50 protein-coding genes and 1 tRNA gene are annotated in these 57,671 nt (G+C 54.6%); 27 read left to right on the top strand and 24 right to left on the bottom strand.

What is annotated here, in order from left to right:
* Positions 1 to 58: 58 nt before the first annotated feature.
* From F3J37_RS25295 to rlmE, 6 genes are all read right to left on the bottom strand, one after another.
* Positions 59 to 145, bottom strand: a tRNA-Leu gene (locus F3J37_RS25295).
* A 46-nt stretch (positions 146 to 191) separates the two neighbouring features.
* Complete coding sequence (gene secG / locus F3J37_RS25290; RefSeq protein ID WP_034826531.1) at positions 192 to 527, bottom strand: preprotein translocase subunit SecG; 336 nt, start codon at positions 525 to 527, stop codon at positions 192 to 194.
* Between the two features lie 217 nt (positions 528 to 744).
* Positions 745 to 2,079, bottom strand: coding sequence for a phosphoglucosamine mutase (glmM, locus tag F3J37_RS25285; protein WP_034826534.1), 1,335 nt, complete (start codon positions 2,077 to 2,079; stop codon positions 745 to 747).
* 3 nt (positions 2,080 to 2,082) lie between these two features.
* Positions 2,083 to 2,916 carry a dihydropteroate synthase gene (folP, locus tag F3J37_RS25280; RefSeq protein WP_166936434.1) on the bottom strand — a complete coding sequence of 278 codons (834 nt, stop codon included), beginning with the start codon at positions 2,914 to 2,916 and terminating at the stop codon, positions 2,083 to 2,085.
* Between the two features lie 85 nt (positions 2,917 to 3,001).
* The gene (gene ftsH, locus F3J37_RS25275) at positions 3,002 to 4,933 is read right to left on the bottom strand and encodes an ATP-dependent zinc metalloprotease FtsH (RefSeq protein WP_034826538.1); all 1,932 of its coding nucleotides are present in this window, start codon (positions 4,931 to 4,933) and stop codon (positions 3,002 to 3,004) included.
* A 173-nt stretch (positions 4,934 to 5,106) separates the two neighbouring features.
* Positions 5,107 to 5,736 carry a 23S rRNA (uridine(2552)-2'-O)-methyltransferase RlmE gene (rlmE, locus tag F3J37_RS25270; protein ID WP_034826540.1) on the bottom strand — a complete coding sequence of 210 codons (630 nt, stop codon included), beginning with the start codon at positions 5,734 to 5,736 and terminating at the stop codon, positions 5,107 to 5,109.
* A gap of 126 nt (positions 5,737 to 5,862) precedes the next feature.
* On the opposite strand from rlmE, the gene yhbY reads away from it, so the two are divergent.
* Positions 5,863 to 6,156, top strand: a complete 294-nt coding sequence (yhbY, locus tag F3J37_RS25265) for a ribosome assembly RNA-binding protein YhbY (RefSeq protein WP_034826542.1) — start codon at positions 5,863 to 5,865, stop codon at positions 6,154 to 6,156.
* A gap of 128 nt (positions 6,157 to 6,284) precedes the next feature.
* Here the strand turns inward: yhbY and greA are convergent, their stop codons facing one another.
* On the bottom strand, positions 6,285 to 6,761 hold the full coding sequence (gene greA / locus F3J37_RS25260; protein WP_034826545.1) for a transcription elongation factor GreA: 477 nt from the start codon (positions 6,759 to 6,761) through the stop codon (positions 6,285 to 6,287).
* Positions 6,762 to 7,007: 246 nt separating this feature from the next.
* Here greA and dacB point away from each other — a divergent pair, with 246 nt between their 5' ends.
* From dacB to pmrB, 3 genes are read left to right on the top strand one after another with little or no spacing between them, the layout of a single operon-like run.
* Positions 7,008 to 8,441 (top strand): serine-type D-Ala-D-Ala carboxypeptidase, encoded by a 1,434-nt coding sequence (gene dacB / locus F3J37_RS25255; protein ID WP_058959462.1) that lies wholly within the window; start codon positions 7,008 to 7,010, stop codon positions 8,439 to 8,441.
* Entirely contained in the window at positions 8,441 to 9,103 is a 663-nt protein-coding gene (gene pmrA, locus F3J37_RS25250; RefSeq protein WP_034826547.1) for a two-component system response regulator PmrA, read from the top strand. Before dacB ends, pmrA begins: the two co-directional genes overlap by 1 nt.
* Positions 9,100 to 10,158 (top strand): two-component system sensor histidine kinase PmrB, encoded by a 1,059-nt coding sequence (pmrB, locus tag F3J37_RS25245; protein WP_166936432.1) that lies wholly within the window; start codon positions 9,100 to 9,102, stop codon positions 10,156 to 10,158. The genes pmrA and pmrB overlap by 4 nt, the downstream gene beginning before the upstream one ends.
* Here pmrB and F3J37_RS25240 read toward each other — a convergent pair.
* A complete protein-coding gene (locus tag F3J37_RS25240; RefSeq protein WP_166936430.1) occupies positions 10,155 to 12,428 on the bottom strand; it encodes a TonB-dependent siderophore receptor in 2,274 nt (757 codons plus the stop codon). The genes pmrB and F3J37_RS25240 overlap by 4 nt on opposite strands.
* Positions 12,429 to 12,688: 260 nt before the next feature.
* Here F3J37_RS25240 and fes point away from each other — a divergent pair, with 260 nt between their 5' ends.
* Together fes and F3J37_RS25230 are read left to right on the top strand one after the other, a co-directional pair.
* Positions 12,689 to 13,900, top strand: a complete 1,212-nt coding sequence (fes, locus tag F3J37_RS25235; protein ID WP_166936427.1) for an enterochelin esterase — start codon at positions 12,689 to 12,691, stop codon at positions 13,898 to 13,900.
* Between the two features lie 32 nt (positions 13,901 to 13,932).
* Entirely contained in the window at positions 13,933 to 17,847 is a 3,915-nt protein-coding gene (locus F3J37_RS25230; protein ID WP_166936425.1) for an enterobactin synthase subunit F, read from the top strand.
* A gap of 206 nt (positions 17,848 to 18,053) precedes the next feature.
* On the opposite strand, the gene F3J37_RS25225 is transcribed toward F3J37_RS25230, so the two are convergent.
* The 3 genes from F3J37_RS25225 to fepD are packed head-to-tail and all read right to left on the bottom strand — an operon-like array spanning position 18,054 to position 20,817.
* Positions 18,054 to 18,851: an ATP-binding cassette domain-containing protein gene (locus F3J37_RS25225; protein WP_058959455.1), complete on the bottom strand. Its 798-nt coding sequence runs from the start codon at positions 18,849 to 18,851 to the stop codon at positions 18,054 to 18,056.
* Entirely contained in the window at positions 18,848 to 19,831 is a 984-nt protein-coding gene (gene fepG, locus F3J37_RS25220; protein WP_166936423.1) for an iron-enterobactin ABC transporter permease, read from the bottom strand. The genes F3J37_RS25225 and fepG overlap by 4 nt, the downstream gene beginning before the upstream one ends.
* On the bottom strand, positions 19,828 to 20,817 hold the full coding sequence (fepD, locus tag F3J37_RS25215) for a Fe(3+)-siderophore ABC transporter permease (protein WP_166936421.1): 990 nt from the start codon (positions 20,815 to 20,817) through the stop codon (positions 19,828 to 19,830). Before fepD ends, fepG begins: the two co-directional genes overlap by 4 nt.
* A gap of 139 nt (positions 20,818 to 20,956) precedes the next feature.
* Here fepD and entS point away from each other — a divergent pair, with 139 nt between their 5' ends.
* On the top strand, positions 20,957 to 22,207 hold the full coding sequence (gene entS / locus F3J37_RS25210; RefSeq protein ID WP_034827168.1) for an enterobactin transporter EntS: 1,251 nt from the start codon (positions 20,957 to 20,959) through the stop codon (positions 22,205 to 22,207).
* On the opposite strand, the gene fepB is transcribed toward entS, so the two are convergent.
* A complete protein-coding gene (fepB, locus tag F3J37_RS25205; protein ID WP_166936419.1) occupies positions 22,202 to 23,167 on the bottom strand; it encodes a Fe2+-enterobactin ABC transporter substrate-binding protein in 966 nt (321 codons plus the stop codon). The two genes, entS and fepB, sit on opposite strands and share 6 nt — an antisense overlap.
* A 176-nt stretch (positions 23,168 to 23,343) precedes the next feature.
* Between fepB and F3J37_RS25200 the strand changes: the two genes are divergently transcribed.
* The 5 genes from F3J37_RS25200 to F3J37_RS25180 are packed head-to-tail and all read left to right on the top strand — an operon-like array spanning position 23,344 to position 28,199.
* Positions 23,344 to 24,525, top strand: a complete 1,182-nt coding sequence (locus F3J37_RS25200) for an isochorismate synthase (RefSeq protein ID WP_166936417.1) — start codon at positions 23,344 to 23,346, stop codon at positions 24,523 to 24,525.
* Positions 24,526 to 24,535: 10 nt separating this feature from the next.
* Positions 24,536 to 26,152 (top strand): (2,3-dihydroxybenzoyl)adenylate synthase, encoded by a 1,617-nt coding sequence (locus F3J37_RS25195; protein ID WP_166936415.1) that lies wholly within the window; start codon positions 24,536 to 24,538, stop codon positions 26,150 to 26,152.
* A 19-nt stretch (positions 26,153 to 26,171) separates the two neighbouring features.
* Complete coding sequence (locus F3J37_RS25190) at positions 26,172 to 27,026, top strand: isochorismatase family protein (RefSeq protein ID WP_097118195.1); 855 nt, start codon at positions 26,172 to 26,174, stop codon at positions 27,024 to 27,026.
* Positions 27,023 to 27,781 carry a 2,3-dihydro-2,3-dihydroxybenzoate dehydrogenase gene (gene dhbA, locus F3J37_RS25185; RefSeq protein ID WP_166936413.1) on the top strand — a complete coding sequence of 253 codons (759 nt, stop codon included), beginning with the start codon at positions 27,023 to 27,025 and terminating at the stop codon, positions 27,779 to 27,781. The genes F3J37_RS25190 and dhbA overlap by 4 nt, the downstream gene beginning before the upstream one ends.
* A gap of 1 nt (position 27,782) precedes the next feature.
* A complete protein-coding gene (locus F3J37_RS25180; RefSeq protein WP_166936411.1) occupies positions 27,783 to 28,199 on the top strand; it encodes a hotdog fold thioesterase in 417 nt (138 codons plus the stop codon).
* A gap of 146 nt (positions 28,200 to 28,345) precedes the next feature.
* Here F3J37_RS25180 and cgtA read toward each other — a convergent pair whose 3' ends face one another.
* The 3 genes from cgtA to rplU form a co-directional block, all read right to left on the bottom strand.
* Positions 28,346 to 29,521, bottom strand: a complete 1,176-nt coding sequence (gene cgtA / locus F3J37_RS25175; protein WP_034826592.1) for an Obg family GTPase CgtA — start codon at positions 29,519 to 29,521, stop codon at positions 28,346 to 28,348.
* 249 nt (positions 29,522 to 29,770) lie between these two features.
* Positions 29,771 to 30,028, bottom strand: coding sequence for a 50S ribosomal protein L27 (gene rpmA / locus F3J37_RS25170; RefSeq protein WP_003851093.1), 258 nt, complete (start codon positions 30,026 to 30,028; stop codon positions 29,771 to 29,773).
* A 15-nt stretch (positions 30,029 to 30,043) separates the two neighbouring features.
* Entirely contained in the window at positions 30,044 to 30,355 is a 312-nt protein-coding gene (rplU, locus tag F3J37_RS25165) for a 50S ribosomal protein L21 (protein ID WP_034826596.1), read from the bottom strand.
* A gap of 254 nt (positions 30,356 to 30,609) precedes the next feature.
* On the opposite strand from rplU, the gene ispB reads away from it, so the two are divergent.
* Positions 30,610 to 31,581: an octaprenyl diphosphate synthase gene (gene ispB / locus F3J37_RS25160; protein WP_038649473.1), complete on the top strand. Its 972-nt coding sequence runs from the start codon at positions 30,610 to 30,612 to the stop codon at positions 31,579 to 31,581.
* A 271-nt stretch (positions 31,582 to 31,852) separates the two neighbouring features.
* Entirely contained in the window at positions 31,853 to 32,134 is a 282-nt protein-coding gene (locus tag F3J37_RS25155; RefSeq protein ID WP_058962127.1) for a helix-turn-helix domain-containing protein, read from the top strand.
* A gap of 65 nt (positions 32,135 to 32,199) precedes the next feature.
* Here F3J37_RS25155 and murA read toward each other — a convergent pair whose 3' ends face one another.
* The 7 genes from murA to mlaF form a co-directional block, all read right to left on the bottom strand.
* Positions 32,200 to 33,459 carry a UDP-N-acetylglucosamine 1-carboxyvinyltransferase gene (gene murA, locus F3J37_RS25150; RefSeq protein ID WP_058962128.1) on the bottom strand — a complete coding sequence of 420 codons (1,260 nt, stop codon included), beginning with the start codon at positions 33,457 to 33,459 and terminating at the stop codon, positions 32,200 to 32,202.
* A 44-nt stretch (positions 33,460 to 33,503) separates the two neighbouring features.
* Positions 33,504 to 33,761 (bottom strand): BolA family iron metabolism protein IbaG, encoded by a 258-nt coding sequence (gene ibaG, locus F3J37_RS25145; protein WP_034826599.1) that lies wholly within the window; start codon positions 33,759 to 33,761, stop codon positions 33,504 to 33,506.
* Between the two features lie 114 nt (positions 33,762 to 33,875).
* Complete coding sequence (mlaB, locus tag F3J37_RS25140; RefSeq protein ID WP_034826600.1) at positions 33,876 to 34,181, bottom strand: lipid asymmetry maintenance protein MlaB; 306 nt, start codon at positions 34,179 to 34,181, stop codon at positions 33,876 to 33,878.
* A 2-nt stretch (positions 34,182 to 34,183) separates the two neighbouring features.
* Entirely contained in the window at positions 34,184 to 34,813 is a 630-nt protein-coding gene (mlaC, locus tag F3J37_RS25135) for a phospholipid-binding protein MlaC (protein ID WP_034826602.1), read from the bottom strand.
* A 14-nt stretch (positions 34,814 to 34,827) separates the two neighbouring features.
* Positions 34,828 to 35,370, bottom strand: a complete 543-nt coding sequence (mlaD, locus tag F3J37_RS25130; RefSeq protein ID WP_034826604.1) for an outer membrane lipid asymmetry maintenance protein MlaD — start codon at positions 35,368 to 35,370, stop codon at positions 34,828 to 34,830.
* Positions 35,371 to 35,374: 4 nt separating this feature from the next.
* Positions 35,375 to 36,157 carry a lipid asymmetry maintenance ABC transporter permease subunit MlaE gene (gene mlaE, locus F3J37_RS25125; RefSeq protein ID WP_034826606.1) on the bottom strand — a complete coding sequence of 261 codons (783 nt, stop codon included), beginning with the start codon at positions 36,155 to 36,157 and terminating at the stop codon, positions 35,375 to 35,377.
* A gap of 4 nt (positions 36,158 to 36,161) precedes the next feature.
* Positions 36,162 to 36,977: a phospholipid ABC transporter ATP-binding protein MlaF gene (mlaF, locus tag F3J37_RS25120; protein ID WP_034826608.1), complete on the bottom strand. Its 816-nt coding sequence runs from the start codon at positions 36,975 to 36,977 to the stop codon at positions 36,162 to 36,164.
* Positions 36,978 to 37,204: 227 nt separating this feature from the next.
* Here mlaF and F3J37_RS25115 point away from each other — a divergent pair, with 227 nt between their 5' ends.
* From F3J37_RS25115 to npr, 11 genes are all read left to right on the top strand, one after another.
* Positions 37,205 to 38,188: a calcium/sodium antiporter gene (locus F3J37_RS25115; RefSeq protein ID WP_034826610.1), complete on the top strand. Its 984-nt coding sequence runs from the start codon at positions 37,205 to 37,207 to the stop codon at positions 38,186 to 38,188.
* A 13-nt stretch (positions 38,189 to 38,201) separates the two neighbouring features.
* Positions 38,202 to 39,182 (top strand): arabinose-5-phosphate isomerase KdsD, encoded by a 981-nt coding sequence (gene kdsD, locus F3J37_RS25110; protein ID WP_034826612.1) that lies wholly within the window; start codon positions 38,202 to 38,204, stop codon positions 39,180 to 39,182.
* A gap of 13 nt (positions 39,183 to 39,195) precedes the next feature.
* A complete protein-coding gene (kdsC, locus tag F3J37_RS25105) occupies positions 39,196 to 39,762 on the top strand; it encodes a 3-deoxy-manno-octulosonate-8-phosphatase KdsC (protein ID WP_034826614.1) in 567 nt (188 codons plus the stop codon).
* Positions 39,759 to 40,337: an LPS export ABC transporter periplasmic protein LptC gene (gene lptC, locus F3J37_RS25100; RefSeq protein WP_034826617.1), complete on the top strand. Its 579-nt coding sequence runs from the start codon at positions 39,759 to 39,761 to the stop codon at positions 40,335 to 40,337. Before kdsC ends, lptC begins: the two co-directional genes overlap by 4 nt.
* The gene (gene lptA, locus F3J37_RS25095; RefSeq protein ID WP_034826619.1) at positions 40,306 to 40,860 is read left to right on the top strand and encodes a lipopolysaccharide ABC transporter substrate-binding protein LptA; all 555 of its coding nucleotides are present in this window, start codon (positions 40,306 to 40,308) and stop codon (positions 40,858 to 40,860) included. The genes lptC and lptA overlap by 32 nt, the downstream gene beginning before the upstream one ends.
* Before the next feature lie 5 nt (positions 40,861 to 40,865).
* Positions 40,866 to 41,591, top strand: a complete 726-nt coding sequence (lptB, locus tag F3J37_RS25090; protein WP_034826621.1) for an LPS export ABC transporter ATP-binding protein — start codon at positions 40,866 to 40,868, stop codon at positions 41,589 to 41,591.
* Between the two features lie 48 nt (positions 41,592 to 41,639).
* Positions 41,640 to 43,073 (top strand): RNA polymerase factor sigma-54, encoded by a 1,434-nt coding sequence (gene rpoN, locus F3J37_RS25085; RefSeq protein WP_034826625.1) that lies wholly within the window; start codon positions 41,640 to 41,642, stop codon positions 43,071 to 43,073.
* A 21-nt stretch (positions 43,074 to 43,094) separates the two neighbouring features.
* Positions 43,095 to 43,382 (top strand): ribosome hibernation promoting factor, encoded by a 288-nt coding sequence (gene hpf / locus F3J37_RS25080; protein ID WP_034826627.1) that lies wholly within the window; start codon positions 43,095 to 43,097, stop codon positions 43,380 to 43,382.
* A 162-nt stretch (positions 43,383 to 43,544) separates the two neighbouring features.
* On the top strand, positions 43,545 to 44,027 hold the full coding sequence (gene ptsN / locus F3J37_RS25075) for a PTS IIA-like nitrogen regulatory protein PtsN (protein ID WP_176505766.1): 483 nt from the start codon (positions 43,545 to 43,547) through the stop codon (positions 44,025 to 44,027).
* A gap of 52 nt (positions 44,028 to 44,079) precedes the next feature.
* Entirely contained in the window at positions 44,080 to 44,934 is an 855-nt protein-coding gene (gene rapZ / locus F3J37_RS25070; RefSeq protein WP_034826630.1) for an RNase adapter RapZ, read from the top strand.
* Positions 44,931 to 45,203, top strand: a complete 273-nt coding sequence (gene npr / locus F3J37_RS25065) for a PTS phosphocarrier protein NPr (RefSeq protein WP_034826632.1) — start codon at positions 44,931 to 44,933, stop codon at positions 45,201 to 45,203. The genes rapZ and npr overlap by 4 nt, the downstream gene beginning before the upstream one ends.
* 6 nt (positions 45,204 to 45,209) lie before the next feature.
* Here the strand turns inward: npr and mtgA are convergent, their stop codons facing one another.
* Both mtgA and arcB read right to left on the bottom strand, forming a co-directional pair.
* Positions 45,210 to 45,932: a monofunctional biosynthetic peptidoglycan transglycosylase gene (mtgA, locus tag F3J37_RS25060; RefSeq protein ID WP_166936409.1), complete on the bottom strand. Its 723-nt coding sequence runs from the start codon at positions 45,930 to 45,932 to the stop codon at positions 45,210 to 45,212.
* Between the two features lie 878 nt (positions 45,933 to 46,810).
* On the bottom strand, positions 46,811 to 49,165 hold the full coding sequence (arcB, locus tag F3J37_RS25055) for an aerobic respiration two-component sensor histidine kinase ArcB (protein WP_058962133.1): 2,355 nt from the start codon (positions 49,163 to 49,165) through the stop codon (positions 46,811 to 46,813).
* An 885-nt stretch (positions 49,166 to 50,050) separates the two neighbouring features.
* Here arcB and F3J37_RS25050 point away from each other — a divergent pair.
* Together F3J37_RS25050 and F3J37_RS25045 are read left to right on the top strand one after the other, a co-directional pair.
* A complete protein-coding gene (locus tag F3J37_RS25050) occupies positions 50,051 to 55,582 on the top strand; it encodes a glutamate synthase-related protein (RefSeq protein WP_166936407.1) in 5,532 nt (1,843 codons plus the stop codon).
* 66 nt (positions 55,583 to 55,648) lie between these two features.
* Positions 55,649 to 57,403, top strand: a complete 1,755-nt coding sequence (locus F3J37_RS25045) for a sulfite reductase subunit alpha (protein ID WP_034826640.1) — start codon at positions 55,649 to 55,651, stop codon at positions 57,401 to 57,403.
* Positions 57,404 to 57,671: the final 268 nt, after the last annotated feature.

Below are 57,671 nucleotides of genomic sequence, written 5' to 3'. Positions count from 1 at the left end.
CCGAAAACGTGGCGAATAATACGCCGACCTTGCTTAAAAAGCAAGTTTTACTGAGATTTGGTACCGAGGACGGGACTTGAACCCGTAAGCCCTTTCGAGCACTACCACCTCAAGGTAGCGTGTCTACCAATTTCACCACCTCGGTACTGCACTGACTGCGACGTTATGTTGTCGCTAAAGCATTGACGATGTTACTGCGGGATATCATTGCCCGGGGTTGCCGGTTTAGCTGGCTGAGTCTGCTGTTCAGACTGAGCTGGCGCAGTGAGGTTTTCCCACTCGCTTCCTTTAGAAGACTTGTTCGTGTTCAGATTGCCCAGAATCAAGCTGATGATGAAGAACAGGGTCGCCAGTACTGCAGTCATACGTGTCATGAAATTACCAGACCCGTTTGAACCGAACAGTGTACCAGAGGCGCCTGCACCGAATGAGGCTCCCATATCAGCGCCTTTGCCTTGCTGAAGCATGATCAGACCCACGAGGCCAATCGCAACAATAAGGAAAACAACTAACAGAGCTTCGTACATAATCAACCTGTTTCCTTGCGCGTTATCCGCACAGTTAAAGCTTCACCAATATTGACGGGGAGTGTCGTCATCACCCATCAGAAGCGGGTGTGAATACTAACCAATGGGACATACCTCTGCAAGCGCAATTTTCACGAACCTTATTGATTGCGGAAAAAAGCGCCAGGATGGTGATTTAACAGGCGGAAAGTCGAAATCTCGCCGCCTGTTAACACGCTTAGACCGCTTTCACCGCATCAGCAATTTTATGCGCCAGTTCGGTGACTAACGCTTCATCTTCACCCTCGACCATCACGCGAATCAGCGGCTCAGTGCCCGATTTACGCAACAGCACACGACCGCGCCCTGCTAGCGTTTTCTCCACTTCAGCGCTGACAGCCTTAACGCTCTCGGATTCAAGAGGATCATGACTGCCGCTGAAGCGCACATTCACCAGAATCTGCGGCAGCATTTTCATGCCACTGCACAAATCATGCAGACTCATGTGATTACGCACGATAGCAGTAAGTACTTGCAAACTTGCCACGATACCGTCGCCAGTGCTGATTTTATCCAACAGAATGACATGCCCGGAGTTTTCAGCCCCCATGCGCCAGCCCTTCTCCTGCATTTTTTCCAGCACGTAGCGGTCACCCACTTTGGCACGTGTGAAAGGAATACCCAGCTGTTTCAACGCCAGTTCCAGCCCCATATTACTCATCAACGTACCCACCACGCCGCCGCGCAGTTGCCCCTGACGCAAGGCTTCACGTGCAATGATGTAGAGAATCTGGTCACCATCGACCTTCATGCCCAGATGATCCACCATCATGATGCGATCACCATCGCCATCGTAAGCAAGGCCCAAATCGGCCTTCTCTTCCAGCACGCGCTGCTGCAGCATGCGGAGATCGGTTGCGCCGCACTCTTTGTTGATGTTCATGCCATCGGGCTGCACGCCAATCGCAATCACTTTGGCACCTAATTCACGCAGCACATTAGGCGCAATGTGATAGGTCGCACCGTTGGCGCAATCCACTACGATTTTCAGACCGTTAAGACTTAACTCGCTCGGGAATGTGCCTTTACAGAACTCGATATAACGACCAGCAGCATCAACGATACGGCTGGCGCGCCCCAACTCAGCGGACTCAACGCAGGTCAGTGGCTTCTCTAACTCAAGCTCGATGGCCTCTTCCACTTCATCCGGCAATTTAGTGCCTTCCGCAGAGAAGAACTTGATGCCGTTATCGTCGAAGGGGTTATGCGATGCAGAGATCACGATACCGGCTTCTGCACGGAAGGTACGCGTCAGATAGGCAATCGCGGGGGTTGGCATAGGTCCGGTAAAGGCCGCCGACAAACCAGCAGCAGCCAGGCCCGCTTCCAGTGCCGATTCCAGCATGTAGCCAGAAATACGCGTATCTTTACCAATTAATACCTTACGTGATCCAGAGCGCGCCAGAACCTTACCCGCAGCAAAACCCAGCTTCAGGACAAAATCAGGGGTAATCGGTGCTTCACCGACCTTGCCACGAATACCATCTGTACCGAAATATTTACGATTACTCATGCTTTATCCTTTTGCTCTCCGTGTCGCTTCAACAATACGCATCGCTTCGACAGTCTCTTTCACATCATGCACGCGAATAATTTGTGCGCCCTGCATAGCGGCAATCACCGCACAGCTCAGGCTGCCGGTCAAACGCTGCGTCGGACCGACATTTAACAGCTGGCCAATCATCGATTTGCGCGACATTCCGACCAATAGCGGTAAGCCAAAATGGTGGAAATGGCTGAGTTCAGCCAGCAGTTGATAATTGTGGTTGAGATTCTTACCGAAACCGAAGCCAGGGTCGAGCAACAGATTCTCTTTTTTAATGCCTGCCGCTTCGCAACGTGCAATCTGTGCCTGGAAGAAAGCGTCCACTTCACCCACGATATTCTGATATTCAGGTGCTTGCTGCATAGTGCGCGGTTCGCCCTGCATGTGCATCAGGCATACCGGCAGACCGGTCTCCGCTGCTGCTGCCAATGCACCCGGTTCTGACAGTGAACGAATATCATTAATGATGTGAGCACCCACTCGCGCCGATTCACGGATCACCTCTGGCTTTGAAGTATCAACCGAAATCCATACTTCAAAACGCTGGGCGATGGCTTCAACCACCGGAATCACGCGTGCTAGCTCTTCGTCCACGCTGACTTCATCGGCTCCTGGTCGCGTAGATTCCCCGCCGACATCGATGATGGTTGCGCCCGCATTCACCATCTCATTGGTATGGGTCAGCGCATCCACCAATGTGTTGTGTGTTCCGCCATCAGAGAAGGAGTCCGGCGTGACATTCAAAATACCCATCACATGGGGAAACGACAGATCGAGATGGGAATCACGGGCGAACAACTTCATGGCGGGAATCTCCTTGGGAATCACGGTATCACTGAATGTAAAAAACCCCGGACCGGCCGGGGTTTTTGCTGAGGTTTGTAGCCTCTTATTTGTCGAGCTGTTCTGACATGGTGTTGCCAGGATTTGGCGTACGCGGTTCATCAACCGGACGTGGCGCCTTTGGCGTCCCATTGTTGTCCGATGAACTGCTGCTGCCTGAATCATCCCAACCTGCTGGTGGGCGAACTTCACGGCGAGCCATCAAGTCATCAATCTGTGGCGCATCAATGGTTTCATACTTCATCAGCGCGTCTTTCATCGCGTGAAGGATGTCCATATTCTCACCCAGCAGAACACGAGCACGCTGGTAGTTGCTGTCGATCAGGTGTTTAACTTCCTGGTCGATGATGCGTGCTGTTTCATCTGACATGTGTTTCGCCTTAGCCACAGAGCGGCCGAGGAACACTTCGCCTTCTTCTTCAGCATACAGCAACGGACCTAACTTCTCGTTGAAGCCCCACTGCGTCACCATGTTGCGCGCCAGGTTAGTGGCGACTTTAATGTCGTTAGATGCACCGGTAGAAACGTGTTCTGCGCCGTAGATGATCTCTTCCGCCAGACGACCGCCATACAGCGTTGAGATCTGGCTTTCAAGTTTCTGGCGGCTGGCGCTAATCGCGTCACCTTCTGGCAAGAAGAAGGTCACACCCAGCGCACGTCCACGCGGGATAATTGTCACTTTATGCACCGGATCGTGTTCCGGTACCAGACGACCAATAATCGCATGGCCCGCTTCGTGGTAAGCGGTGGATTCTTTCTGCGCTTCCGTCATCACCATGGAGCGACGTTCTGCACCCATCATGATTTTGTCTTTCGCTTTCTCGAACTCAACCATCGAGACCACACGCTTGTTGCCACGTGCAGCAAACAGTGCCGCTTCGTTGACAAGGTTAGCGAGGTCAGCACCCGAGAAGCCCGGCGTACCACGTGCGATGATCGCTGCATCGATGTCAGTGGCCAGCGGCACACGACGCATATGCACTTTCAGAATCTGTTCACGACCGCGAACATCTGGCAGACCGACCACAACCTGGCGGTCAAAACGACCTGGGCGCAGCAGCGCGGGGTCAAGTACGTCTGGACGGTTAGTGGCGGCGATAACGATGATGCCTTCATTACCTTCGAAGCCATCCATCTCAACCAGCATCTGGTTCAGCGTCTGCTCACGTTCATCATGACCACCACCTAAACCGGCGCCACGTTGACGGCCTACGGCATCGATTTCATCGATAAAGATGATGCACGGCGCGGCTTTCTTCGCCTGCTCGAACATGTCACGCACACGAGATGCACCGACACCCACGAACATTTCAACAAAGTCAGAACCAGAGATAGTGAAGAACGGTACTTTTGCTTCGCCAGCAATCGCTTTAGCCAGCAAGGTTTTACCGGTACCCGGAGGACCGACCATGAGGACGCCTTTCGGGATCTTACCACCCAGTTTCTGGAAGCGGCTTGGCTCGCGCAGATATTCAACCAGTTCACCCACTTCTTCTTTCGCTTCATCGCAACCTGCGACATCAGCAAACGTGGTCTTGATCTGGTCTTCGGTCAGCATGCGGGCTTTACTCTTGCCAAAGGACATCGCGCCTTTGCCACCGCCGCCCTGCATCTGACGCATAAAGAAGATCCAAACGCCAATCAACAGCAGCATTGGGAACCAGGAGATGAAGATGGAAGCCAGCAGGCTTGGCTCTTCTGGTGGTTCGCCAATCACTTTGACGTTTTTGGTCAAGAGGTTATCAAGCAACTTTGGATCGTTGACAGGAATGTAAGTCGTATATTTATTACTGTCTTTTTTGACAACGTTAATCTCACGCCCGTTAATACGTGCCTCGCGGACCTGATCCTGGTTCACTTCCGACAGGAAGGTTGAATAATCAACCCTACGGCCATTCGACTCGCTGGGCCCAAAGCTCTGGAAGACAGACATCAGCACGACCGCGATGACTAACCAGAGAATCAGGTTTTTCGCCATGTCACTCAAGGGATTAACCTCATATTACAACGGTGTTAACAGACAGCGTAGGGTACTATATATCCTTCAGACCTGGAATCGCGGCGCTGATGATTTTACTGCTTTTCACTGAAACTCAGAATTACACATCAGAGTAAACGCAGTTCGCCTTGCTTTGATTCCGGTACCGAGAGCTATAGTTTGCGCCCTGTCGCCACAATGTACACTTCACGCGAACGTAAACGAGAAGCGTCTGGCTTACGAATTTTCACTTTCGTAAATAGGGAGCGAATTTCCCGCAGGTATTCCTCGAAGCCATCTCCCTGAAACACTTTCACTACAAAACTGCCGCCAGGTGCCAGGATATCCCGACACATTTCCAGCGCCAACTCTACCAAATACATTGATCGTGGAATATCAACCGCAGGTGTACCGCTCATGTTCGGCGCCATGTCAGACATAACAACTTGCACCTTTTGGTCACCTACTCGCTCCAGCAATGCGTTCAGCACTGCCTCTTCACGAAAGTCGCCCTGTAAAAAATCGACACCGACAATCGGGTCCATAGGAAGCAAGTCACAGGCAATAATACGACCATTCGATCCAATCTGTTGTACCGCATATTGCGACCAACCACCGGGCGCAGCACCCAGATCTACCACTGTCATGCCGGGTTTGAAAAGCTTGTCACCCTGCTGAATTTCGTCCAGTTTAAACCAGGCGCGCGAACGCAACCCCTTTTTCTGTGCCTGCAACACATATTTATCGCTAAAGTGTTCCTGTAGCCAGCGACTGGAACTGGCCGAACGCTTTTTACCCGTCATAATTTTTCCAATTAAATCTTCATCGTAGCGATAAATCAGTACGCAATGAGTCGCGTTGATTTGGCGATATACCCGAGATGGCGGTAGAATGAACCGTTTTCAATCCCTGAGTAAGTAAAAAATACGATGAATCTGAGTACCAAACAAAAACAGCACCTGAAAGGCCTTGCCCATCCACTGAAGCCCGTTGTTATGCTGGGCGGTAATGGCTTGACCGAAGGCGTGCTCGCCGAAATCGAACTGGCGCTCGAGCATCACGAATTGATCAAGGTGAAAATTGCCTCTGAAGATCGTGAAACCAAGCAGCTGATCGTTGACGCTATCGTACGTGAAACAAAAGCTTGTAACGTACAGGTCATCGGCAACACGCTGGTGCTGTATCGCCCTGCAAAAGAGCGCAAAATTACTCTGCCACGTTAATTAAGCCCTAAAGGCTGCCATGACGGGCAGAGAAAGTGCCATGCTCCTGCATGGGATAAAAGGCCGCTATGCGGCCTTTTTCCTTTCTTTACAATATGCGGCTACACATTTCAAAGCGTAGCAATATCTTAAAGGTATTCCACCTTTAACACTTCATATTCCACATCGCCGCCCGGTGTCTTCACAATCGCAACGTCGTCTGCTTCTTTTCCAATCAAACCACGCGCCATCGGCGAGTTCACTGAAATCAGGTTTTGTTTGAAGTCAGCTTCATCATCACCCACGATGCGATAAGTGAATTCTTCGTCCGTATCCACATTCAAAATGGTCACGGTAGCACCAAAAATCACGCGGCCGGTTTTGGGCATCGTCGTGATATCAATCACCTGAGCGTTGGAGAGTTTGGCTTCAATCTCCTGAATACGGCCTTCGCAAAAACCCTGTTCTTCACGGGCAGCGTGGTATTCGGCATTTTCTTTTAGATCGCCATGCTCACGGGCTTCGGCAATAGAGGCGATGATGCGCGGACGCTTCACGGTTTTCAGTTCGTTCAGCTCTTCACGCAGGCTCTCAGCGCCTTTCAACGTCATCGGAATCTGATTCATTTTGGCTCCTCGTCATCTATCCTGGTTAACGGCGTCATCCTGACCGGTGACAGCAGAAAACAGCTTCTGCGGCGCGTTACCTCTTTTCACAAGCAAAAGAAGCCTGACCCGGAAAGCTTTCCGGGTCAGGTTCGGTTTTGCATTTTGATACGTATTTTACCCCAGAGTTCCCTGTGGGTCATCGTTTACTTTGCACCGCCTCGGGACGTAGTATTGACGCCTTCACCCGTCAGTTACCGCGAGATTATGCGATTTTCACGACTTGTTACCGGATTAACCTGTGCGTTTATGCTGCAGGCACAAGCAGCCCCCGTTGAAGAATACATGCAGTATTTGCCAGACGGCGCAAACCTGGCGCTGATGGTACAAAAAGTGGGCGCATCAACCCCGATAATCGACTATCACGGCAAACAGATGGCATTGCCGGCCAGTACCATGAAGGTGATTACCGCGCTGGCGGCCCTGCTGGAACTCGGTCCGGACTTCCGTTTTCAAACCACGATGGAAACCAAGGGTGCAGTCAGCGATGGCACGCTCAATGGCGACTTAGTGGCGCGCTTTGGTGGCGATCCGACGCTGAGCCGTCAGGATCTGCGCAACATGGTGGCGGCCCTGAAAAAGCAGGGCATTACGCATATCAAAGGCAATCTGGTGATCGACACGTCCGTGTTCGCCAGCCACGATATGGCACCCGGCTGGCCGTGGAATGACCTGACGCAGTGCTTCAGCGCCCCGCCTGGGGCGGCCATTGTCGACAAAAACTGCTTTTCAGTCTCGCTCTATAGCGCCACCACGCCGGGCGAAAACGCCTTTGTGCGCATTGCGTCCTATTATCCGGCACATATGTTCAGTCAGGTGCGTACCATTGGCCGCAACAGTGGTGATGGGCAATATTGCGAACTGGATGTAGTGCCAGGCGAACTGAACCGCTACACGCTGACCGGCTGCATGCGCCAACGCGCCGAACCCTTGCCGCTGGCGTTTGCGGTGCAGGACGGTGCCGCCTGGGCGGGCGAAATCCTCAAGGCCGAACTGCGTGCCGCGGATATCGATTACAGCGGCCATTTAGTGCGTCAGACGCAGGTTACCTCACCGGGAACCGTGCTCGCCTCGACGCAATCCGCGCCGCTGCACAATCTGCTGCACACCATGCTGAAGAAATCGGACAACATGATTGCGGATACGGTGTTCCGCACCATTGGCCATCACTATTTCAACGTACCCGGCACGTTCCGCGCCGGTTCTGATGCGGTACGCCGCATACTGCGTGAAAAAGCGGGCGTCGATCTCGGCAACAGCATTCAGGTCGATGGTTCAGGCCTGTCGCGTCACGATTTGATTGCGCCAGATACCATGATGCAGGTACTGCAATACATCGCGAAAAATGACTCAACGTTAAATTACATCTCTATGCTGCCGCTGGCAGGATACGATGGCACGTTGCAATATCGTGGTGGCCTGCATGAAGCCGGATTAGATGGCAAAGTGTCAGCAAAAACCGGTTCGCTGCAGGGCGTTTATAATCTGGCTGGATTTATTACCACTTCCAGCGGTGCACGTGTCGCCTTTGTGCAGTATCTTTCTGGTTATGCGGTGCCGCCTGAAGATCAGAAAACGCGGCGCATTCCTCTGGTACGCTTTGAAAGCCGCCTCTACTCGGATATCAACAAAAACAACTAATGAAATTGCTGATCGTTGAAGATGACGCGCTGTTGCAATCGGGCCTGGCTCAGGCCCTTAGCGCACAAGGATATGCTGTTGACTGCGCGAGTACTGCTGCAGAGAGTAATGCTTTCTTACGCAGTGGGCAGTACAGCCTGATCGTTCTGGATCTCGGTTTACCGGATCGCGATGGTGCCACGTTGCTGCGTCAGTGGCGGCGCGATGGCATCAACGTACCGGTGTTGATCCTGACGGCGCGTGATGCACTGGAGGATCGCGTGGATGGCCTGGATGCCGGTGCCGACGATTATCTGGTCAAACCCTTCGCGCTGGTAGAACTGCAGGCACGCGTGCGTGCACTGATTCGTCGTTTTCAGGGCCACAGCGATAATTTGCTGCAACAAGGTGATCTCACCCTCAATCTCAGTTCGCAGCAGGTTTTGCTGGAAGAGCGTCCACTGGAAATTACCCCAAAAGAGTTCGCACTGCTGACGCGCTTGTTAATGCGCGTCGGTCAGAACGTCCATCGCGAAACGCTGCAGCAGGATCTCTACAGCTGGAATGACGATCCTGGATCCAATACGCTGGAAGTTCACATACACAATCTGCGCCGTAAGCTCGGAAAAGATCGTATCAAAACCGTGCGTGGCGTGGGCTACCGCCTGGAAGTGCGCGAATGAATAGTATGCGTCAGCGGTTACTGATTATGCTGGCGCTGATTCTCCTCACCTGCCAGGTGATGAGCGCCATCTGGTTATGGCATGAGAGTCGCGAACAGATCAGTTTCCTGGTCAACGAAACGCTGTCTGCTCAGGCGCGTAACGACCGCGTCGAGAATGAGATCCGTGAAGCCATCGCTTCACTGCTGTTGCCTTCACTGGTGATGATCGCTCTGACGCTGCTGCTGTCATTCTGGGCGATTAACTGGATCATTCGTCCATTACGATCCCTGCAGGATAGCCTCGCCCATCGCTCCGCCGATAATCTCACCCCGCTGCCGGTTTATTCAGAAATGGATGAAATCGTAGCCGTGACCACCTCCATTAATCAGCTATTTTCGCGGCTCGACCACACGCTACAACAGGAACGCCTCTTCACCGCCGATGCCGCGCATGAATTGCGTACCCCTTTGGCCGGTTTACGTCTGCACCTTGAGCTGCTGCACCAGCAGAACGTGCCGCAGAGTGAGATGCTGATTGAACGTATCGACCAGTTGATGCACACCGTGGAGCAACTACTGATGCTGTCGCGAGCCGGCCAGGCGCTGGCAGGCGGTCACTATCAGCAGTTGCTGTGGCAAAAAAACATCATGCAGCCGCTGCAGCCGGAAATGGCCGAACTTTATGCACAGCGACAGCAAACACTGCAGTGGCCGAACGGCAAAGATATTCCGCAACAGGGTGAAGCCGTGTTGCTGCGCCTGATGCTGCGTAATCTGCTGGAAAACGCCTCACGCTACAGCCCGGAAGGCAGTGAAGTGAAGGTGAAAATGCAGCAGGACAAGCAGCAGGTGATTATCGAGGTGTGGGATCAGGGGCCGGGCATTGAGGCCGATGCGGCAGAAGAACTGACGCAAGCCTTCCGCCGTCGCGATCAGCGCTACGGTGGCAGCGGATTAGGTCTGAACATTGTGCTGCGCATTGTGCAGATGCACCGTGGCAGGCTGGAGCTGGTCAACCGTAAAGATAGCAGCGGGCTGATTGCCCGCTGCTATTTACCGCATCAACTGCTTTAGAAGTGAGTGTTGAGGCTCATGTAGTAAGTACGGCCTGATTCGTTATAAGTATTGGCACCCGCACCGTACAGGTAGGCACCTGTTGTGGCGTTACCGGTGGTTTGCGCATTACCTTCGCGGAAGTGACGCTTATCAAACAGGTTGTCGATACCCAGGGTGACGCTGGCGTACTTATTCACATCATAAGTCCCGCTCAGGCCAATGATAGAGTAAGGACTCACTCTTTCGGCCGCGCTTCCCGTCACCGGTTGACCTTTGTAGTCATACTTTTTCGGTGTTTGCGTGCCGTACCAGGTCAGGGTGGTTTGCAGCGACAGATCCTGCGTTGCCTGCCAGCTCAGCGTCGAGTTCAGAGTGTATTCCGGGATGATCGACAGACGATCGCCGGTTTCCTTGTTCTTACTCTGCAGCATGTAGGTGAAGTTGTTGTTCCAGCTCACGCTATCCGAGAACGGCACATTCACCGTACCTTCCAGCCCTTCCACCACCGCTTTCGGTACGTTTTCCCACTTGTAGATATCCGTGGTGCCGTTTGAGGCTTTACCGACGGCTGCGTAACCCGCTTCAATCTTGTTGCGGTAATCGTTACGGAACCAGGTCAGACCCGCCTGATAGCCTTCGTGTTTCCACTCCAGTCCAATCTCTTTATTGAAACTGTTCTCGGCTTTCAGGTCGGGATTACCCTGCAGATAACAGGCGCCGGTGCTGGCAGCACAGCCCTGACCGTTGCTGTACAGCAGATAGTTAGGGTTGGTCTGATACAGGCTTGGCGCTTTATAAGCCAGGCCCGCCCCCATCTTCAGTGTGAAGTCATCACCCAAACCTTGCGACAGGTTCAGAGACGGGCTCCAGTTGTTACCCACAATCGAGTGATGATCGAAACGCAGACTCGGCGTCAGCATGGTGCTGTCGGTCAGCTCCATATTGTCTTCAGCGAACAGCGAGAAAATTTCTGCCTGTGAATACGGGCTACGACCGGTATTCGACACGCCAGGTACAGAACCGTAGTTAGCCGCCTGAGTGGTTGAAGAGGGATCCTTCATGCTCTGCTGGTTCCATTCGGCGCCCAGCGTTGCCGTCTGATTAATCAGCCACTCAAACGGAATGCTCACTTCGCTGTGCAGTAAAATATCGTCTAACTGAATGGTGTTGAAACCATCGTTAGAGAAGATACCTTCTGTACCGCCCGCCAGACCTTCATTGATACGAGTATTACGGGTTTTCTCGTAGCGCGCATAGGTATTGGTGCTGACACCGTTATCCCAGGCACCGGTCCATTTCAACGAGATATTCTGGCGATACAGGCGGTTAGTTTCATCGCCATAGAGGCTTTTTACCAGCGCACTGGTGTTGGTGTTCTGCGTATCGCCTGCGTAAAGATTGCCTTGACGGCTGTAGCCCGCTTGCAACTCCAGGGTTTGCATCGGAGCAAACGCCCAGCTCAGTAACGCATTGATATCTTTATTGACCGAGCCTTCACGACCAGAAGGATAACTGCCCGCATACGTACCGGTACGCGCTGCCGCATGGCCTTCGTTGATGTCATAAGCATCGGCCTGGGTTTTCGCTAAGCCACCGTACAAGCGGAAGTTGAAGTCATCACCCAGCGGCCCTTCGAGGCTAAAGTTAGTGCGTTTGGTCGCGCCTTCCGATTTGTGTTCCGGCGCATTGAAGTAGGTATTCCACGAACCGTGCCACTGCTGATCGGTATATTTCCTGGTGATAATGTTAACCACACCGCCTGCTGCGCCGTTACCGTAACGCACCGCGGCCGGGCCACGAATCACATCAATGCGTTCGATCATTTCTGGCGGCACCCAGTTGGTATCACCGCGCGTATCACGCTCACCACGCCAGCCCAGACGTACGGAGTTGCGGCTGGTGATCGGCATACCATCCACCATAATCAGGGTGTTTTCCGGGCCCATGCCGCGAATATCGATCTGGCGATTGTTACCGCGCTGGCCACTGGTGGAGTTACCGGTCAGGTTAACGCCCGGCATGGTGCGAATAATTTCAGAGACATCACGTGCAGGCGGATGCTTTTTAATTTCATCTGCAGTGATGGTGGAAACGCCGGGGGCCTGCAGGTTTTGCTGCTGGGCGGTCACCATCAACGTGCCGCCGTTCATCGATTCGGCGTCGGTAGTGGATTGGCTGCTGGTCGTCTTGCTGGAAGTGTCTGCTGCCCAGGCGCTGCCTGAGAGCAGTGAGGCGCTCAGCCCCAGTTCAATCAAAATAGCTAATGATAATCGTGAGTAACGCGTCATTGTTTTTCATTCCTGGATGGCCAGTAAAATGCCGTTGGATTCTTAACTGGCGAGCCGGTGAGAATATCCCTGTCCTTATCGCGCCCAGTTCCAGACCTGGCAGTGCCATCCGTTGCGTAACCTTCCAGGAAGGAAAGAGTCAGGCGGAACGAGCGTGCTCTTTTGAGCGGAAACACCCTATTGCAAATGCAAATAGTTATCAATAGTATTAATTATTAATCTTATGTAAATCTTTCCCTACACAGTGACTGGCAGCCCCTATGACCTGGCGAAATGATGTAACCGGTAGCGAAGCCTGGTGGCAGGAGCAACAAACTCAGGGTATTCCACGAATTGACCCTCAGCAGGATGGCACCTGCCTGGTGACCTTCTTCTGGCGCGATCCCCAAGGCAGCGAAAAAACGTCAGCGATTCAGCGTGTATGGATCAACATCACTGGCGTGACCGATCACCACCAGAAACGTCCACCGCAGTCATTGGTGCGCGTAACGGGTACCGATGTGTGGTACTGGCAAACTGCGCTGCCATCAAACTGGCGCGGCAGCTACTGCCTGATGCCCGATGAGCAGGCAACCGACTTTAGCGGTGAAGCGGACATGTATGCCTTGCGAAACTGGTGGCGTGACAAATTCCCCACGGCGAAGGCCGATCCCCTGAATACACTGCGCGGCTGGGCCGGTGGGCGTGGCATGGGCGTTTCGCCGCTGCATCTCCCGCAGGCCCCTGACCAGCAAATCTGGCAAGCCGTGGATGATGGCAGCGCATCGGCTGTTTCTTTGCAACAATATCAGTGGGATAGCGCGTTACTAAGTAACAGTCGCAAAGTGTGGATTTATGCCACCGGCGAATCCGATAACGCGCAACGTCCACTGGCCATTCTGCTGGATGGGCAGTTCTGGGCGAATCAAATGCCGATTGCCGGGCCATTGCAGCAACTTACTGACGCAGGGAAACTCCCACCTGCCGTTTATCTGTTTATTGACATCATCGATCGTGAACACCGTAGTCGTGAACTGCCCTGTAATCCGCAGTTCTGGCAAGCCGTGCAGCAGGAGTTACTGCCGCAGGTGGCGCAATGGGCACCCTATCGCCAACAGGCAGATAGCACGCTGGTGGCTGGACAAAGTTTCGGCGGGCTGGCATCGGTGTTTGCCGCGCTGCATTTCCCGGAGACGTTTGGCAATGCGCTGAGCCTCTCTGGATCATTCTGGTGGCCCGAACGTGGCAACCCATACGGCTGGCTGTTGCAGGCGCTGGATAGCGGACTGGCTCCGAAACAGCCGCTGCGTTTCTGGCTGGAGGCGGGTAAACGTGAAGGCCTGATTCTGCAAGCCAATCAACAATTAGAACAAAAACTTACCGCTGCCGGCTATCAGGTGAATTACCTTCCGGTGGAGGGCGGCCATGACGCGCTATGCTGGCGCGGTGGTCTGCTCGACGGTCTGCAAGCCCTGTGGCGCAATCCGACTTAACTTCATTACGCAGGACGCAAACCGGAGCACAGATGTCTGAATCTCTGATGAACAAAACCATGACCGACCAACACACCTTGCCCTTAGTGGCAGCCCAGCCCGGCATCTGGATTGCCGACCAGCTGACCCAGCACCACAATGCATATGCGGTAGCGCACTTTGTCGAATTGTCCGGCGCCATCGACACAGACCTGCTGGCGCAGGCTATCGTGGCTGGCATGCAGGAAGCCGATACGCTGAATATGGCGTTTGCCGAAGTCGAGGGCGAAGCACTGCAGTGGCTGCAACCGCAGACGTTCAGTGCGCCAAACATCATTGATTTGCGCGCTGAACCCGATGCGGCCACCAAAGCCCGCGCGTTAATGCGTGAAGACATGAACGGTGATTTACGCGTACTGAGCGGTGCACCTTTATGGCATCACACGCTGTATCGCATTGGCGATCAGCACTGGTTCTGGTATCAGCGTTATCACCATTTAGTGGTGGATGGTTTCAGCTTTACCGCCATCACTCGCCGTATTGCTAACCTTTACACTGCCGCCGTACAGCAGCAAGAGGCCGAGCCAACCCCGTTCATCCCGTTTAGCGAAGTCGTCGAAGAGTACCAGCGTTATCAGGAATCCTCTTCATTCACGCGCGATGGTGATTTCTGGCGCGAGAAAGGCGCAGTGCTGCCCTCACCGGCTTCGCTGTCACCGCTGCCACTGGCTGGACAAAGCGCGACCACCGATCTGCTGCGCCACAGCGTGACGCTTGACCGCAGCACCTTCCAGACCCTGGTGAATCAGCATCCACAATCCAGCGCTGCTGACCTGGCCTTTGCGCTGGTGGCGCTGTGGCTGGCGCGACTCAGCGGACAAAATGATTTCGCCGCTGGATTCATCTTTATGCGCCGCATCGGATCCGCCGCGCTGTGTGCCACCGGTCCGGTGATCAACGTGCTGCCGATGGCCGTGCATTACGATCCCACCCAGCCGCTGAGTGCGCTGGCTGCCCAGCTGGCAGGTGAAGTGAAGAAAATGCGTCGCCACCAGCGTTATGACGCGGAACAGGTACAGCGCGATCTCGGACGTTTGGGCGATGGTGACCCGCTGTACGGTCCGGTGATCAACCTGAAGATGTTTGACTATAAACTCGATTTTGCTGGCGTTGAAGGCATAACCCATCAGCTGGCATCAGGCCCGGTGCGCGATCTGGAAATCGCTATCTACATTAGCGAACAGGGTGAACTAACGCTGGAGTTGCTGGCGAATGCGGAGCGCTATAGCGAATCGACGCTGATTCGCCACGCCAGCCGTTTTGCTTTGCTGCTGGATCAGCTGGCGGAGCAACCACAGCGTGCGTTGGGTGAACTGGATCTGCTAACCACAGAAGAGCACGTACAAATTGCCGGTATCAACCAGACCGCGCACCCTGTTCCGGCAGAAACGCTGGCCTCACTGTTGGCGCAACAGGCCGCGCGTACGCCTGATGCCCCGGCGCTGGCTGATGCGACGCACCAGTTAAGCTACCGTGAGATGCAGCAGCAGTTGTATGCTCTGGCAGCGGATCTCAGTGCAGCGGGCGTCCAGCGCGGCGATATCGTCGCAGTGGCATTGCCGCGTTCAGTGCAGCTCTCACTGGCACTGCAGGCGATTGTGTCGCTCGGCGCGGCCTATCTGCCGCTCGATACCGGCTACCCCGACGAACGTTTGCAGCTAATGCTGGAAGATGCCGCCCCCAAAACGCTGATCACCTCAGTGGAATTGAGCGCCCGCTTTAGCGCTATCGATTCTGTTAAGCAGCTGCACTTTGATGCGCTCTATACCGCGCCAGACGCGCCACCACCCGCCAGCGAGCCGACACCACAGGATGGCGCTTACATCATCTACACCTCAGGATCTACCGGGCGTCCGAAAGGCGTATTGGTCAGCCATGAAGCGATCGTCAACCGCCTATTGTGGATGCAGGATCGCTATCCGCTGCAAGCTGACGACGTGGTATTGCAGAAAACCCCAAGCAGTTTCGATGTATCCGTATGGGAATTCTTCTGGCCGCTGCTGGTAGGCGCGCAACTGGTGATGGCACCGCCGGAAGCGCACCGCGATCCTGAAGCTCTTCAGCAGTTGTTTGCGCGTTACAAAGTGACTACCACGCACTTTGTCCCTTCGATGCTGGCCGCCTTTGTCGCGGCGCTGGACAGTGCGCCAGCGATTGCCTGCTGTGGCAGCTTACGTAACGTCTTCTGTAGCGGTGAAGCGCTGCCGACCGATCTGTCGCGTGAATGGGAAAAACTGACGCAGGTGCCGCTGCACAATCTTTACGGCCCGACCGAAGCGGCGGTAGATGTCAGCTGGTATCCGGCGTTTGGCGAAGCTTTAGCAGCCGTTGAAGGGGTCAGCGTGCCGATTGGTTTCCCGGTATGGAATACCGGACTTCGTATTCTTGATGCGCGTATGCAGCCGGTGCCGCCTGGTGTGGCGGGCGATCTTTACTTAACCGGCGTACAACTGGCACATGGCTATCTTGGCCGCCCGGACCTGACCGCCAGCCGATTTATCGCCGATCCATTTGCCGCTGGCGAACGCATGTACCTGACCGGTGACGTGGCGCGCTGGCTGGATAACGGCGCGGTGGAATACCTCGGACGCAGCGACGATCAGCTGAAGATCCGTGGCCAGCGTATCGAGCTCAACGAAATCGATCATGTGATGAGCGCACAGCCCGGTATTGAGCAAGCGGTGACGCACGCGGTGGTACTCGGCGGTGCCGCTGCACAAGGCGGTGACGCGCGTCAGCTGGTCGGTTACGTCGTCGCAGAGCACGTTGTCGATGGCGACGCGCTGCGTGATGCACTGGCGCAACGGCTGCCTGCACATATGGTGCCGGTGGCAATTGTACAGCTCGATGCCTTCCCGCTGAGCAGCAACGGTAAATTGGATCGCAAAGCTTTACCGCTGCCAAAAAATGCAGCTGACAGCGTGGGCCGTGAACCGCATCCCGGTCTGGAAACCCAATTGGCGCAGGCTTTCTGCCAGTTGCTGGCGCGTGACACCATCAGCGCCCAGGATGATTTCTTCGCCCTCGGTGGACACTCACTGCTGGCAATGCGCTTAGCTGCCCAACTGCGCCGCGAACTGCAACAGCCGGTTTCGGTGGGGCAGATTATGGTGGCTTCAACGGTGGAAAAACTCGCCCGGTTGCTGAGCGATACTCAATCGCATCAGCAGGCAGGTTTTGAAGCCGTTCTGCCGCTGCGTCAGGGCAACGGTCCGACACTGTTCTGCTTCCATCCGGCGTCGGGTTTTGCCTGGCAGTTCAGTATTCTGCAGCGCTATCTCGATCAGCGCTGGTCGCTGGTGGGGATTCAGTCGCCGGATACCCAGAGCCCGCTGAACCAAAGCGCACATCTCGATGAGGTGTGTGATGCGCATCTGCAAACCTTACGTAACGTGCAGCCGCACGGGCCGTACTTCTTCCTCGGTTATTCGTTGGGCGGCACGCTGGCGCAAGGTATTGCGGCACGACTGGAAGCGGCAGGTGAAGAGGTAGCCTTCCTCGGCCTGCTCGATACCTGGCCGCCGGAAACGCAGAACTGGGATGAAAAGCGTGGCGAGAATGTGCTGGATCCGGCGGTGCTGGAAGAGGTGAATCGCGAGCGCGAGCAGTTTATCGCTGCCCAGCGCCATCAGGCGGGCGAAGAGATGCGCGCGATGTTCGATACCATCGAAGCCAACTACGCCAGTTCGGTGCGTCTGTTGGCCACCGCGCGCAGTGCGCGTTTCAACGGTCGCGCCACACTGTTCCTCGCCGAGCAGACGCAGCAGCCTGGTCAGGATGCGCGTCGCGCCTGGGCACCGTATGTCGGTGAGTTAGAGGTTTGGCCGATGGATTGTGCACACGTGGAGATTATTTCCCCGCAGATGTTTGAGCAGATTGGCCCGCTGTTGCAGCGGATATTAGGCTAACGTCAGCCGATTTCCGGGAGGTCGAGGGGCCTCCCGGCGATAACTGATCTGCCTTGTACAGGGGCTGGGATGAAGCCTCACTGCGATCAACCTGCCGGCCCTGTGCAGGGCGCTGCGTTAAGACCTCCCGACACGATGCTCCACTGTGGTGTGCCGGTCACAGCATTTAGATTCCCGCGATAACATGCTTTGTGCAGCCAGACCGCTTACTTTCCTCTTCCCAGCGGCACGATCATTGGCGTGTGCGCCACCGGATCTTCCACAATCACGCAGCGTAAACCGTAAACCTGTTCAATCAACGCGGGTGTTACGATCTCTGCGGGCTTGCCTTCGGCCAAAATCTTGCCGTGACGCATGGCGATCAAATGGGTGGCATAACGGCAGGCGTGATTAAGATCGTGCAACACCACCACCAGCGTGCGGCCATGCTGCTGATTCAACTCCTGCATCAGTTCCAGCAGTTCAATCTGATGGGTGATATCCAGCCAGGTGGTCGGCTCATCCAGCAACAGCAGCGGGGTTTGCTGCGCCAGCACCATGGCAATCCATACGCGCTGACGCTGCCCGCCGGACAAGGTATCCACTGGCTGTTGCGCCAAATCCGCCACGCCGGTTGCCCGCATCGCGCTTTGCACCGCCTCTTCATCTTCACTGCGCCAGCGGCCAAACAGCGCTTGATGCGGGTAACGCCCACGTGCCACCAGTTCGGTAACGCTGATGCCCGCCGGTGCGTTGGAACTCTGCGGCAGCAGCCCAAGTCGACGCGCCACCTCTTTGGTCGGATAACGCGCTATCGCCTCACCATCCAGATACACCTCGCCTTTCAGCGGAGTATTAAGGCGGCTCAGGGTGCGCAGCAAAGTGGATTTACCGCAGGCGTTGGGGCCGATAATCACTGTCAGCTCACCTTCCGGGATCGCCACCGACAGGTTTTCTGCCACCACTTTTTTGTCGTAGCCGAGCGTCAGGCCTTCGCCATACAGCCGTGAAGGGATATCGATCATTGGCGTCGCGCCTCCCGCACCAGTAACGCAATCAGATAAAGTCCACCGAGGCTGACGGTAATCACGCCAACCGGTAATTGATAAGGCAAGAACAAATGCTGCGCAGCAAAATCAGCCGCAATCAGCAACAGTGCGCCACACAGCGCCGCCAGCAGCAGCGCGCCTTTCTCGCCGCCGCCGAGTCGACGCGCGATTTGTGGTGCCAGCAGCGCAACAAAGGAGATCGGCCCCACCAGCGCAGTGGACGCCGCCGTCAACACTACGCCAATCAGCATCAGCAGCAGCCGACTGCGCTCCACCGGCACGCCGAGCGCACTGGCGGTATCATCGCCCATCTCCAGCAAACGCATCCGTCGTGTTAGCAGCGCCATCAGCAGCAGCGACAGCAGCAACACGCCAATCACCGGCGGCGTTTTCGCCCAGGTGATGCCGTTAAGTGAACCGGCACTCCACAATCCGGCACTGAGCGCGGACTCTAGCGAAGCACTGATAATCAGCCAGGCATTCAGTGCCATCAGCAACGCGCGCACGCTGATACCAACAATAATCAGGCGGAAGGTTTCTACCCCGTTGCGCCAGGCAAACAGATACACCAATGCCGCCGTACCGATACCACCAACCAACGCTGCACCGGTCATGGCGGCGATGCCCTGATTGAACAGCACCAGTGCCACCAGCACGCCGCTGTAGGCACCGGTGTTGAAACCGAGAATATCCGGGCTGCCGAGCGGGTTGCGCAGCAGTGACTGGAAAATCGCGCCGCTGACGCCCAGTGCCGCACCAATCAGCAGCGCCATTAGCACACGCGGCAGTCGCCACTCTAAAACGATCAGCTTGACGTTGCTGGCACCGTGTCCCGCCAGCACCTGCCAAAACTGCTCAGCCCCAATCGGCAATGCGCCTCGCGTCATCGCCAGATACGCCAGCAGTGCGCATCCGAGCAACAACCACGTGGTATGTAATCCAACCCGACGCGTCATAACGCACCTCGCCCGAGTTTACGGCGCACCAGCACAATCAGTACCGGAGCCCCCAACATCGCCGTGACGATGGAGACGCGCAGTTCGCCCGCCACCAGCAGTCGTCCCAGAATATCCGCTGCCAGCAACAGAATCGGGGTAATGATCGCCGTAGCGGGCAGCATCCAGCGGTGATCGTTGCCGACCATCCAGCGTGCAAAATGCGGCGTCATCAGTCCGATAAAAGCAATCGGCCCCACTGCCGCCGTCGCCGCACCACACAACAACGCAATCGCCACTAAACCAAGCAGTTGCGTGCGCGCCACCCGCGTGCCCAGCGCGGTCGCCATATCGCCGCCCATGCTTAAACTGTTCAACGCCTGCGACAAATAGAGTGCCACTCCGCTGCCGATTAGCACGGCCGGGAACAGGGTGCGCAATACAGTGAAATTGCGAATATCCAGCGAGCCGCTGTGCCAGAAACGCAGATGATCATAAATATCGGGATTGAGCAGTGACAGACCAGACGTCAGGCCATCCAGCACTGCGCCCAGTGCTACGCCGGCTAATGTCAGGCGTACCGGATTGACTCGCCCGCCGCCAATCGCGCCCGTCATCGCCACCAGCAATGACGCCAGCAGTGCACCGGCAAACGCGAAGCCAAGCCAGTCGAGGGGAGAATCGGCGCCAAACAGCGCAATGCCGATCACCACCGCAAACCCGGCACCTGCGTTAATGCCGAGAATGCCCGGATCGGCCAGTGGATTGCGCGTCAGGCTTTGCATCAGTGCGCCCGCTAACCCGAGGGCGACACCCGCCAGCAATCCGGCCAGGGTGCGCGGCAGGCGTGCATCACGCACAATCACGCACTCAGCGTTGTTACAGCCTGAGGTAAGAGAATGATAAACATCGGAAATGGGTATCGATTTTGCCCCCAGCATCAAGCTGAGCGCGATGAGAAGCAAGAGCAGAATCCCTGAGCCTGCTAATGCACGGATCTGGCGCATCGTTCTAAACCTTCACTGTTCAACGTCGTCGCATGCGCAACGCAATTTGATAATGGTTATCGTTATTACTCGCGTTTACCTATGTTACCATGACTCGCCTCGCGGACGATGAGGAAAATTGGTGCAAAAAGGCGAACAAATGAACAAATCTTCCCACTTTATCGATCTCTCCCTGCTGAAAACCCATGCGGCATTTCGCGCAGTATTTATTGCCCGATTCATCTCGATTGTCGCATTAGGCATGCTCGCCGTGGCGGTGCCGGTGCAGATTCAGCAGATGACGCACTCCCCGCTTTTGGTGGGATTGGCCGTCACCCTCGCCGCATCCGGTATGTTTATTGGTCTGCTGACCGGCGGGGTGTTAGCCGATCGCTACGAGCGTAAGAAACTGATTTTGCTTGCCCGATCCACCTGCGGCTTGGGCTTTATCGCGCTGGCGATTAACGCTGCGCTGCCGCAGCCTTCACTGATTGCGGTGTATCTGCTGGGATTCTGGGATGGCTTCTTTGGCGCGATTGGCGTCACGGCGCTGCTGGCGGCCACACCGGCGCTGGTGGGGCGCGAAAACATTATGCAGGCCGGCGCCATCACCATGCTGACGGTGCGTTTTGGCTCCATCCTCTCGCCAGCCATTGCCGGACTGGTGATTGCGCACGGCGGCGTGGTGTGGAACTACGGCTTAACCGCGTTTGGCACACTGATTACCGTACTGACGCTGCTGAAATTACCGCAACTCCCGCCGCCACCTCAGCCGCGTGAACATCCGCTGAAGTCGCTGGCCGCCGGGGTGCAATTCCTGTTTGCCAGCCCGATTGTCGGTATGGTGGCGCTGATAGGTGCTCTGGTCACTCTGGCCAGCGCGATTCGCGTGCTCTACCCCGCTCTCGCACCACATTGGTCAGTGAGTGCTAACCAGCTTGGCATGCTTTACGCTGCCGTGCCGCTGGGTGCCGCCATCGGCGCGTTCACCAGCGGTAAATTGAAACATGCAGCCCGACCGGGACAGCTGGTGCTGGGCAGTGCGGTGGCCGGATTTATCGCGCTGGGATTATTCAGTCTGATGCCCAACCTGCCGCTGGCGCTGCTGTGTCTGGTGGCGTTTGGTTATTTCAGTGCCATCAACAGTCTGGTGCAGTACGCGATGATTCAACTGCTGACGCCTGACCATCTGCTGGGCCGCATTAACGGCTTGTGGACCGCGCAAAATGTCACCGGAGATGCGATCGGTGCGGCGATGATTGGGGCCATGGGATCGTGGTTACTGCCGCCACAGGCTGCCGCCGCGTTTGGCTTTGCGGCAGCGCTGTTGGGGATTGTGATGTGGTGTGTAATGGGCCGTTTACGTCGTTATGCGCCGCCAGCCCCTGAGCTGGCGGAGCAGGCATCATGATTTAACGAACAGTTTCTCCAGACGCGCCAGCAGATTGCTGGCGCTGTAGTAATCCAGACGGAACGAATCGACGCCAAGCGGGAATACCTGCTTATCCTTAACCGCCGCGTTTTGCGCGAGGAACGGATTGCCGATCACTGACTGTGTGGTTTTGTCATCAGCCGCAAACAGCAGGAAGGTTTTTCCCGTCAAACCGCTACCCACATTCTCACCTGACAGCTGAATGATGTCTTTACGCTGGCCCATGCTGTGGCCTTGCTGCACGCTGGCGGGTGGAACGGCGAGGGTAAAGCCAAGTTGCTCCAGCAGTTTGCCCTGCGCTGACTCCGTGGTCCACACGTTGACGGCACGCCCATCGCCGTTCCACACCATGGCAGACACGGGCTGCGGCGGTAAGGTGATGGCTTTTTTCAACGCTGCTTCACGATCGTCAAAAGCCTTCACCCGCTGTGCAGCCTGCGCTTCGTGACCGGTTGCCTGGCCCAGCAGCGTCACCACATCCTGCCAGCTCTTGTCGTCGTAATTCACCACCAGCGTCGGTGCGATGGCGGAAAGCTGGCTGGCGAGTTTAATCGCAGAATCATTACCTGTGGCGCTCACCAGAATCAGGTCTGGTGCTTCTGCGGCCACCGCTTCGGCACTCGGCTCGCCAATATAGAGGCGTTTTACATAGCGCTGTTTTGCCACCTCACCCCATTGACGGAAAAAACCCTGATCGTCGGCCAGACGGCTGTTCGGAGCGGTCGCACCGGAGGCCACCACCGGTGCATCAATTGCCAGCAATGATCCAGTTAAGGTGACGCTGGTTGAAACAATACGCTGCGGAGCTTTGTTTAAGGTAATTGAACCCTTTGCCCCCTGCACCGTTCGCGGCCATCCCTGTTCAGCCTGTGCCAGCCCTGTGAAAGTCTGGAAAATAAACAACAGGGCTGTCAGGCCCAATAAACCGCATTTATTCATAAGTTTTGGTCCACCTTTTAGCGTATTGCACGGCTCGACGTCACCTTCCGATTACGCCTAATCATGCGGGAAATCCCGCGAATGGATTGACTCTTTTGTCCAATCGACGTAGGTTACAGGCCCATAATAAAAATGATAATCATTCTTAATAATCTTATCATTTATAGGTGAAAATTATGGTGGAATCATCCATGTTTGAAAATGCCTTATTAGAGGATTTTTCTGCGTTATGCCGTGGGTTCCTCTTTACCTCGCCGTGGCGAAGCCTCGCGACTCAAGGCTGCTATACCACGATAACCACCTCTGTGGCAGACGCTGCATCATTGCAGGGTGATTTTCAACTTCAGCTGCATCAACATTTTGCGGCGGCAAAACAACAAGGCATTGAGAATCCGATCCTGGTGGGTGCGATTCCGTTTGACGTGAGCCAGCCTGCGGCCCTGTTTATTCCTGAAACGTATCAAACTTTTCATCGTGCCGACCTACAGAATGCGCTGCCTGCGGCTGCCAGTGAGCTGCCGCAGGTGCGTCGTCGCGTGGCGGTGCCGGATCACGATGTCTTTACCCAAATGGTGGCCGATGCGGTGACAGCAACGCAACGTGGTGACCTCGATAAAGTGGTGCTGTCGCGCCTGATGGATATTGTCACCGAGCAGCCAGTGGATACCGCGGCGCTGATGCAACGCGTCATTGCGCAGAATCCGAATAGCTATCACTTCCATCTGCCGCTGCCACAAGGCGGTGCACTGGTGGGGGCCAGCCCGGAGCTGATGCTGCGTAAGCAGGGCCGCGATTTTAGCTCGTGCCCGCTGGCGGGCTCAGCACGTCGTGATCACCACGATAGCCAACAGGATCAGGCAGCGGGCAATACGCTGATGGACTCCAGCAAAGATCGTCATGAACACCAGCTGGTCACAGATGCGATGCGCGATACGCTGCAACCGCGCAGTCGCCTGCTGTCGGTGCCGACGGTACCGTCATTGATCACCACCGCGACCTTATGGCACCTCGCGACGCAAATCGATGGTGAGGTGCAGGATGATCGTGAGAACGCTTTGTCGCTGGCCTGCCTGCTTCATCCGACCCCCGCATTAAGCGGCTTCCCACACCAGCGTGCTCAGCAGCTGATTCAGCAGCTAGAGCCTTTTGATCGTCAGCTGTTTGGCGGCATTGTGGGATGGTGTGACAGTGAAGGAAACGGTGAATGGGTGGTGACAATTCGTTGTGGCACCGTGCACGGTGCACGCGTGCGACTGTTTGCGGGCGCAGGCATCGTTACCGATTCCCAACCTGAATCAGAATGGCGCGAAACCGGCGTGAAGCTGGATACCATGTTGCGCGCTTTTGGACTGCAATAAAGGAAAGAGCATGAGCATTCCCTATACCCGCTGGCCTGAAGATTTGGCTGCGCGCTATCGCGAAAAAGGCTATTGGCTCGATGTGCCAATGACCGATATCCTGGCGCGCCACAAAGAGAATGAGGCGATTGCGGTGATTGACGGCGATCGTCAAATCAGCTATCGCGAGCTGAATCAGCTAACCGATAACCTCGCGGCAGCCCTGCAGCGCCGTGGCCTGCAACAGGGTGATACTGCGTTAGTGCAGCTAGGCAACGTGGCGGAGTTTTACGTCACGGTCTTTGCGCTGTTTAAACTGGGCGTAGCATCCGTCTTCGCGCTGTATAGCCATCAGCGCACCGAGCTGACCGCCTATGCCGCGCAGATTGAGCCTAAACTGCTAATTGCCGATCGCAGTCACGCGCTGTTTGGCGATGACACCTTTATTGGTGCGCTTTGTGCCGCTCAACCGTCACTGCAGCAGATCATCCTGCGCAATGACGGTGATAAAGAAAACACCCTCGAAGCTTTGATGGCGGAAGCGGCGGGCGATTACCAGCCAACGCCAACTGCTGCCGATGAAGTGGCGTTTTTCCAGCTCTCCGGTGGCAGCACCGGGACACCAAAATTGATTCCGCGCACGCACAACGATTACTACTACAGTATTCGCGCCAGCGATGAGATCTGCGAAGTCACGGCTGACACGCGTTATCTGATCGCCCTGCCCGCACCGCATAACTTCGCCATGAGCTCACCGGGTTCACTCGGTGTGTTTTATGCCGGGGGCCAGGTGATTCTTGCCGCTGACCCAAGCGCCACGCTCTGCTTCCCGCTGATTGAGAAGCACCAGGTCACCGATACCGGTCTGGTGCCACCCGCAGTGAGCCTGTGGCTGCAGGCGATTCAGGAATGGGGTAGCAACAAGCAGCTGGCTTCGCTGCAGCGCATTCAGGTCGGCGGCGCGAAGCTCGGCGAAACCCTGGCGGCACGTATTCAGAGCGAAATTGGCTGCCAATTACAGCAGGTGTTTGGCATGGCCGAAGGTCTGGTGAACTACACCCGCTTTGGCGATGACGAGAAAATCGTGCTGACCACTCAGGGCCGACCGATTTCTGAAGATGACGAAGTCTGGGTGGCGGATGAACACGGTAATGCGCTGCCGCACGGCACGGTGGGTCGCCTGATGACACGCGGTCCGTACACCTTCCGTGGCTACTACAAAAGCCCGGAACACAATGCCGCCAGCTTTGATGCTAACGGCTTTTACTGCTCCGGCGATCTGATTGAGATCAACCCGCAGGGTTACATCACCGTGCAGGGCCGCGAGAAGGATCAGATCAACCGTGGCGGCGAGAAGATCGCCGCAGAAGAGATCGAGAATTTGCTGCAGCGCCATCCGGATGTGATTCATGCCGCGCTAGTGTCGATGACTGATGAACTGATGGGTGAAAAAAGCTGCGCCTTTATTGTTGCCAGCCAGCCGATCAAAGCGGTGGCGCTGCGCCGTCATCTGCGCGATCTCGGTGTCGCCGAGTTTAAATTGCCCGATCGTATTACCTGCGTAGATGCCCTGCCACTGACCCCGGTTGGCAAGGTGGATAAAAAACGTTTACGCCAACAGCTTGCTGACCAACAAGCGCAAGCCTGAACCTATTCCGGAGATTGTAATGGCTATTCCAAAACTGAATTCTTACGCGCTGCCTGCCGCCACTGAACTGCCGACCAACAAGGTGAAATGGACCGTTGAGCCACAGCGTGCTGCCCTGCTGATCCATGATATGCAGGCTTATTTCCTGAATTTCTGGGGCGAGAACAGTCCGCTGATCGATCAGGTTGTGGAGAACATTGCCCGCCTGCGCGCCTACTGCAAAGCGCAAGGTATTCCGGTGTTCTACACCGCGCAGCCCAACGAGCAGAGCGATGCCGATCGCGCACTGCTCAACGACATGTGGGGACCAGGCCTGAATAAGCATCCGGATCAACAGAAGATCGTAGATACACTGGCGCCAGATCAGGACGATCAGGTGTTAACCAAATGGCGTTACAGCGCCTTTGTCCGCTCGCCGCTGGAATCGATCCTGCAGGAGATGGGCCGCGATCAGCTGATCATTACCGGCGTTTACGCCCACATTGGCTGCCTGACCACCGCCACTGACGCCTTTATGCGTAACATCCAGCCGTTTATGGTGGCGGATGCGCTGGCCGACTTCAGCCGCGAAGAGCACATGATGGCACTGACCTATACCGCTGGTCGCAGTGGCAAAGTGGTGATGACCGCCGATCTCATGCCACTGCCGCTGAGTAAAGACGATCTGCGTGCGCTGATTCTGCCGCTGCTGGAAGACGACGATGTGCCGGAAGATGATGAAAACCTGATCGACTACGGCCTGGATTCCGTACGCGTGATGGCGCTGGCGGCGCGCTGGCGCCAGGTGCACAACGACATCGATTTCGTTAGCCTGGCAAAAAACCCGAGCATTGATGGCTGGTGGGCTCTGCTGTCACGGACACCTGCCAAATGAGTGCTTCTTTCGACTTTAGCGGAAAAATCGTCTGGGTAACCGGCGCGGGTAAAGGCATTGGTTACCATACGGCGCTGGCATTCCATCAGGCCGGCGCACAGGTGATCGGCTTCGATCTGCGTTTTGATCAACCCGACTATCCGTTTGCCACTCAGATTCTGGATGTTGCCAACGCGGCAGAGGTGAAAGCCGTTTGCCAGCGTCTGCTGGCAGATCAGCCGCGTCTGGATGTGCTGATCAACGGCGCCGGGATCCTGCGCGTCGGCAGCACTGAAGCACTCGCATTCGAAGACTGGCAGGCGTGTCTGGCGGTGAACGCCGGCGGCGCCTTCAATATGTTCCAGCAAACGCTGCCGGTATTCCGCCAGCAGCGCGCGGGGGCGATTGTTACCATCGCTTCTAACGCGGCTCACGCGCCACGTCTCGGCATGTCCGCTTATGGCGCTTCCAAAGCCGCACTGCGCAGCCTGTGCCTGACCGTTGGGCTCGAAATGGCACCGTTCGGCGTGCGCTGCAACATCGTCTCACCAGGTTCAACCGACACCGATATGCAACGTAGCCTGTGGCATACGCCGGAAGCAGAGCAGGAGATGATCAATGGCTTCCCGGATCAGTACAAGTTGGGGATCCCACTGCGTAAGATCGCGAAACCGCAAGAGATCGTGAACAACGTCCTGTTCCTGGCCTCGGATCTTGCCAGCCACGTGGTGCTGCAGGATATTGTGGTCGACGGTGGCGCAACGCTGGGATCCTGATATGGCAATCTGGAAACGATCGGTTGATCTGGCAACCTTAAATGCCCTGGGTGATAACTCGCTGGTGTCGCACGTCGGCATCGTGTTCACGGTGATTGGCGACGATTACCTTGAGGCAACTATGCCAGTGGATACCCGCACGCAGCAGCCGTTTGGCCTGCTGCACGGCGGTGCGTCAGTGGTGCTGGCGGAATCGATGGGATCGATTGCCGGTTATCTGAGTGTGGAAGAGGGAAAAAGTGTGGTGGGGATTGAAGTGAGTGCCAGCCATCATCGTGCGGTGAGCAGCGGTGAAGTGCGCGGCATCTGCCGTCCTTTGCACCTTGGCGCACGCAACCAGAGCTGGGAAATTGAGATTCGCAATGGACGCGATCAACTGTGCTGCACATCGCGATTGACGGTGGCGGTGCTGGGGTAATTTTCCGCGACGGCCCTCACCTCCTTATTCCAGGGGGAAGAATCATCGCGCCGGATTGCTGCACACGATGCCCTTTCATCGGGAGATGAAAATGGCACTCAGCAGCCATAAAAAAAGCGGCCAATTGGCCGCTTTCTCTTTGGCGATTAACGCTGGTAAATGATTTCGACGCCTTCGTCATCTTCCTCGTCCCAGTCGTCATCCCAATCGTCGTCTTCTTCCACTTCCTGAGCGGTTTCCATGGCTTCGCGGTGATAATCATCCCACATGAAGGCCACTTTCTCCGGCTCTTTCGCTTCTTCTTCCGCTTCTTTCGGGTTCTCGATGATGAAGGTCATCACGTCCCAGCAGAGATCTTTCACGCCGTCATGGCTGGCCGCAGAAATCAGGTAGTATTTGTCTTCCCAGCCCAAAGCTTCCACAACCGCTTTAGCGCGGCTTTCTGCTTCTTCACGGTCCAGCAGGTCACATTTGTTAAACACCAGCCAGCGTGGCTTCTGGAACAGCTTCTCGCTGTATTTTTCCAGCTCACCCAGGATGATGCGGGCGTTTTCGACCGGATCGGATTCATCGATTGGCGCAAGGTCGATCAGGTGCAACAGTACACGGCAACGCTCAAGGTGCTTCAGGAAGCGAATCCCCAGACCAGCACCATCCGCTGCGCCTTCAATCAGGCCAGGGATATCGGCGACGACGAAGCTCTTTTCGTTGTCCATGCGCACTACACCAAGGCTTGGCACCAAAGTAGTAAATGGATAATCCGCCACTTTTGGTTTAGCCGCAGACACGGAGCGAATAAAGGTCGATTTACCGGCATTCGGCAGACCAAGCATACCGACATCAGCCAGCAGCATCAGCTCCAGCTGCAGGTCACGCTTCTCGCCCGGCGTACCCATGGTCTTCTGACGTGGGGAACGGTTAACCGAGGATTTAAAACGCGTATTACCCAAGCCGTGCCAGCCGCCTTTCGCGACCATCAGCTTCTGCTCGTGGCGCGTCATGTCACCCAGCGTTTCGCCAGTACCCTGGTCAATCACGCGGGTACCGACAGGCACCTTGATAATGATGTCTTTGCCGCGTTTACCGGTGCAATCACGGCTCTGGCCATTTTGACCACGTTCGGCGCGGAAAGATTTCTCGAAGCGATAGTCGATCAGGGTATTCAGGTTTTCATCCGCCAGCAGGTAAACATCACCGCCGTCACCGCCGTCGCCGCCGTCCGGACCACCGCGTGGAATGTATTTTTCGCGGCGGAAGCTGACGCAACCATTACCGCCATCGCCTGCGACCGCAAGGATCGTCGCTTCATCTACAAACTTCATTTCATTTCTCCGTCACGCTATCGTTCGCGGCGACTAAAGCACAGCAAACGGGTCCGCCAGGGTCTTCTGCGCTGACCGGCGGCGGATAATACAAGACTGGCAAAGCCAGGAGTACATAAATTGTACAGCAAACTGCGCGTTTTGGTCAGAGGGAATCCCGCAACCTGCGGCAGAATGTAAAAAGCCCCGCAAAGCTGCGGGGCCTTCAATTCGTGTGTTCAGACGTTAACCGTCTGCGTCACAACAACCTTACTCAGCAACGATGCTGATGTACTTACGGTTGTTAGGACCTTTAACTTCGAATTGTACTTTACCGTCTGCGGTAGCAAACAGGGTGTGGTCACGACCACAACCTACATTGGTACCTGCGTGGAACTTGGTGCCACGCTGACGAACGATGATGCTACCTGCCAGAACAGATTCACCACCGAAACGCTTAACACCCAGACGTTTTGCATTGGAGTCGCGACCGTTACGAGTCGAGCCACCAGCCTTTTTATGTGCCATTTGTCAGATCTCCTCTTACGCGCCGATCACAGTGATTTTCACATCAGTGAACCACTGACGGTGACCAGCTTGCTTACGGTAGTGTTTACGACGACGAAACTTAACAATCTTAACTTTCTCGCCACGACCGTGAGCAACAACTTCTGCCTTGATCACACCGCCTGATACCAGTGGCGCGCCGATTTGCACGTCTTCGCCATTTGCAATCATCAGAACCTGGTCGAACTCAATGGTTTCGCCGGTTGCGATGTCCAGCTTTTCCAAGCGAACGGTCTGACCTTCGCTTACTCGGTGTTGTTTACCACCACTTTGGAAAACCGCGTACATATAAAACTCCGCTTCTGCGCATGCCTTTCTATTCATCAGGCGGCGCGATAAATATTCACAATAGGGCGCGAATTCTACGCAAATCTCCAGCAGAAGACAAGTGCACTTTGCACTCTCTTGCAGAAAAAAAGCGCAGGACGAATGCAAACGTTTCTCAGCCCGATTTTTCAAGTACAATCAGTAACAGATTACCTGAACTCACGCTGGGTAAAAGCGCTTACCATGCAAAATACGAGTCAAAGCTGAACAGACGAATGAACTTAGAACAGATTAATGAATTAACCGCGCAGGACATGGCGGCCGTCAACCAGACCATCCTCGACCAGCTGAATTCAGATGTCTCACTGATTAATCAGTTGGGTTACTACATCATCAGCGGCGGAGGCAAACGTATCCGGCCCATGATCGCGGTGCTCTCGGCACGTGCGCTCAACTATCAGGGATCGCTACATGTCACCAATGCGGCGCTGATCGAATTTATCCACACGGCGACTCTGCTGCACGATGATGTGGTGGATGAATCCGATATGCGCCGTGGCAAAGCCACTGCCAATGCCGCGTTCGGTAATGCTGCCAGTGTGCTGGTGGGGGACTTCATTTATACCCGCGCGTTTCAGATGATGACCAGTATGGGATCCTTAAAGATCCTCGCGCTGATGTCCGAAGCAGTGAACGTGATTGCGGAAGGTGAAGTGCTGCAGCTGATGAACTGCAACGATCCCGATATCACGGAAGAGAGCTACATGCGCGTCATCTACAGTAAGACCGCGCGCCTGTTTGAAGCGGCTTCTCAAGCCTCCGCGATTCTGGCTGAAGCCACGCCGGCGCAGGAAAAAGCGCTGCAGGATTATGGTCGCTATCTGGGTACCGCTTTCCAGTTAATTGATGATTTGCTGGATTACAGTGCGGATGGCGAAACCCTGGGTAAAAATACCGGTGATGACCTGAGCGAAGGCAAGCCGACACTGCCGCTGCTCCATGCCATGCACAACGGTACACCAGAGCAAGCTCAGATGATCCGCAAAGCAATCGAAGAAGGCAACGGTCGCCATCTGCTGGAACCGGTACTGGATGCCATGCAACAAACTGGCTCGCTGGAATGGACGCGCAAACGCGCTGAAGAAGAGGCGGATAAAGCCATTGCTGCTCTACAGGCCCTGCCAGAAACGCCGTGGCGTAGTGCACTCGAAGCATTGGCCCACATGTCAGTGCAGCGTGATTTCTGATTGCAATTACGGGGCGGCATAGCCCCGTTTTCTTTCCTGCCTACCCCGTATTCTCCCCTGCTTTACTTCCCAGCGCTTCACCTGACTGCCCATTACATTCCTTGCATCGCTTTTGCGAAAGAGGGCTCAGTTTAATGCGAGGCCAAAACAATTACTGGAAGCTTATGGAAATTATTTGCTATAAGGTTTTTGTTTTTTCCTAATATCTCTGTATTGGATACGCCCGTTGCGGCAGAGACAACGCAATAACATGGACAAGGAGCAGGACGTTATGAAAGCAAGGAAACAGGATTGGCATCCCGCAGATGTGATTGCAGCACTGCGTAAAAAAGGCACATCAATGGCTGAATTGTCACGCAATTCGGGGCTGAACTCGTCCACACTCTCCAACGCACTTTCCCGCCCCTGGCCCAAAGGAGAGTGGTTAATCGCTGACGCGATCGGTGTTCATCCCGCCGAGATCTGGCCAACTCGCTATTATGATCCCATTACATCGCGCTTGCTGGATCGCAAAAAACGTATTCGATCCCCCAGAGTTCGGCAGGAGATCTGAGATCCAGGACATAAAAAAACCAGCCACGTTATCGTGACTGGTTATCATCGAACGTTGAGTCAGCGTTATTCGCCGCTGACGCGCTCGATATTGGCACCCATGGCCTTCAGTTTATCTTCGATGTGCTCATAGCCACGGTCGATATGATAAATACGGTCCACAATGGTGGTGCCTTCCGCGATGCAACCGGCCAGTACCAGGCTCGCAGAGGCGCGCAGGTCGGTTGCCATCACTTGTGCACCTGACAGCGTCTCAACACCGTGGCAAATCGCAGTGTTGCTTTCGATTTCCGCGTGACCGCCCATACGAATCAGCTCAGGGATGTGCATGAAACGGTTTTCGAAGATGGTTTCGGTGATCACGCCTGTGCCTTCCGCCACCATGTTCAGCAAGGTGAACTGTGCCTGCATGTCGGTTGGGAAACCTGGGTGTGGTGCAGTACGGACGTTAACCGCCTTAGGACGCTTACCGTGCATATCGAGGCTGATCCAGTCTTCACCGGTTTCAATCTCGGCACCCGCATCACGCAGTTTTGCGAGTACAGCATCCAGCGTATCGGGCTGGGCTTTATGGCACACCACTTTACCGCGGGAAATCGCAGCAGCGACAAGGAAGGTACCGGTTTCGATACGATCCGGCAGAACGCGATACACACCGCCACCCAGACGTTCTACGCCTTCGATGGTAATTTTATCTGTGCCTGCACCGCTGATTTTTGCGCCCAGTGTGTTGAGGAAGTTTGCCGTATCGACAATTTCCGGCTCACGCGCGGCGTTTTCAATAATGGTCGTGCCAGTGGCAAGTGTTGCCGCACTCATGATGGTCACGGTCGCGCCAACGCTGACTTTGTCCATGACGATATGCGCGCCTTTCAGGCGGCCATTAACGGAAGCTTTGACGTAACCTTCTTCCAGTTTAATTTCCGCACCCAGCTGCTCAAGGCCAGTGATGTGCAAATCAACCGGACGTGCACCAATAGCACAGCCGCCTGGCAATGAAACCTGACCCTGACCAAAACGCGCCACCAGCGGACCCAGTGCCCAAATCGAGGCACGCATGGTTTTCACCAGATCATACGGTGCGCTGAAGACATTAACTTCGCGAGCATCAACGTGAACCGAACCATTACGCTCAACGCGCGCACCCAGCAAATTTAGCAGCTTCATGGTGGTATCGATATCACGCAGCTTCGGCACGTTCTGAATCTCTACCGGCTCTTCTGCCAGCAGCGCAGCAAACAGAATTGGCAGCGCAGCATTCTTCGCCCCGGAAATGGTCACTTCACCACTTAAACGGGTGGGGCCTTGCACACGAAATTTGTCCATTAACGGCTCTCAATTATCTATCAACAAAACAACCTGTGAGGCGCTTAGAAACCGTTGAGTTTACGGTCGCGCGCCCACTCGGTTGGGGTATAAGTTTTGATGGAAACCGCATGAATACGGTTATCCGCAATGTATTCCATCAGCGGCGCATAAACAGCCTGCTGTTTTTTCACACGACTCAGTTCACCGAACATCTCACCCACCGCGATCACCTGAAAATGACTGCCGTCGTTGCTGAGAACATGTACTTCATCTAATGGCAGCGCCTGCATCAGCACGGCCTGAACTTCACTATTTTCCATCGCTCTTTGCTTCACTTAATAATAATAAGGCGGATATCTTAGAGGAAAGCGCCTGACTCTTAAATACGCAAAAGCCCCTGAATAAATCAGGGGCTTTTGGCAATGACAACGTTATCAGGCGATTTTTTCCGCAGAAACAATAATCTGCTGCAGGTTATACAGCGCAATTAATGACTGGAGTTTGTCGTTGATACCGGTGAAAAGTGGCGTGCTACCTTGTGCCCGCGCGATCTCGCGCAGGTGGACTAACAAAGCCAGTCCCGCTGAATCCACACGCTCCAGCGCCGCGACATCAATGGTCGCGATATCCACCATGGCGGTTTCACGTTCATGCCACAATGACAGCAGGGTATCGCGATCCAACATGCCGCTTAAAGATAGCGTGCTGGCATTGCGCTGCCAGCGTAACGGTTCGCTCATGCTTACTGTTTATCCAGGGTGATAGGCTGTGCTGCGTAGGTTTTCAACTGCGCGGTCAGACCATCAATGCCCTTAGTACGCAGCAAATCACTCCACTCATTTTGTTTGGTCGTGATCATGCTGATGCCTTCAGCCACCATATCATAGGCCTGCCAGTTGCCGGTCTGGCTGTTCTTGCGCCATTGGAAATCAAGGCGCACAGGCGGACGGCCGTTCGGATCCAAAATAGTCACGCGAATCGCCACGATGTTAGCATCGCCAATCGGCTGTGGTTGCTGAATCTGGTAGGTTTGGCCGTGGTACAGCGCCAGCGCCTGGCCATAAGCCTGAGCCAGATAATCGCCAAATGCCGCAAAGTATGCGTCACGCTGTGCCGGAGTAGCCTCACGATAATAGCGGCCCAGCACCAGCGCACCCGCGTACTTGATCTGTACATACGGCAGCAACTCCTGGCGCACCACCTCACGCAGATAGTTAGGATCCTGCTTGATTTTAGGTTGCTCGTTTTTCAAGCGGGTGAAGGTCTTCGCCGCCGCTTCATTCATCAGTTTGTAAGGATCGCTCTGATCCGCTGCATTGGCCGCCAGCGGCACAATCGCCAGCATGGCAATCATCAGGAAACGTTTAAACATCGTGTTTTACCTCTCTATTCCGTTGTAGCAGGTGCTGCCGGAGCAGGCGCACTCTCGGTGCCCTGCTTTTGATTATCGTTTTTGTTATCGCCGCTCTTGTAGAGGAACTGGCCGATCAAATCTTCCAGCACCATCGCGGATTTGGTGTCACGCAACGTGCCGCCATCTTTCAGCATTGCCGAACCCAGTTCTGGATCGTCAAAGCCTAAATTCAGTGCGAGGAACTGTTCACCCAGCAGACCTTGCGTGCGAATGGCCAGCGAGCTGGTGTCCGGGATTTTGTCAGCATACTGATCGCTGATGTCCATGGTGACACGCGGCGACAGCGTTTTATCATCCAGCGAAATATCCGTTACTCGACCAATCACCACACCACCAATTTTCACCGGTGAGCTGACTTTTAGGCCGCCAATATTATCGAAAGTGGCATACAGCTTCCATGTCGGTTCGGTGCCAAGTGACTTGAGATCGGCCACGCGCAGGCTGAGGAATAACAGTGCCAACAGTGCTGCCAGCATGAAGACGCCAACCCAGATTTCGTTTTTCTTGCTTTGCATTGCATCAATTCCCAAACATCAGTGCTGTCAGCACAAAGTCCAAACCGAGTACCGCCAGTGAAGCATGCACTACGGTACGCGTTGTCGCCCGACTAATCCCTTCCGAGGTCGGGATGGCATCATAGCCATTGAACAGCGCAATCCAGGTTACCGTCACGGCAAAGACTGCGCTTTTAATGATGCAGTTGATGACATCGGTGCGGAAATCCACGGCATTTTGCATCGCTGACCAGAAGAAGCCAGGATCGATGCCTTTCCAGCCCACGCCCACCAACGCCCCACCGGCAATACCGACTGCCGTAAAGATCAAGGCTAGCAGCGGCATGCTGATAAACCCTGCCCAGAAGCGCGGCGAAACCACGCGACGCAGCGGATCAACGGCCATCATTTCCATGCTGGAGAGCTGTTCGGTGGCTTTCATCAAACCAATTTCTGCCGTCAGGGCTGAACCCGCGCGTCCTGCAAACAGCAATGCCGTGACCACGGGACCCAGTTCACGCAGCAGCGATAAGGCCACCAGCATGCCGAGACTGGTTTCAGCGCTGTAGGTCGTCAGCACCAGATAACCCTGCAGGCCCAGCACCATACCAATGAATAAACCCGAGACCACAATGATCAGCAGCGACAGCACACCCACGCTGTACAGCTGTTTTACCAGCAGTGGCGCGTGGCGGCGGAAAGCGGGTTTACCCACCAGCGCATGAAACAGCATCAGGCCTGCACGGCCAAACGCCGCACAAGTATTAATTCCCTGACGTCCAAGTGACGCCAGCGCCTTTAGCAACATCAGTTTACGTTCTCCCTGCACGAGTCAGATCGCTGAGGTAATCCCCGGCAGCGAAGCGGAATGGCACTGGACCGTCCGCATGACCCTCAATAAACTGGCGCACGCGCGGATCGGGATTTTCCCGCAACTCCGGCGCACTGCCCTGGGCAATAATCTTTTGACCGGCAACAATATAGGCATGGTCAGCAATGCTCAAGACCTCTGGCACATCGTGTGAAACCACAATGCAGGTCACACCTAACGAGTGGTTCAATTCATCGATCAATTTCACCAGCACGCCCATGGTAATCGGATCCTGGCCGACAAAGGGCTCATCGAACATGATCAGGTCCGGCTCCAGCGCAATCGCGCGCGCCAGTGCGGCACGGCGCGCCATGCCACCAGAAAGCTCGGCCGGCATCAGTTTGGCTGCACCGCGCAGGCCGACTGCTTCCAGCTTCATCATCACCGTGCTGTGCAGCAATTCCGGCGGTAATTGTGTGTGCTCACGCAACGGCCAGGCAACGTTATCAAAGACGTTAAGATCGGTAAAAAGTGCACCCGACTGGAACAACATGCTCATTTTTTTTCGCACTTCATACAATTTAGTGCGGGAAAGCGCTGGGATATTCTGGTCACGGAACCAAATTTCCCCTTTATCCGGTTGCAACTGACCACCAATCAGGCGCAGCAGCGTGGTTTTTCCAATCCCGGATGGCCCCATAATAGCGGTCACTTTACCCGCTGGCACGGTAAGCGAAATGTCATCAAAGATGACGCGGTCTCCGCGAGTGAAGCTGACGCCACGAACCTCAACCAGATTCGTTTTTTGCTGGATCATCGTTACCTCTTTATGCGGATCGGGCGTAATCAAAGTCGTGGATGGTAGCCTGGTAGACCACAATGCACGATAGTTTTACAGAAACTTACCCGTCAGGTGTGGCGAAAACGGCCTTAAAATTTACTTTTGCCTCTCAGACAGTCAAAATCAGCGCCTGTTTCCGCGCGCGCAATGTATTTACCTGTCGGACAAGGTTTGCCGACACACCTATCCATCAAGGATTTTTCATGTTCGTAGCCACTGCCCTGCTGTTTATTGGATTGATTTTACTGGCTTACGGTGCTGACCGTCTGGTTTTCAGTGCCGCGATCCTGTGTCGATCCTTCGGCATTCCTCCGCTGATCATCGGCATGACAGTGGTAAGCATTGGCACATCGTTACCCGAACTGATCGTTTCTTTTTCTGCAGCGCAGCATGGGCAAATGGATTTAGCTGTAGGGACGGCGCTGGGCTCAAACATTACCAATATTCTGCTGATCCTCGGCGGTGCCGCACTTTTGCACCCATTGACAGTGCACTCCAATCTGATTCGGCGCGAACTCCCCCTGATGCTGCTGGTCTCACTGCTGAGTGGCATCATGTTGTTTGATAATCACCTTAGTCGACTTGATGGCATCGCGCTGCTGCTGATTGCTTTAGGTTATCTGCTGATCGCCATTCGCATCGCCCGCCGCGCAGAGCGGGATAACAACGACACGTTAACGCGCGAACAATTGGCTGAACTGCCGCGCGATGAAGCTGGCAATACCGTGGCCTTTCTGTGGCTGGCGGTGGCGCTGATTATTCTGCCGATGTCAACGCGGATGGTGATCGATAATGCCACCGTGTTTGCCGACTATTTTGGTGTCAGCGAGCTGGTCATGGGTCTGACGTTGATTGCCGTCGGCACCAGCCTGCCTGAACTGGCTACCGTATTGGCGGGTGCATTGAAAGGTGAAGACGATATCGCTATCGGTAACCTGATTGGCGCTAATATCTTTAATCTGGCCATTGTGCTGGGCCTGCCCGCGCTGGTGCACCCCGGCAGCGTTGATGCACACGCTTTCGCACGAGATTACTGGGTGATGCTAGGTGTCAGCGTGCTGTTCGCCCTACTTTGCCTGTTACGCAAACGCCGGATTGGCCGCGTAGCGGGCTCTCTTTTGTTATCGGGATTTATTGCGTGGGTTCTGTGGCTGTGGCTCAGCCCTGCGCTCATCACAAGTTATTAAGGACGGACTGACCATGTCACATCAGCAACCGGTTTTTGATTACCAACAGGCAGGTAAAGCGGTACTGCGCATCGAACGCGAAGGGCTGGAGCAGCTCGATCAGTATATTAATGCCGACTTCAGCCGCGCCTGCGAAATGATCATTGCCTGCCGTGGAAAAGTGGTGGTGATGGGCATGGGCAAATCCGGTCATATTGGTGCAAAAATGGCAGCGACTTTTGCCAGTACCGGCACGTCCTCGTTCTTTGTTCATCCTGGCGAAGCGAGCCATGGTGACCTCGGCATGGTGACAGCAAACGACGTGGTGATCGCTATCTCTAATAGTGGCGAATCGAACGAAATTCTGGCGCTCATCCCGGTCCTCAAGCGACAGAAAGTGCCGTTGATTTGCCTCACCAGCCGTCCGGAGAGTGCCATGGGGCGTGCCGCTGACGTGCATTTATGCGTTAAGGTTCCACAGGAAGCGTGCCCGCTCGGTCTGGCACCGACCTCCAGTACTACCGCCACGCTGGTGATGGGCGATGCGCTGGCAGTTGCCCTGCTGGAAGCACGCGGCTTTACTCAGGAAGACTTCGCGCTCTCGCATCCCGGTGGCGCACTGGGCCGCAAACTGCTGCTACACGTGAGCGATATTATGCACAGTGGTGACGAGATCCCACACGTCAGCCGCGATGCGTCGCTGCGGGATGCGTTGCTGGAAATTACGCGCAAAAACCTCGGCCTGACGGTGATTGTTGACGACCTGATGAAAATCGAAGGCATTTTCACTGATGGCGACTTACGCCGCATCTTTGATATGGGTATCGATTTCCAGTCAGCCAGCATTCAGGATGTGATGACGCGCGGCGGGATTCGCGTGCGCCCAAATATGCTGGCTGTCGACGCACTGAATCTGATGCAAAACAAAAACATCACTGCGGTGTTGGTCGCCGATGACGATCGTCTGCTCGGTGTGGTACATATGCATGACATGCTGCGCGCTGGCGTAGTTTGAACAGGAACAAATAATGAGTGTTGAAACCACGATGATCGATACCTGCTATGGCCCGGTGAGTGCCGATGTAATGGCTCGGGCGGCGCGGATTCGCCTGCTGATTTGCGATGTCGACGGTGTGATGTCTGACGGCGTGATTTACATGGGCAACAACGGCGAAGAATTGAAAGCCTTTAACGTCCGTGATGGCTATGGTATTCGCTGCCTGCTGACCTCTGATATCGAAGTGGCTATTATTACTGGCCGCAAAGCGAAGCTGCTGGAAGATCGTTGCCAGACGCTCGGCATTACGCATCTTTATCAGGGACAATCAGATAAGCTTTTGGCGTGGCGTGAACTCCTGGATAAACTGTCATTATCTGCTGAGCAAGTGGCTTATATCGGCGATGATTTGATCGACTGGCCTGTGATGGCGGAGGCCGGTTTGAGTGTGGCTGTCGCCGATGCCCACCCCGTGTTATTACCTCGTGCACACTACGTCACCCGTATTGCCGGTGGCCGTGGTGCGGTACGTGAACTCTGCGATCTGATTTTGATGGCGCAGAACAAATTTGAGGATGCCAAAGGGCAATCAGTATGAGTAAGAGCAGGCGTTGGATAACGCTGATTTTGGCCTTGATTGCCCTGGTGCTGATCGGCTGGAATCTCACCAACCAGGACGATAGCGAAGCGCCGGTGGCGACCAATAGCCAGGAGCCAACCTATACCAGCGAGAAGTCCCATTCTGTGGTGTACAACCCCACGGGCGCGCTGGCGTACAAACTGATCTCGGATAAAGTGACTTACTTTGCGGCAGATGAGGTGAGCTGGTTCGATAATCCGGTTGCAACCACGTATGATGAAAATAAAGTGCCCACCTGGACAATACGTGCCGATAAGGCAAAGCTGACCAAAGATCGTATGCTGTATCTATATGGTCACGTCGAAGTGAATACCCTGACCCAGGATTCTCAACTTGAGCGCATTATTACCGATACGGCTCAGGTTAATCTGGTCACCCAGGATGTGACATCTGACGATCAAGTCACCCTATTTGGCCGCAGTTTTAATTCCACTGGCATGAAGATGCGCGGCAATTTACGAACCAAGAATGCCCAGCTGCTTGAAAAGGTCAAAACTTCCTATGAAATCCAAAATGAACAAAAACAGCCTTAAGTTGTTGTTGGTGAGCGCCTTACTGGCGACCAGCCTGCCCGCGCTGGCCCTGACGGGAGACTCTGACAAACCCGTTAATATTGATTCGGTGAATCAGGCGCTGGATCTGCAAGGCAACGTGGCGACCTTTACCGGCAATGTCATTGTGACCCAGGGTTCAATCAAAATCACCGCTGACAAAGTGGTGGTCACACGTCCAGGTGGCGACAGTAAAAAAACTATCGTGGATGCCTACGGCGCTCCCGCCACTTTCTACCAGATGCAGGATAACGGCAAACCCGTGCAGGGCCACGCCTCAAAACTGCATTATGAGCTGGCGAACGATTTCGTTGAACTGACGGGCAATGCCTTCATTCAGCAGCTGGACAGCAACATCAAAGGCGATCGCATCACTTACCTGGTGAAAGAGCAGAAAATGCAGGCCTTTAGCCAGGGCGAAAGCAAACGCGTCACCACCGTACTGGTGCCGTCGCAGCTGCAGGACAAAAACGGCTCGTCCACGAGCCCTAAAAAGAGTAACTGATCGCTATGGCCACATTAGTCGCTGAAAACCTGGCGAAAGCCTATAAAGGCCGCCGCGTGGTGGAAGATGTCAGCCTGCAGGTAAAATCTGGCGAGATTGTCGGCCTGCTGGGTCCAAACGGTGCCGGCAAGACCACCACATTCTATATGGTTGTCGGGATTGTGCCGCGTGATGCAGGCCGCATCGTGATCGATGACGAAGATATCAGTATTTTGCCGCTGCATGCGCGAGCGCGCCGTGGTATTGGCTATCTGCCGCAGGAAGCGTCAATCTTCCGCCGTCTAAGCGTGTTCGACAATCTGATGGCGGTGTTGCAAATCCGCGATGATTTAACGGAAGAGCAGCGTCAGGATCGTGCCAATGAGTTGATGGAAGAGTTTCACATTGAGCATCTGCGTGACAGCATGGGGCAGGCGCTTTCCGGTGGTGAACGCCGCCGTGTTGAAATCGCTCGCGCTCTGGCAGCCAACCCCAAATTTATCCTGCTGGATGAACCTTTTGCCGGTGTTGACCCGATCTCAGTCATCGATATCAAAAAAATCATCGAACACCTACGCGACAGCGGTCTTGGCGTGTTGATCACCGATCACAACGTGCGTGAAACGCTTGCGGTGTGCGAACGTGCTTACATCGTGAGCCAGGGACATCTGATCGCGCATGGCACGCCGGATGAAATTCTTGCAGATGAGCAGGTTAAACGGGTTTATTTGGGCGAAGAGTTCAGACTCTGATAAGGTGTCGTTATTCACGACATTTGCTTAGGAAATTCAAGCAGAATTATGAAGCAAGGTTTGCAACTCAGGCTCAGCCAACAGCTGGCGATGACCCCACAGTTGCAGCAGGCCATTCGTCTGCTGCAACTCTCTACGCTTGAACTCCAGCAGGAACTGCAACTGGCGCTGGAAAGCAATCCGCTGCTTGAGCAAACCGATCTGCATGAAGAAGTCGATTCACGTGAGCATCAGGAGAGCGACTCGTTAGACACACGTGAAGCCCTCGAACAGAAAGAGATGCCCGAGGAGCTTCCACTCGACGCCACCTGGGATGAAATCTACACCGCGGGAACGCCTTCTGGCACGGGTACCGATTACCAGGATGATGAGCTGCCGGTTTATCAAGGCGAAACCACCCAGTCACTGCAGGACTACCTGATGTGGCAAGTGGAGCTCACGCCGTTTACGGATACCGACCGCGCGATTGCCACTTCAATTGTCGACGCCATTGATGATACCGGCTATCTCACCGTTTCCGTCCAGGACATCTGCGACAGCATTGGTGATGAAGAGCTGACGCTGGAAGAGGTTGAAGCGGTGCTGAAGCGTGTTCAGCGCTTTGATCCTGTCGGTGTCGGTGCACGTGATCTACGTGACTGCTTGCTGGTGCAACTTTCACAATATGCTGCCGATGCGCCAATGCTGGCAGAAGCGCGGTTGATCGTCAGTGAACATCTGGATCTGCTGGCCAACCACGATTTTCGCAGCCTGATGCGTGTAACACGCCTCAAGGAAGAAGTGCTGAAAGACGCGATGCTGCTGATTCAGTCACTCGATCCCCGTCCCGGCCAATCGATCAACACCAGCGAACCCGAGTATGTGATTCCTGATGTACTGGTGCGTAAAACCAGTAAGCGCTGGACCGTTGAATTGAATTCAGACAGCTTGCCGCGCCTGAAGATCAATCAACATTACGCCGCGATGGGCGGTTCCGCACGTAACGACAGCGACAGCCAATTCATTCGCAGTAATTTGCAGGAAGCCAAATGGCTGATTAAAAGCCTCGAAAGCCGCAACGACACACTGCTCAAAGTGACGCGTTGTATTGTCGAGCAGCAGCAGGCGTTCTTTGAACAGGGCGAGGAATACATGCGGCCGATGGTGCTGGCAGATATCGCCCAGGCCGTGGACATGCATGAATCCACCATTTCCCGTGTGACCACGCAAAAGTATCTGCACAGCCCGCGTGGCATCTTTGAATTAAAATATTTTTTCTCCAGCCATGTGAATACCGAAGGCGGTGGCGAAGCCTCTTCCACGGCGATCCGTGCCCTGGTGAAGAAATTGATCTCCGCGGAAAACCCCGCAAAACCCTTGAGCGACAGCAAACTCACCTCCATGTTATCCGATCAGGGCATCATGGTGGCGCGACGTACGGTTGCTAAATATCGCGAGTCTTTATCTATACCGCCATCAAACCAGCGTAAGCAGTTGGTTTGACCGAACGAAGAAGGAAGACCTATGCAGCTAAATCTGACCGGACTGAATGTTGAAATCACTGAACCGCTGCGCGAATTTGTAAATAGCAAATTTGCCAAACTGGAACACTACTTTGATCGTATCAATCAGGTTTATATTGTTCTGAAAGTGGAGAAGGTGACGCAGATTGCGGAAGCAACACTGCACGTCAACGGCGGAGAGCTGCACGCCACAGGGGAAGCGGAAGACATGTACGCGGCCATCGACGGGTTAATCGACAAGCTTTCCCGTCAGCTGACCAAACACAAAGACAAACTGAAAAAACACTAACCTTCATGCTTGCAGAGTGCTGACTGGTTCGGCACTCTGAGCGCAAATGGGGCGGGTTAACCGCCCCGTTTTGTCATCTGTGCAAGCGCCAACGGGAGACTCGCCATTGTGCTATGAATGGCGTTAACCTTGCGGCTATGTGAACTCGCAAGTGAAACGATGATGAACAACGATCTGACACTGGAATTGAGCTCGGTCCTCTCACTGGACTGTACCCGTAGCGGCGTACACTGCCAGAGTAAAAAACGCGCGCTGGAAATTATCAGCGAGCTGGCAGCGAAGCAGCTCAATCTGCCGCACCAGACACTTTTTGAAGCCATCCTGACCCGTGAACGCATGGGCAGTACTGGCATTGGCAACGGCATCGCTATTCCTCATGGCAAGCTGGAGGAGGATACGCTACGCGCCGTTGGCGTGTTTATCAGCCTCGACCAGCCGATTGCCTTTGATGCCGTGGACAACCAACCGGTTGACCTGCTGTTTGCTCTGCTGGTGCCTGCAGACCAGTGCAAAACCCATTTGCATACACTGTCGCTGGTCGCGAAACGTCTGGCGGACAAAACCGTCTGCCGCCGTTTGCGCGCGGCACAGAGTGATGAAGAGCTCTATGCCATTATCACAGAAGCTCAGGAAGAACACTCTTAAGCGACAGACACATTGACCGGCGTGTTCGCCGGTTTAAAACGGGAGAAATGTGATGGTGCTGATGATCGTTAGCGGTCGGTCAGGCTCAGGAAAATCGGTCGCACTGCGTGCCCTGGAAGACATGGGATTTTACTGTGTCGATAACCTGCCGGTGGTACTGCTGCCGGAATTAGCGAACACCTTAACGGAACGCAATATCTCGGCGGCCGTCAGCATTGATGTGCGCAACATGCCTGAATCGCCAGAAGTGTTTGAAACCGCGCTCAACAATCTGCCGGATTCGTTTTCACCACAGTTACTGTTCCTGGACGCCGATCGCAACACGCTGATACGGCGTTACAGTGATACACGCCGTCTGCATCCGCTCTCGAGCAAGAATCTGTCGTTGGAAAGCGCGATTGATGAAGAGAGTGATCTGCTGGAGCCTTTGCGTTCGCGCGCCGACCTGATCATCGATACGTCCGAAATGTCGGTTCATGAGTTGGCTGAAATGCTGCGCACGCGCCTGCTGGGCAAACGTGAGCGTGAGCTGACCATGGTGTTTGAGTCCTTCGGCTTCAAACACGGCATTCCCATTGATGCCGATTACGTCTTCGATGTGCGTTTCCTGCCAAACCCGCACTGGGATCCCAAGCTGCGTCCGATGACCGGGCTTGATCGTCCTGTTGCGGCTTTCCTCGACCGCCACACTGAAGTACATAACTTCATTTACCAGACGCGCAGCTATCTGGAGCTGTGGTTGCCGATGCTGGAAACCAACAACCGCAGCTACCTAACGGTCGCGATTGGCTGTACCGGTGGTAAACATCGTTCGGTTTACATCGCCGAACAGCTGGCAGATTACTTCCGTTCACGCGGCAAAAATGTGCAGTCTCGTCATCGCACTCTGGAAAAACGTAAATCATGACCGTGAAGCAAGTCGTTGAGATTCGCAATAAGCTGGGCATGCATGCGCGCCCAGCAATGAAACTGTTCGAGTTGGTGCAGAGTTTTGACGCAGAAGTGCTGCTGCGAAATGAAGCCGGTACGGAAGCCGAAGCCAGCAGCGTGATTGCGCTGTTGATGCTCGACTCCGCGAAAGGCGGCCATATCGAGATTGAAGCCAGCGGCCCGCAGGAAGTCGAGGCGCTGGCTGCGGTGATTGAGCTGTTTGAAGCTGGGTTTGACGAAGACTAATTGCTGTTAATGCAATTTGTAGCGAACGAGGAAACCTTCCCCACCTAACTGACGCATCTGGCGCATTATCCACTGCTGGCGCATTCGTATATATCCGGAAGGTGCATCAGCGCGGAAGCGAATCGGGTTTGGAAGTACTGCCGCCAGCAGCGCCGCTTCAGAAATCGTCAGACGACTGGCTGGTTTGTGGAAATAGCGCTGTGAAGCCTCTTCCACACCAAACACGCCGTTGCCAAACTCAGCAATATTCAAATATACCGTCAGAATGCGACGCTTCGTCCACACCGTTTCGATCCCCACGGTTAAACCGGCTTCCAGCCCTTTTCGCACCCAGCTGCGGCCATCCCATAAGAACAGGTTTTTTGCGGTCTGCTGCGACAGTGTTGAGGCACCACGCATCTGTTCTGAGCCATCGTTATCCAGTACTTTTTGTATCGCATCGACATCAAAGCCCCAGTGCTCCGGAAATTTTTGATCTTCAGAAGCGATCACGGCCAGCGCCATCCACGGAGAAATCTCATCCATGCTGACCCAATCGGAGTGCGCCACATAGTCGAACCGACCACTGAACCAGGCACCCAGTTGACGCTCCACCATCACCGCGGAAAACGGCACGGGTAAAAAGGCAAAGATCACGATGCCTGCCAGCCAAATTCCCAACCACGCCAGCAGCACTTTAGCAATCAGCACTTTAAGGCGTTGCCCCATTTTCCCTTTACTCTTACTCATGCAATTTTCTCTTACCTGTTCCCTGCATTAATCAATCACCCCGGTCACAATTTTGATTACCTGTAATCCTGGGCAAAACTTTACCGCTTATCGCGTGAAAGTTAGAGATGAAGTTATTACCTGCGTCATCATCGTTCCTCTATTAGAGCCAATCACATCAAGCACTTCCATCATGAGGGAATCGGTTCCATGGTGAAAAACCCAGCAAAACCCTTACAATCGGATACTTCATACAAAGTGATAAAGATCACATTTAAACTTTCACAATACTTAACAATAAACTTTCAAAGCGTTTGAATAAGCGCACTGATGAGCGCAGCCGTTTCAATAAACGTGGCTGAAATCGCGTCAACATCATCATGATTAGCCCTGACAATGGTAAAGGATTTAGCCTTCCGTTTGGTTTACATTGCACCGCAAAACTTTAAACTGGAACTTTCAGCAGAGGGTTTCCAAAACGTTTTGGATAACCCTCCAGAACCACCTTATTTATTAACTATTATCAGCATGTTAAGCTCAATTAACTCCGATTTTTCGGCTGATTAGGAATTTCAGTGCAGCTGTCAGGCTTTTCCTGCTTCAGGCTGAAGGAAATTCAGGCAAAAAGCAGAACAATTGGTCAAAAATAGTGCAATACGGCAAAGAAATTAATTCCTTGCTTGACTGTGTCAGCAAATTAATGTTTTCTGTATTTAATCGCTGCTCAACTTCACACAATTTAATGAATCTTGTCACAAGCGTTGGCGAATTTGTTAAGGTGATTTCGAAGCGTTAACCAATACCATACTGTTGCTGATCTATTCGACTTCTAACGATAGTAGCAGTACCCATTTCCCTGGTGTTGGCGCAGTATTCGCGCACCCCAGTTTCGACTGGGGTCATTTTTTTCTGGCGTCCGAAGATTTTTCCCTTTCAGCTACCCACTCGCGTAACACGTTAACGTCATGCAGCCACTCATGTTTTAATTCGTCGATCCACTCCTGCACATTGTCCCACCATGCTGGCAGTTCCGGTGACTGTATCTGTTTCGCCAGTTTCTGCAGATGCAACAGTCCTACTGAGCCCGCAGCACCCTTAATTTTATGCCCTTCTTCCGCAATCCCTTTTTGATCGCGCGCCATCATGTTGGAATCCAGCACGTCGAGATAGCCCGGCATCATCTGTTCAAACATCGTCAGGCTTTGTGTAATCAATCCTGGGCCGACCAATTCGATATACTGTTCCAGCATCTCCACATCGAGCAGCATGCGCGAGTGTACGTCTGAGGACGTCTGAATCTCTTCTTCCGGTTCGCCCTGGTAATCCCAGAACTTTTTAATCATCGCCGTTAAGGCCGGCACCGCCAGCGGTTTACTCAGCACATCATCCATACCGGCGTCGAGATACTCTTTTTTATCTTTCAGCACGTTGGCGGTCAGTGCCACCAGCGGCGGCAGCGCCATGCCAGCATGGCGTTGGTGAATAGCGCGCGACACATCCAGTCCGGTCATATCCGGCAGTTGAATATCCAGCAACACCAGATCAAATTCCTGCGGATCAAACATCGCCAGCGCTTCAGTGCCGGTCATCGCCACTTCCACACTGCATCCCAGTTTCTCCAGTACCGAGCGCGCCACAATGACGTTCAGTTCAATATCTTCAACCAGTAATACGTGCAGCGCCGGCAGTGGCATGCTGTCGTCGAGATCTTCGTCTTCCACCTCATCGGCCACACGAGGTGCATTTATCTCGACCACAAAGCATGAACCCTGCCCCGGCGCACTACTCACGCTAATATCGCCACCCATTGCCTGTGCCAGACGACGAGAAACCGCCAAACCAATACCGGTACCGGTGGCGGGTTTTCCGCCGTGCTGATCTTTTACCTGGTAATACATGGCGAAGATCTTGTCCTGCTCTTCCTGCGGGATTCCCATGCCAGAATCCTGCACTTCAAAGCGCAGCGTTTCGTCCTGGTGATAGGCGACCCGCACCACAATCTCACCCTGCTGGGTGAATTTCACCGCGTTACCGATCAGGTTCCATAAAATTTGACGCAGGCGCGTGCCGTCAGCAGAAATGATGTGCGGCAGCGGCAGCTCCGGTGCCATCACGAACTTCAGCCCTTTCGGCTGCGCCAGTAACCCGGAGAGGTTTTCCAGATCGGCAAGGAAGCCGGTGAAGTCGAGCGGCTGATTATCCAGCTGCACTTTGCGGCGCTCGATTTTGTCCACTTCAATCACGTCATTAAAGATGTTGCCAAGCGTGATGGCCGAAACATGGATGGTTTTCAGGTACTTCAGTTGTTCCTGATTGAGATCGGTGTCCAGCAGAATGCGGCTCAAGCCGACAATGCCATTCAGCGGCGTACGCAGTTCATGGCTGATGGTTGAAATAAAGGTGGTCTTCTCACGGCTGGCATTCTCCAGCGCGTCCTGATAACGCTTACGCTCAGTAATATCGCGACCAAAGCCCATCAGGCCGCTGCGTTTACCGACGCGATCGTAATACGGCACTTTGCGGATTTCGAAGCAGGCTTTGCGCCCATCAGGATATTGCAGCCACTGTTCGTACGTCAGGGAGACGTTATGGCGGAATACCTTTTCATCCGTCTCCAGCACCTTGGAGGCGGCATCTTCATCGTAAATGTCGCGCGGCGTCAGGCCAATCAGTTGCTTCTCGCTCATGCCAGTTAGCAACTCCATCGCGCGGTTACAGCCCGAGAACTGCTTGTCGATGTTGCGATAGAAAACCAAATCCGGTGAGGCATCGAGGAAGGAGCGTAAGAAAGAGGATTGCTGCTCCAGCTCGATTTGCGCCTGTTCGCGACGCGCCATCTCTTCGCGCAGTTTATCCATCACCTGCTCGCGGGCCTGCTCCGCTTTGATACGATCGTTAATTTCCTGATTCAGCTGAGCGATGGTCTCTTTCATTTGCTGATTAAGTTCAAGATCGCGTGTGCGCATCTCTTCCAGCTTATCGACCAGCTTTGTCAGGCGCTGGCGAGACTCTTCCAGCTGATCAACCACCACCGAGAGAAAATAGACGGCCCAGGGCGTGATTAAGAGACCAAAGAACACCGATCGCACCACATCGATACTCTCAACATGGCCACGCAGTACCATGGTGACCGCCATCTGCACCACCATCGCCAGCACCACCAGTGCTGAAGCTAACAGTAGCGAGAAACGCACCAACCCCAGCTTGACCATCAAATCAACGTAGTACTGCGCTAAAAGACGAATCTGTTTCATCACGAGCTCCCTGAACGAAATCTGGCTCATGATAGCGTAATTATCGCGGCACTGCGCCGACTCAGCGTGTCATTGCCTGCTGACTTTGCCTCATTATGGTGCATCGCAGCGCCTTTTCGCCGATGTTCGCGTCGTTATGCGCAAATCGCTTGACTAAATCTGCCAACTGAATAATCTGGAGGGCCGCGCTTTTGCGACCCTTTTGTCACATCCCGTGCTATTCCGCCTCCCGGCAGCCATTTCATCTGATGGTTGCGTCTTGTTATTGCATATTCATTCAACTTTAGCGCCATTTTACTCACAATCAGCTTGATTAATTTTACTAATGACAGCCCTATTTTGATTCAAATATGACGCCATAAGAAAAACAGATACATGCTGTGCGTGAAACCGCCCCAACAGAATTTTATGCTGATGGAATGCAGTTATTCAGCATTGATTAGATATCTGAGGCGTACCTCACAGTGAGACGGCTCACACTTCATAGGGGAATCAGAATCGTCAGATTGACAGTTATTTACGTAATAAATTGTTCATAATCATAATGTTAATTGGTAAAACAGCCGATTAACCGCAACAAAGCTGGCTATTTGACCTGAGTTCGCTTTCCCGATAAGTTGGAATTCCGCTGGATGCTTTCCAGTCGGGACTGTGTCTCGGCATATCTATGCAGCAAGAAACTCCCTCTGGATGCAAGTTATCTCCCGTAAGAGACCGGAAGTAAGAGCAGCTCATCAAGGACGAGACCATACTCTCTTGAGAGCCTTTGCTCGGTATTGCGACGTCCGCGTTTAAGCGGCGAAAACGAATTTGATACAGCACGCAGCGGTGCTCTGTGCTTGAAATAATGCAGGTAATGTCAAAAGCAGTTTAAGGAGACCCTCAATGTCCACTCAAAAACCTCATCCCTATGGTTTGTATGATCCCTCAGCCGGTAGTGATAGCTGTGGTGTTGGGTTTATTACCCGTAAGGACGGCGAGCAGACCCATGAGATCCTGCAGATGGCGCATAGCGCACTGTGCACGGTACCGCACCGTGGCGGCATGTCTGCTGAGGGCGTGGGCGATGGCGCAGGTGTCAACGTCGACCTTTCTCTGAACTTCTTCCGTAAAGTCACCGGCCAACCGCTGGAAGCCGGTCGCTTTGGCGTCGGTAACTTCTTCGTGCCAAAAGATGCCGAGCTGCGCGCGAACGCTGAGCGTCTGGTGGAAGAAACCCTTGCTGCCCATAACTTCCCTGTGCTGATGAAGCGTGATATGCCGCTGGACGGCAGCGTGACGCGTCCAGCCGCTCTGCAATTCCAGTTGCCGATTGTGCAGTGGATCTTTGCGGCTCCGCAGGAAGTCACCGAACAACTCGAGTTCGAGCGCCACATCTATCGTGCGCTGCTGGACATCGAAGCGCGTGCCTTTACTGAAAGCGAATTCGGCGGTCTCTATCCGTTGTCGCTCTCTTCACGCACTCAGGTATTTAAAGCACGCCTGAACTCTAATGAAGTGATTCCGTACTTCAAAGATTTGACCGATGCCGATCATCAGGTGCGCGGGCTGTTCTTCCATACCCGCTTCTCGACCAACACCGATCCGCACACCACCATGGCACAGCCGTTCCGTCTGATGGCGCACAATGGTGAATTGAACACCGACCGTAAGAACCGTATCGCTGAAGCGGCGCTGATGCTGGCGCGCGGTAAGAAAATCGTGCGTCCGAAAGGCCAGTCCGACAGCTCGCGTCTGGACCAAAGCATTCATAGCCGTTTGATGGAAGATAACCTCGACCTGATCAACGCCGTAGTCTCAATGATGCCGCCAGCGTGGGAAAACGACACCTCACTGTCAAATGAAGTGCGCGCCATGCTGGAGTACTTCTCTCTGTATGAAGAGAAGAACGATGGCCCGGCAGCGTTGATCTTCGGTAATGGCGAAGTGATCGGGGCACGCCTTGACCGCCTGGGTCTGCGCCCATTGCGTTCTGTCGAAACCGCTGAATACATCGGTGCGATGTCAGAAGCGGGTCAGATTGCCTTCCCACCGGAAAGCGTACTGCGTCGTGGCCGTATCGAAGCGGGCGGCATGCTCTATTACGATCACAAAGAAAAACGCTCTTACACCACGGTGGAAGCGCTGGAAAAACTGGCAGCAGAGAAAGATTACCTTTCACTGCTGAGCGCGGCTCGCGTGGACCTGCACGATCTGCCGGAGATTCAGGCAGAGCAGCTGGGCTCACCGCTGCGCTATCGTGGCGACCTCAAAACCTATCAGCGTTTTGTGGCGTACTACTACAACCAGGAAAGCTTCAAATTCATGATGGACCCGATGCTGCAAACCGGCGCTGAGAAGATCTCGGCGATGGGTTACGGCAACGCCATCAATGGCCTGTCCGACCACGAAGGCGGCATGGCGCACTACTTCTCACAACGCTTTGCTCAGGTCACCAACCCGCCGCTGGATTCTATCCGCGAAGCGGACGGCATGACGCTGCGCGTGGCATTGGGTGCAAAACCGCACCTTGGCCGCAGCAAAGGTCAGCAGGTTATCGTGCCAACGCCGATCCTGACACACCTCGATATGCTGCGTCTGCGCGAGCAAACCGTCGCACCTTATGCGCGTTTCGAGATGCTGTATGAGCCGGTCATCGGCAAAGATATCGTCAGCCGTGCCGCCAACGCCAAAGCGCTGGAAAACGCCATTGATCATCTTGCACAGCAGGTCGTGGATTTCGCACGCCAGCAGGGCGGCATTGCGGTAATCACCGACCGCCACATCTCTTCAACTCACGCGGCGATTCCTATGCTGCTGATGGTCTCTGCCATCAACCAGCGTTTGGTGCAGGAAGGTCTGCGTCTGGATGTTTCTCTGGTGGTAGAAAGCGGCCAAAGTATCTCCTCTCACCACATTGCAGCCACTTTAGGCTTTGGTGCGTCAGCGGTTTACCCGCTGGGCGTACAGATGCGCGCGGAAGAGAAATATGGCGAAGGCGAAGAAGGTAACAAAGCCTTCAAACGCTATGCCAAAGCCGCCGAAAAAGCCTTGATGAAGACCATGGGTAAAGTGGGTCTCTGTACCGTTGAGAGCTACAGCTGTGGTGAATTCTTTGAACCTAACTTCCTGAATACCGACGATCCGGTTCTGAAGAAGTACTTCCCGAATATCAAAACCCCTGTGGGTGGCGCGGGCTTCCCGGCTATCGCTCAGATGGCGGTTGACTGGCATCAGAGTGCGCTGAAAATCCAGGGCGAGGCAGAAGTGCCACTGCTCGGCTTGTTCAAAGAGCGTGCGGAAGGTGCAGGTCACTCTTACGGCACCATCGCCGTGCGTACCTTTATTGATATGACGGAACAGCCGATTCGCTTCGCGGACAAAGCACGCGAAGAGGACAATTTCATCCGTCTGATGACGCTGGCCAAACTGGACAATGCCTTCAGCATTAAAGCTGACGCATTCAAAGACAGTAGCTTCGAACGCATCCCGAACGAGGTCATTGACTCACTGGCGATCACGCCGGATTACCGTCAATTCTCCAGCCTGATGCACGCCGAGCGTAAACGTCGCCCTGCTGCGCTGCGTGACATCCTCGCGCTGCCGTGTGATTTGACCCACGTTGACAGCGAAGCGGAGTTTGGTCGTAAACTCGGCCGTTACTCACTGGTCAACAACGGTTTTGCTACCCGTGGATTGAAGTGTGAAGCGGTGGAAGGCAGCCTGAACCAGTTCGAGCTGCGCCTGATTGATTCCATCGCGGGCCTGAAGCCAGAAGATGAACGTCTGGAAGCGCTGGCACGTGCACTGAAAACCCGCTTTAGCGACGACATCGAAAGCAGCAGCGTGGCCGGCGGTGTATTGCACATCACCGCTTACGGTAAAGCGGCAGATTATCTGTCACTGATCTTTACCGCACTGCCCTCTCTGCCGCTGGAAGAGATTCAACCGGCACACGAAATTACCCGTACTTTCGCCTCAGGTGCGATGAGCCACGGTGCGTTGGTGGCACCTGCACACGAAGCGGTAGCGCACGGCACCAACATGGTCGGCGGCATGAGTAACTGTGGTGAAGGTGGCGAGCACTATTCCCGTCACGGCACCATCCGCGCGTCACGCATTAAGCAGTTGGCGTCAGGCCGTTTCGGCGTGTGGGCAGCTTATCTGGCCGATCCGATGCTGGAAGAGCTGGAGATCAAAATCGGTCAGGGCGCGAAGCCGGGTGAAGGCGGACAATTGCCTGCAGCGAAAGTCACCGTGGAGATCGCCGCCGCGCGTGGCGGTACGCCGGGTGTTGAGCTGGTGTCACCCCCACCGCACCACGACACCTACTCCATCGAAGATTTGGCGCAGTTGATCCACGACTGTAAGGCAGCGCGCGTGCGCGTTATCGTGAAACTGGTGTCTTCAGAAGGCATCGGTACTATCGCGGTGGGCGTGGCAAAAGCTGGCGCAGACGTCATTAACGTGGCAGGTAACACCGGTGGTACCGGTGCGGCCTCGGTCACCAGCCTGAAATACACCGGACGCGTTGCCGAAATCGGTATCGCTGAAGTGCATCAGGCGCTGTGCGCGAATGGCCTGCGTGACAAAGTGCAGCTGCGTTGCTCTGGCGCACAGCAAACCGGTAGCGACGTGATCAAGTCAGCCCTGCTCGGTGGCGACAGCTTCGAGTTCGGCACCACTGCGCTGATGATGCTGAAATGCGTAATGGCGAAAAACTGTAACGTTAAATGCCCGGCCGGTTTAACCACCAACGCCGAAGCCTTTGATGGCGATCCGCGTCAACTGGCACAGTACTTCGTTAACGTAGCGCAAGAAGTGCGTGAATTCCTCGCACGCCTCGGCCTGCGTTCACTGCGCGAAGCACGTGGCCGTTCTGACCTGCTGCACCTGATGGATCACCCACTGGAAGTCGGCAAGCTGGATCTGCGTGCGATGTTGACCGTGGTGCCAGAGCAGAAAATCGCGAAGCCGGTCTATCTGGAAAAAGATTTTGAGCTGGATGATGGCTGGGTTGAAGAGCTGAAAACACAGCTGCTCGACCAGGCGAGCCGCGATATCGCGCTCGGCGCAGGCATTACCCTGAACAACCGTAACAAGAGCGTGGGCGGCCAGTTGGCCATCGACATCGAGCGCATGCTCAACCACGAACTGTCTGCTGAACAACGTGCTGCACTGCCAGCCGTGTTCAAAGACGATCGCGGCCGTCATTACCTGGCACCGCGCACGGTGAATATCCACACCAGCGGTTCTGCTGGTCAGTCATTCGGTGCCTTCTGCAACGATGGTATGCAGATGAAGCACTACGGCACTTGTAACGATGGCGTGGGTAAAGGTCAGTGCGGTGGCGAGCTGGTGGTGATGTCACCAGGCGGCGGCGCGCAAGACAGCGATGGCAACGTGCTGATCGGTAACTTCGCGCTGTTTGGTGCGACCGGTGGTCGTTTGTTCGTACAAGGCCAGGCGGGCGATCGTTTCGCGGTTCGTAACTCCGGTGCAACCGCAGTCGTCGAAGGCGTCGGCGATTTCTGCTGCGAATACATGACCAATGGTGCAATTCTGAACCTCGGCACCTTTGGTAAAGGTTTCGGCAACGGTATGAGCGGTGGCTTTGCTTACCAGTACGACCCGTACGGTGCTCTGGCAGGACATGCAGCAGGAGACTCCGTGCTGTTCGGTTCTATCGCTGACGAAGATGAGCTGGCGCAGGTGCACAAGCAAGCGGTACTGACCATGCTGAACTGGCATCTGGAAGCCACGCAATCTCCTCGTGCAGCCTGGCTGCTGGAGAACTGGGAAACCGAGTGCCACCACTTTGTCTATGTGATGCCGCGTTCGCTGCTGCTGTATCAAGACGGCGGCGAGATCCTGAAAGCGAAATCGCGCAAGGATCTGCTGGAAGAGCTGTCGACGTCACTGGCTGCACATCAGGTTGCCAAATTCAAAGCGGCCTGGCGCACGGGTAAAACCATTGCGGATGGCGCCGTACCGGCTTACGGTGCGACCGATACGGCAGAAATGTTCGTGTTGCTCAACAACTACACCGTGCTGAGCTTCGCGCAGCAGCTGGCGCTGGGCAAACTGCCGAAAGGCACGCCTGTTGAAGATGCTGCGGTTGAGAAAGCGGTTCGTAACCTGCTGATGACCGAAGATTTTGCGCTGGTGAGCAAACTGCAACGCCATGCACGTTCTGCCATTGAGAGCTACAGCGATGACGAACTGGCGAGTCTGATTGCAGCAAAACGTATGTCCGATTACAAAGCAGCATTAACGCAACGCAACATTCGCTCCATGGACAGCCTGGCGACCTATGGCTGGATCATTTATCAGGATGCCCGCAACCGTGAGGTGCTTGGCCATCTGCCTGATTTCGAAGAGCTGTTTGCACGCGCCGCGCTGCCAGAAATCGCCGCTGCTGTCGGGAAACTTTCCTGATAGCAGCACCAATGAATGTGTGTATATTGACTGAACATCACGAGACGGGTTTGAGTACAGATATCCATGAAGATTCCTTACATTCCTGAAGATGCGCCGTTTAACGGCGAACAGAAATACTGGCTGGCGGGTTTTCTCGCCGGTCTCCACTCGCGTCTGTTGGTATTAGAAGATAAGCAGACGGCACCTGCGGCCGGTGGCGCCACCAACACGCAGTTGCACATTCTGTTCGGTTCACAGACCGGCAATGCTGAAGCGCTGGCGCAAACTGCCGCAAAAGCCGCGCGTGCCAAAGGTCTGGTGCCGGTGGTTCAGGCATTGGGCGAAGTGGACCTGGACGTGTTCGCCACCATGCGCCATGTGCTGATTGTCACCTCCACCTACGGTGAAGGCGAAATGCCGGACAACGCACAGCTGTTCTGGCAGGCACTTTCTGCCAGCACCGCACCACGCCTGGAGCAGATGCATTTTGCTATCCTGGCGATCGGTGATACCGGATACGATGGCTTCTGTCAGGCCGGTAAGTTCTTCGATATGCGTCTGGAACAGCTGGGTGCAAAACGTGTCTTTGACCGCATCGATTGCGATATCGACTTCGAAGAGCCGTCGAGTGCATGGATTGGCGATGCAATGCCACAATTTGCCGCCAGTGCGGGCAGCAGTGGCACGGTATTAGAGAGCGCGCCAGAAGCACCTGTCATTCCAGGTAGCAACAAACAGAACCCTTACGCGGCTGCATTGGCGACCAACAAGCGTCTGTCAGGTGAGTCGTCGGCGAAAGATATTCGTCACTTTGAATTCGACCTCACCGACAGCGGCCTGAAATATGAAGCCGGTGATGCGTTGGGTGTGATCCCAGTGAACGATGCTGAGCTGGTTAGCCTGCTGTTGAGCGAATTGAAAGCGGATTACGAAACGCCAGTACCTGGCTTTGATCGTAACCTCGGCGACCTGCTGACCTATCAGTTCGAAATCTCTGAGCCATCGCGCAAACTGATTGAGTGGGTGGGTCAGCACACTGCCAACCAGGAACTGCTGCACGTATTACAGCACGACGATAAAGACACGCTGGCTAACTGGCTGTGGGGCAAAGACACGCTGGACCTGCTGCAGCTTGAGTTGAAGCGCACGCTGTCTGTTCCAGAACTGGTGGCGATGCTGCGTCCGTTGCAGCACCGTGCGTATTCCATCTCTTCCAGCTCCAAAACGCATCCGAATCAGGTACACCTGACGATTGCTTCCGTGCGCTATCACAGCGGTGGCCGTGAGCGTAAAGGCGTATGTTCAACCTACCTGGCTGAGCGCGTGCGCCGTGGTGAGAAGCCAGCGATCTTTATTTCGCCAAACAAAGCGTTCCGCGTGCCGGCTAACGGCAATGCTCCGCTGATTATGGTTGGACCTGGCACCGGTATTGCCCCGTTCCGTGCCTTCCTGCAGGAACGCCAGTCAACCGGCGCTGAAGGTAAGAACTGGCTGTTTTTCGGCGATCAGCATCAGGAACACGACTACATTTATGAAGATGAGCTTAACGGCTGGCAGCAAAGCGGTCTGTTAACACATCTCGACCTGGCATTCTCACGCGATCAGGAAGAGAAGATCTACGTGCAGAATCGTATGCTGGAAAAAGGCGCTGAGCTGTATGCCTGGCTGCAGGATGGCGCGTACTTCTATGTTTGTGGCGATGCTTCGCGCATGGCGAAAGATGTGGATGCAGCGCTGTATGAAGTGGTGCGCCAGTTTGGTGGACTCTCTAGCGAACGTGCAGCGGCTTACATTGACCAGTTGAAGAAAGATAAGCGCTATCTGCGTGACGTCTACTAAGACCCATAAAAAGGAAGCTGATGAGCTTCCTTTTTAACATCTGCTGTCGCGGCACGATGAATCGCACCATGTAAACGCGGGTCAGATGCGCGATCAATCGCGCCGTTATTGAGAAATGCATCCATAAAAAAACGGGCCAATTGGCCTAATGCCGATCAGTTAAGGATCAGTTGAACGATCCAGTGGCTGTGTAAGAATCCGGAAACGCTTCGTTTCCGGATTTTTTTATGCAGCTCAGTCAGGCCCTTGATATCGTCTCTCGTTACGA

This window comes from Candidatus Pantoea communis, from assembly GCF_011752685.1.
Lineage (GTDB): Bacteria > Pseudomonadota > Gammaproteobacteria > Enterobacterales > Enterobacteriaceae > Pantoea > Pantoea communis.
The sequence above is the reverse complement of the archived record's forward strand: the minus strand, read 5'-3'. Positions and strand labels throughout refer to the sequence as shown.

What these genes read in the sequence shown, in the direction of transcription:
- folP (WP_166936434.1), bottom strand. Translation starts at nt 2,916, where the DNA reads ATGAAGTTGTTCGCCCGTGATTCCCATCTCGATCTGTCGTTTCCCCAT.
- murA (WP_058962128.1), bottom strand. Translation starts at nt 33,459, where the DNA reads ATGGACAAATTTCGTGTGCAAGGCCCCACCCGTTTAAGTGGTGAAGTG.
- rapZ (WP_034826630.1), top strand. Translation starts at nt 44,080, where the DNA reads ATGGTGCTGATGATCGTTAGCGGTCGGTCAGGCTCAGGAAAATCGGTC.
- secG (WP_034826531.1), bottom strand. Translation starts at nt 527, where the DNA reads ATGTACGAAGCTCTGTTAGTTGTTTTCCTTATTGTTGCGATTGGCCTC.
- F3J37_RS25155 (WP_058962127.1), top strand. Translation starts at nt 31,853, where the DNA reads ATGAAAGCAAGGAAACAGGATTGGCATCCCGCAGATGTGATTGCAGCA.
- lptA (WP_034826619.1), top strand. Translation starts at nt 40,306, where the DNA reads ATGAAATCCAAAATGAACAAAAACAGCCTTAAGTTGTTGTTGGTGAGC.
- lptB (WP_034826621.1), top strand. Translation starts at nt 40,866, where the DNA reads ATGGCCACATTAGTCGCTGAAAACCTGGCGAAAGCCTATAAAGGCCGC.
- lptC (WP_034826617.1), top strand. Translation starts at nt 39,759, where the DNA reads ATGAGTAAGAGCAGGCGTTGGATAACGCTGATTTTGGCCTTGATTGCC.
- F3J37_RS25200 (WP_166936417.1), top strand. Translation starts at nt 23,344, where the DNA reads ATGGTGGAATCATCCATGTTTGAAAATGCCTTATTAGAGGATTTTTCT.
- kdsD (WP_034826612.1), top strand. Translation starts at nt 38,202, where the DNA reads ATGTCACATCAGCAACCGGTTTTTGATTACCAACAGGCAGGTAAAGCG.
- ptsN (WP_176505766.1), top strand. Translation starts at nt 43,545, where the DNA reads ATGAACAACGATCTGACACTGGAATTGAGCTCGGTCCTCTCACTGGAC.
- arcB (WP_058962133.1), bottom strand. Translation starts at nt 49,165, where the DNA reads ATGAAACAGATTCGTCTTTTAGCGCAGTACTACGTTGATTTGATGGTC.
- rpoN (WP_034826625.1), top strand. Translation starts at nt 41,640, where the DNA reads ATGAAGCAAGGTTTGCAACTCAGGCTCAGCCAACAGCTGGCGATGACC.
- F3J37_RS25240 (WP_166936430.1), bottom strand. Translation starts at nt 12,428, where the DNA reads ATGACGCGTTACTCACGATTATCATTAGCTATTTTGATTGAACTGGGG.
- dhbA (WP_166936413.1), top strand. Translation starts at nt 27,023, where the DNA reads ATGAGTGCTTCTTTCGACTTTAGCGGAAAAATCGTCTGGGTAACCGGC.
- greA (WP_034826545.1), bottom strand. Translation starts at nt 6,761, where the DNA reads ATGAATCAGATTCCGATGACGTTGAAAGGCGCTGAGAGCCTGCGTGAA.
- npr (WP_034826632.1), top strand. Translation starts at nt 44,931, where the DNA reads ATGACCGTGAAGCAAGTCGTTGAGATTCGCAATAAGCTGGGCATGCAT.
- entS (WP_034827168.1), top strand. Translation starts at nt 20,957, where the DNA reads ATGAACAAATCTTCCCACTTTATCGATCTCTCCCTGCTGAAAACCCAT.
- cgtA (WP_034826592.1), bottom strand. Translation starts at nt 29,521, where the DNA reads ATGAAGTTTGTAGATGAAGCGACGATCCTTGCGGTCGCAGGCGATGGC.
- fepG (WP_166936423.1), bottom strand. Translation starts at nt 19,831, where the DNA reads ATGACGCGTCGGGTTGGATTACATACCACGTGGTTGTTGCTCGGATGC.
- yhbY (WP_034826542.1), top strand. Translation starts at nt 5,863, where the DNA reads ATGAATCTGAGTACCAAACAAAAACAGCACCTGAAAGGCCTTGCCCAT.
- ibaG (WP_034826599.1), bottom strand. Translation starts at nt 33,761, where the DNA reads ATGGAAAATAGTGAAGTTCAGGCCGTGCTGATGCAGGCGCTGCCATTA.
- fepB (WP_166936419.1), bottom strand. Translation starts at nt 23,167, where the DNA reads ATGAATAAATGCGGTTTATTGGGCCTGACAGCCCTGTTGTTTATTTTC.
- mlaD (WP_034826604.1), bottom strand. Translation starts at nt 35,370, where the DNA reads ATGCAAAGCAAGAAAAACGAAATCTGGGTTGGCGTCTTCATGCTGGCA.
- rplU (WP_034826596.1), bottom strand. Translation starts at nt 30,355, where the DNA reads ATGTACGCGGTTTTCCAAAGTGGTGGTAAACAACACCGAGTAAGCGAA.
- mtgA (WP_166936409.1), bottom strand. Translation starts at nt 45,932, where the DNA reads ATGAGTAAGAGTAAAGGGAAAATGGGGCAACGCCTTAAAGTGCTGATT.
- kdsC (WP_034826614.1), top strand. Translation starts at nt 39,196, where the DNA reads ATGAGTGTTGAAACCACGATGATCGATACCTGCTATGGCCCGGTGAGT.
- mlaB (WP_034826600.1), bottom strand. Translation starts at nt 34,181, where the DNA reads ATGAGCGAACCGTTACGCTGGCAGCGCAATGCCAGCACGCTATCTTTA.
- fepD (WP_166936421.1), bottom strand. Translation starts at nt 20,817, where the DNA reads ATGCGCCAGATCCGTGCATTAGCAGGCTCAGGGATTCTGCTCTTGCTT.
- F3J37_RS25225 (WP_058959455.1), bottom strand. Translation starts at nt 18,851, where the DNA reads ATGATCGATATCCCTTCACGGCTGTATGGCGAAGGCCTGACGCTCGGC.
- hpf (WP_034826627.1), top strand. Translation starts at nt 43,095, where the DNA reads ATGCAGCTAAATCTGACCGGACTGAATGTTGAAATCACTGAACCGCTG.
- F3J37_RS25190 (WP_097118195.1), top strand. Translation starts at nt 26,172, where the DNA reads ATGGCTATTCCAAAACTGAATTCTTACGCGCTGCCTGCCGCCACTGAA.
- fes (WP_166936427.1), top strand. Translation starts at nt 12,689, where the DNA reads ATGACCTGGCGAAATGATGTAACCGGTAGCGAAGCCTGGTGGCAGGAG.
- ispB (WP_038649473.1), top strand. Translation starts at nt 30,610, where the DNA reads ATGAACTTAGAACAGATTAATGAATTAACCGCGCAGGACATGGCGGCC.
- F3J37_RS25230 (WP_166936425.1), top strand. Translation starts at nt 13,933, where the DNA reads ATGTCTGAATCTCTGATGAACAAAACCATGACCGACCAACACACCTTG.
- rlmE (WP_034826540.1), bottom strand. Translation starts at nt 5,736, where the DNA reads ATGACGGGTAAAAAGCGTTCGGCCAGTTCCAGTCGCTGGCTACAGGAA.
- glmM (WP_034826534.1), bottom strand. Translation starts at nt 2,079, where the DNA reads ATGAGTAATCGTAAATATTTCGGTACAGATGGTATTCGTGGCAAGGTC.
- ftsH (WP_034826538.1), bottom strand. Translation starts at nt 4,933, where the DNA reads ATGGCGAAAAACCTGATTCTCTGGTTAGTCATCGCGGTCGTGCTGATG.
- F3J37_RS25045 (WP_034826640.1), top strand. Translation starts at nt 55,649, where the DNA reads ATGAAGATTCCTTACATTCCTGAAGATGCGCCGTTTAACGGCGAACAG.
- mlaC (WP_034826602.1), bottom strand. Translation starts at nt 34,813, where the DNA reads ATGTTTAAACGTTTCCTGATGATTGCCATGCTGGCGATTGTGCCGCTG.
- F3J37_RS25115 (WP_034826610.1), top strand. Translation starts at nt 37,205, where the DNA reads ATGTTCGTAGCCACTGCCCTGCTGTTTATTGGATTGATTTTACTGGCT.
- F3J37_RS25195 (WP_166936415.1), top strand. Translation starts at nt 24,536, where the DNA reads ATGAGCATTCCCTATACCCGCTGGCCTGAAGATTTGGCTGCGCGCTAT.
- mlaF (WP_034826608.1), bottom strand. Translation starts at nt 36,977, where the DNA reads ATGATCCAGCAAAAAACGAATCTGGTTGAGGTTCGTGGCGTCAGCTTC.
- pmrB (WP_166936432.1), top strand. Translation starts at nt 9,100, where the DNA reads ATGAATAGTATGCGTCAGCGGTTACTGATTATGCTGGCGCTGATTCTC.
- rpmA (WP_003851093.1), bottom strand. Translation starts at nt 30,028, where the DNA reads ATGGCACATAAAAAGGCTGGTGGCTCGACTCGTAACGGTCGCGACTCC.
- F3J37_RS25050 (WP_166936407.1), top strand. Translation starts at nt 50,051, where the DNA reads ATGTCCACTCAAAAACCTCATCCCTATGGTTTGTATGATCCCTCAGCC.
- pmrA (WP_034826547.1), top strand. Translation starts at nt 8,441, where the DNA reads ATGAAATTGCTGATCGTTGAAGATGACGCGCTGTTGCAATCGGGCCTG.
- mlaE (WP_034826606.1), bottom strand. Translation starts at nt 36,157, where the DNA reads ATGTTGCTAAAGGCGCTGGCGTCACTTGGACGTCAGGGAATTAATACT.
- dacB (WP_058959462.1), top strand. Translation starts at nt 7,008, where the DNA reads ATGCGATTTTCACGACTTGTTACCGGATTAACCTGTGCGTTTATGCTG.
- F3J37_RS25180 (WP_166936411.1), top strand. Translation starts at nt 27,783, where the DNA reads ATGGCAATCTGGAAACGATCGGTTGATCTGGCAACCTTAAATGCCCTG.